Consider the following 41,270-nt stretch of genomic DNA (forward strand, 5'->3'; position numbering starts at 1 on the left):
AAGGCACTCGACAAGGCCTACGAGAACAAGGACCTCAAGGATGTCCTCGACGCACCTCCGTCGGCTCTCGCCGGTCTCACCGAGAAGCATGACGCGGCATTGAAGGAAGCCCTCAACATCTCGACCGTGCGCGAGCTGGGTACCAACAAGTACCTCGCGGTCGCGGCGGCGCTTGCCGCGCTGGAGAGCAAGACCGGCTAAACCGTTGCCCGAGAATGCGTCTGCGCAGACAACCGCTGCGCAGACGCATTCTCGTGGTCAGCCGCGAAGTGCCTCCGCCAGCGGCTCCAGCACGGCCGGGTCATAGGGCGGGGGCAGGTAGATGATGGCCAGATCGAGACCCTCCGCTCCCAGCGCGGCCGCCTCGTCGACAACCTTCGCGTAATCGCGATCCGCGCCAAGTCGGATGTGGGCCGAAAGCGTGATCTCGCCCGGATCTCGGCCGATCTCGGCGCAATGCGCGGCCAGCACATCACGTTTGCGTGCGAACTCCTCGGGCGGTCCGCCCACAAAGTTCCAGTGCTGGGCGTACTTGGCGGTGATCCGCAGCGTCCGCTTCTCGCCGCTACCGCCTATACAGATGGGCGGGTGCGGTTTCTGCGGCCCCTTGGGCTCGTTGCGAGCGTCCTTGAGCTGGTAAAACTTGCCGTCAAAGCTCGTCGTCTCCTGGCTCAGCAGACCGGTGAGCACCTCGCAGGCCTCCTCGAACCGGTCGAACCGCTCCTTGATGCTGCCCAGCTCGATGCCGTAGGCGCCGGATTCTTCCTCGTTCCAGCCGGCACCGATACCGAGTTCCAGGCGACCACCGGACACGATGTCCAGCGCCGAGGCCATGTTGGCCAGCACGGCCGGATGCCGATAGTGGATACCCGTCACCAGCACCCCAACACGCAGCCGCCGGGTGGCCTGCGCAAGCGCGGTGAGGGTTACCCAGCCTTCCAGGCATGGCCCAGTGGAGTCCGAGAAGATCGGATAGAAATGGTCAAAGGTCCAGCCGGACTCGAAGACGTCGATCTCGTCGGCCACCTTCCAGATGGCCAGCATGTCGTCCCAGGTGGTGCTCTGCGGAGATGTCTTGAATGCGAAGCGCATTCCACAACCTTAGGCAGGATTCACCTGGAGTGTCGACCAGGAAAGTTCAGCCCGCCCTGGGGATCGCCCCCAGCCGCAATGGCGGTCAGCATGGATGACAACTCGGACGACGGGACACCACCCTTGATGGCGACGAATGCTGTGCCGTTTGAGGCGCGGAGGAGAAAGGACGAGCATGCAAAGGCGCTATATCGTTTCCGGACTGTTGGTCAGCGGGGTGGTGTGCGCGCTTGCCTCCGCATCGCCTGCTTTCGCGAACGGGGGCGGGCAGAGCTGCACCACCGTACCCAATGTAGACACCATCTGCTGGTCACCGGGAAATGTCCAAATAACCAGTGCCACACCAATATACGATGTGCCAGTGGCATCGATATACCCGCCGTACTACCCGTTCGGAAGCGGCGGGTTCACCGCGATGCATGGACGCACTAGCGAATAATCCTTGCGCTGCAACAATGATTCACCCGTAACGTGCGTACATCATTGATGCGTGAGGAACGCCAACACCGCCAACACCCGGCGGTGGTACTCGTCGGCATGTCCCAGATCCAACCTGCGCATGACGCTGTGGACATGTTTCTCTACGGTGCTCTCGGTTATCCATAGCCGCCGCGCGATACCGGAATTCGACAATCCCTGGGCCATCAGTTCCAGCACCTCGAGTTCGCGGTGAGACAAGGCCGAGAGCGGATCGTCCTTACGCCGCACCGACAACAACTCCCGCACCAACTCCGGGTCGACGATCGAGCCGCCACCGGCGACGCGGGTACAGGCGTCCGCGAACTCCGTGACATCCCCCACCCGGCTCTTCAGCAGATACCCCACTCCGTCACCCGAGGTGATCAACTCCGCCGCGTACTCGACCTCGACATGTGCCGACAGCACGAGCACACCGATGCCGGGGTATTCGCCCCTGATCTTTTGGGCCGCTTCCAGCCCCTCGGTGGTATGTGTCGGTGGCATTCGAATATCGACGATGACGAGATCGGGACTCTCGGCTCGAACCAGGTCCAGCAGAGCCGCGGCGTCACCCGCACGACCGACCACCTCGAAGCCCGCCTTTTCCAGAACGCTCGCTACACCCTCCCGCAGCAACGTGTCGTCATCGGCCACCAAAACCCGTATCGCGGACATCTCGCCCAGGTTACCGCCGCCGCGCGGAGTGGGGATCGACCTCACTGTCGATACTATGGATTGGTGAGCGGGCCGCACGGCGGTTCACAGGCAGTGAGTAGACGTAGATACATATGCAGCACGCACCGCAGGCATCGTTGCCCAGAGCAGGCCAACTAATGCCGAGCAGATCGCAGTCGGACGAGGCTTCTCATACCGGCTGGTGGCGTTACATTTCCGGATGGCGCACACAACTATTCGGATCTACGCCGCCCTCGGTACACGCGGGCATCCCGGCATGCGTGCTGCTACTGGCCGCCGAGTCGTTGTTGACGATCTTCCTGCGCACGGTCGCACCCACCGAACATCTCGCCGCGATCTACCTCATGGGCATCCTCGTCATCTCGGTGATCTGGCGACTCCGGCTGGCTCTCGCGATGTCGATCGCCAGCGCTGTCGTCTTCGACTGTATTCGCAACTGGCCCACAGTCCATCCGCTGTCCACCGAGGGCCACAACCTCATCACTCACCTAAGTTTCCTCGCCGTGACGCTCACCGCCAGTGCCCTCGCCGCCCTCGCACGTGCCGGTACCCTCGAGGCCGAACGCCGCAGGCGCGAGGCCGCCGTGATCGCCCAGCAGCAAGCCGCCCTGAGGCGGACCGCCACTTTGGTCGCGAGCAATGTCCCGCCCACCGAGCTCTACGCCTCGGTGGTCGAGGAAGCCGCACACTGTTTTTCCGCGCCCACCGCGGTGTTGGTTCAGATACTGCCCGGCAATGAAGGCATCGTCTTGGCGAGCTACGGACCGACCGGGCCCCAAACACCGTTATCGGGCAAGCGTTTCCCCTTGCTCGATGCGAACAATGTTGCCCGGGAACTACGTCTGACCCCGGGTTTCGCCGCCCCCATTCTCGTTGACGCAACACCGTGGGGAGCACTCGTGGTCTGCACCGATGCGTCGACGCCCAAGACGGATATCCGCGCCGGAGTGCGCGACTTCGCCGACCTCGTGGCGACCGCTATCGCCAACGCCGCCACCCGGCAAGAGCTCGCCGCCTCGCGCGCCCGCCTCGTATCCGCCTCGGATACGGCGCGTCGCCGGCTCGAACGCGACCTCCACGACGGAGCACAGCAGCGACTGGCCTACCTACGGCTCAAACTCGGTGTGGTCAGATCCTCCGTCCCTCCCGACGACGTCGAATTGGGCCGCGAACTCAACGCCCTGGACGCCGACCTCGCCGCCGTCACCCGAGAACTCCAAGAGTTCTCGCGGGGCCTGCATCCCGCGATCTTGTCGAAGGGCCTGGCGCCCGCACTACGCACGCTGGCTCGGCGCTCACTTATCCCAGTGCGCACAGAGCTGACTCTCAACCAGAAGCACGCCGAATCCGTAGAGATCGCCGCCTATTACGTTGTCGCCGAAGCGCTCGCGAACACCGCCAAACACTCGCGGGCTAACGAGATTATTCTCTGCGCCCGTGAGAATCCCGACCAGATTCAGATAACCGTCAGCGACGACGGCGTGGGAGGGGCCAAACCACACAAAGGCACCGGGCTCATCGGACTGACCGACCGAGTCGCGGCACTCGGCGGCCGTTTGGATGTCCACAGTGCGGCGGGTCGCGGTACCTCGATGACGGCGACCATTCCGTTGCACCGTTCCGTGTAGTCAGCGCTGCCAAAGTTCTCGTCAGGCACCCGCGGCCAATGCATCCTCGATGCCCAGCAGAACACGGCGCTCCGCGCGCTCCACCGGTGTCAGGGCGCCCCATACGCCATGGCGCTCACCCGCGCTCACCGCGTAGGCGCCGCATTGCCGCAAGACCGGGCACGATTGACAGATCCTTTTTGCCCGCGTCTCGCGGACGAGTCGTGAGCGCCCCCGATCACCATCCGGCACAAAGAACATCTCGGTCGGCAGACCGCGGCAGCGAGCGCGGTTCCACCACTCGTCTACATCGCCAACCGCGTACGTACCTGCCACTGTGATCTCGCATCCCACGACTGACACAGACTCTCTACCCATCATGATGTCGCCCTCCGCGTCGGATTCCATCGGCCCCCAAGGAACCGATGCGGAAAGTATCCAGGCGACAGTTAACAAACTCCCCGCCCATGGTTAACGATTGATAATCCCAATTACATTGCCCACCAACACTATAAAACAGTGTGGCTACCATCAATTCTGTACTGCGGAAATCCACTATCGAGTAATGGCGGCTAGCCTCCATGTCCACGTGCGACACCGCCGCGAGCTATCCACCCGCCCTTAGCGGCGGGCAATGAGCCTTCCGGGTAGTGGTTTACCGCTAACGCCAACTGCAGCCAGCGTGATGTGGCGATGGGGATCAACCCCGACGACAAGAACGTCGCGCTCGGAGAACCTTGTACGAGGACAACCCACCGTAGAGCTCTGGCTGCGCCGGTGAATTCCCCGGCACCACACCATCATCGCGCGACCCCGTGCGCAGGACAGATAGGCCATACGACGTGTATCCACGCCCAAAGACCGCGTCATCACCATCTCGCGCCGGGTGGGACCGCTGGTTGGTGCTCTCGGTGGCCTGCCTTATCGAGATGCTGCTGGTGATCAACAGCAGCATTGTCGCCGCCGCACTCCCCGCCACCCAGGCGGCTCTCCGATTCAGCAATAGCGATCGCCAATGGCTCATCACGGCCTATGTTCTGGCCCTGGGCAGCCTGCTACTGCTGGGCGGTCGAGTCGCCGACATGGTGGGTTTACGTCGGGCATTGATCATCGGATTGATCGGGTTCGCTACCGCATCCTTTATCGGAGGCTCCGCCACCAACTTTGGCGAACTGGTGACATCGCGGGTCGCTCAGGGAGTATTCGGAGCCCTACTCGCACCGGCCGCAATGTCCCTGGTGGTCAATAGCTTCCGGGAATCCGCCGAAGAGCGGCACGCATTCGGGATCTTCGGTGCGGTTATCGGTGCGGCTAGCACCGCCGGACTGCTGGTGGGCGGGATCCTGACGCAGTTACTTGCCTGGCGATGGGTCATGTATGTCAGCGTCCTCATGACGATGGTCGCCTTGATCGGCACCCTGGCATTTGTACCGAGATATTATGCCGGACAACGTCGTCACCTCGATCTGTTCGGCTCTCTGACGATCACTCTCGGGCTTTTCGCTATCGTGTTCGGCTTCTCCCGTGCAGAGATACGGGGGTGGACCTCGGCCATCACGATCGCCTCCTTCCTCGTCGGGCTGGCATTGATCGGCGTATTCACGTTGCACCAGCATCGAAGTCCCAATCCGCTCCTGCCGTTGCGGGTCATATACGACCGTACTCGTGGCGCGGCATTCCTGGCCATGTTCTTTGCCAGTGCAGGACTATTCGGAGTGGTGCTGTCGCTTCTCTACTACCTGCAGCGATGTCTACACCTCGCGCCATTGTGGGCGGGAGTGGCATTTTTGCCGTTCTCTGCGATGGTGGTCCTGGCTTCGACCCTCGGCAACAGCTTCATGTTGCCTCGCCTCAACGGTCGCACCGTACTCATTCTCGGCGGCGTGACCGCAGCGCTCGGCCTGCTGATCCTCAGCCATATCGACTCGGACGCAAACTATTACACGGTGATCCTGCCCGGACTCATCATCGGAGGCCTCGGCAAGGGCCTCATATTCGGTGCGTCCACCCATGGTGCCGCCACCGGCATACATCCGGACGAATCTGGGATTGCTTCTGCCACAGTCAATGTGATGCACCATGTGGGAGGTTCCATGGGCGCCGCGCTCCTGAGTAGTGTAGTAGCCTCTACCGCCGCCTTCTTCGTCGGACATCATGCATCAAGCGATCAAGCAGCGGCGGCCGGCTACTCGGCGGCATTTTGGGTTTCGGCCGCGAGCTGTTTGGCCGCCGCCGGGATCGTGTTGATCATCAGTCCCGCACGGCGCGACACTCCAATAGTGCAGGAACTTAACGAAAACTATTCGGTACCAATGGACTAGAAGACTGCGAACACCACGCCACTAGGAGTCGGTGTCCCCTCGGACCACCCCGGAATTCTCACATTCGGCACCGGTCTCGCCGGGCATCTGGACCCATTAGGATTTGCCGCCTTCGTCCTGGCTTCCTTGGCGCTGCAAGTTGCCGGGGTACCAGATGCCGGTGCGGCACACGACCCCGCGGCTAGGCATTGCGCTCCAGCGCCTCCCGGGTGATCCACCCAGCCTCCCGCACCGTCCCGGGCTGTTGCGCCGCGGAGGGTGCATTGCCACCGCCAAGCAACCGTCCGACGTGGTCACCAGGGTGTCGGCACCGGAGACACCGGGGACGCATACGCAGCGGCCGGGGACAACAGCGCCAATGCCCCACCTACGGCTCCGATAATGACCGCTCGGCGGATAGCTGGTATTTGCAACACCTTTAACTACCTCGCACCACAGGGAGGGCTCCGCTCAGAGCCGAGCGCTTAGCGCTATCCACATGGTGCGACTTTTACAAGGCCGAGGCATCGTTGCGAACTTTCGGGCGGGCAAGGCGGTAAACCGCCATGCCCGCCCGAATGGAAAAGTCTGACTAAGAGTTGAGGCGCTGCTTGAGGGCGTCGAACTCGTCCTTGACGCCCGTGGGCAGCTTGTCGCCGATGAACTCGAACCACTCCTCGATGAGCGGCAGTTCGGCCTGCCACTCCTCGTTGTTGACGGCGAGCGCCTCGGCCACATCGGCCTCCTCGACGTCCAGTCCGGACAGGTCCAGATCCTCGACGCCCGGGACGGTGCCGATCACGGTTGTGCGACCGCTACCCTGACCCTCCACCCGCTCGATGATCCACTTGAGCACCCGGCTGTTCTCGCCGAATCCTGGCCATAGGAACCGGCCGTCGCCGCCGCGACGGAACCAGTTGACAAAGAACACCTTGGGCAGCTTGGACTCGTCGGCCTGCTTGCCGACGTTGATCCAGTGGTTCAGGTAGTCGCCCACGTGGTAACCCATGAACGGCAGCATCGCCATCGGGTCGCGACGCACGGTGCCCACCTTGCCCTCGGCGGCCGCGGTCTGCTCCGAACCCAGCGTGCCGCCAATGAACACACCGTGCTGCCAGTCACGGGCCTCGGTCACCAGCGGCACAGTCGTCTTGCGACGGCCACCGAACAGGATCGCCGAGATCGGGACACCCTGCGGGTCATCCCATTCGGGGGCGAGGGTTGGGCACTGCGACATCGGGGTGCAGTAGCGCGAATTCGGGTGCGCCGCTTTGGTCTCGGTCTCCCGCAGGATCCAGTCCTGACCCTTCCAGTCGATCAGGTGCTCCGGCTCGCCCTCCAGGCCTTCCCACCACACATCGTTGTCATCGGTACGCGCGACGTTCGTGAAGACGGTGTTGCCGGCCTCGATGGTCTTCATGGCGTTGGGGTTTGAGCTCCAGTTGGTGCCCGGTGCCACACCGAAGAAGCCGAACTCCGGGTTGACGGCGTACAGGCGACCGTCCTTGCCGAAGCGCATCCAGGCGATGTCATCACCCAAAGTCTCTGCACGCCATCCGGGAATGGTCGGCTGGATCATCGCGAGGTTCGTCTTACCGCAGGCCGACGGGAACGCCGCAGCCACGTAGTAGGCCTTGTTCTCCGGCGAGATGAGCTTGAGGATCAGCATGTGCTCAGCGAGCCAGCCCTCGTCGTGGGCCATCGCCGAAGCGATGCGCAGCGAGTAGCACTTCTTGCCCAGCAACGCGTTGCCACCGTAACCCGAACCGTAGGACCAGATTTCACGAGATTCGGGGAAGTGGGTGATGTACTTGGTCTCATTGCACGGCCACGGCACATCTTCCTGGCCGGGCTCCAGGGGCGCACCGATCGAATGCAGCGCCTTGACGAAGAATCCGTCATCGCCCAACTTCTCCAGGGCGGCGGCACCCATGCGGGTCATCACGCGCATCGAGGCAACGACGTACTCGGAGTCCGTCAGCTCCACACCCAGCTTGGGGTCGTCAGCACCGAGCGGGCCCATGCAGAACGGCACCACCCACATGGTGCGTCCGCGCATGCTGCCACGGAAGAGCTCGGTCATGGTGGTGCGCATCTCGGCGGGGTCCACCCAGTTGTTGGTGGGACCGGCGTCCTCTTCGCGCTCCGAGCAGATGTACGTCCGCGATTCCACCCGCGCGACGTCCGACGGGTCCGACAGCGCCAGGAACGAGTTGGGATGCTTCTCAGAGTTGAGCCGCTGGAAAGTGCCTGCGTCCACCAGCTGCTGAGAAACTCGCTCAAATTCCTCGTCGGAACCATCAGCAAACATGACACGATCAGGTTGCGTCAGCTCAGCGACCTCGCGAACCCAGGCGAGCAATCCCGCATGCTTCGTCGGAGCGTTGTCAAGACCGGGAATGGTCGCTGCTGTCATCGAGAGCATCTCCTCGTTGATGCCGGGTGGGGTACGCAGTTGCGGCACCGGCGCTGGTCGGAAGCTAGATACAAACCTAGATATATGAGGTTAGCGCTGGCCCTATTCAGCGTGAAACGGGGCCACTGACAGTCCGTCAGAGGACCGGTAGCAGCGGCCCCGGTTTCCACTCTTCGCATCGGGCCAACACCGCCCGGATAGCGAAAATCACTTACCGCCGACGCGGCCGTGCTCGATCAGCTCCCAGTGCGCGCCCGCACCCCGGGCCCACGTCTCGTAGGTGCCATCGGCCCCGAACGTAGTCACCTTGTCGGCGACACCGTCCTCGTCGATATCGGAGACTATGGAAAGCCCGGTCGACCCGTCCGACGGATGCAGCGCAACGGTGTCGCCAATGCCGTCATGGTCGGTGTCGATGAGATCCGTGCCCAAGTCCACCAGCCCGCCGTCGGTGGGCAGGTACATGTGGTGATCGACATGCAGGTCGGGGCTCAGGGCATGCCCGGGTTCGGGCACTCCTTCTCCCAACCCTCCAGGAAGCCCCTGGTCGAAACCATCGATCATGGGAACTTATTGTCGTTGCTTCGGCCGATCGCGTCCAGCCGTTCGGTGACTATCGTTAGCGCCTTATGCACCAAGGGCAGGTCGCGATTGCGCAGCGCCGTTGCCCGTGCGGTGTTCATGGCGGCTTCACGCAGCTCGGAGTCAATTTGCCCCACCCGGGCGGCCAGCTTGTCGTTCTCGCGTTCGTCGATCTCGACCAGATCCGCATTGAGCCTGGTCTCCACCTCCAGCACCCGCGCGGCAACCCACTGCTCCAAATACGCGCGCAGCTCTCCCATGGTGTCTCCCAACCACCGGTCCAGCACCGTCCGGTCGTGCAAGAGCCCCCGCACCGCCACCAGCCACACCGCGATGCAGGCCCCGGCCACCAGCCCCACGGCCAAACCCACCGGCGCCATGCCCGGGCGCGCGTAAGCCACCAACCGCGACACCGTCAACGCCGCACCCAGACCGAAGAACACTCCGAACAGCGCCATCATCCGGGTCTCCAGACGACGCGATCGCACCGAAGGATCGGCCACCTCGGGCGGCACCGGGCGATTCACACTGGGGCGCGGTGCCACCCAGCGTTGCGTCACCTCGGCGGATACCTCGGCAAGGTGCTCTTCGGTGCCCTGCTCGACTTCCGCCACCACTTCACCCACTCGGCGCCGTACCCGCTCACCGAAGCCAGCCACATCGCGGCGCTTCAGTTCCGCGATGTCCTCGCGGAGTTCACCACCCACCGAGCCGACCCGCTTGCGCGCGAAGTACAGCAGCGTCATGCGGGCCTGCGCGATGCGGTTGCGCAACGCCAAGGTCCGCTCGGACTTGCCCGAACGCGTGCGTCGCAGTACTGCCTGCCGCTGATTGCGCAGTTCGTCGGCGCGTGCGCCCTCCCCCGCCTCCGGCGACACGTTCAACATTCCCTGCAGACGAGTTACCCAGGCACGCAGCCTGTTTCGTTCATCCAGGGCAGGTTCCCCGCGAACCTTGCGCACAGCGTGCACCAGTTCTTCGAGCCCGGGTGCGGCACCGCGTATCGAGACCCCCAGCCAGGTGACACCACTGAACCGGGAATCGTGCTGCGCCAGGATCTCCCGATTGCGGTTCATCACCTCACGCCAGGACTGATGCACGTCGATCTTGGAGACGACTGCGACAAGGGCGTCTGTGTTGGCCGCGGCCAACTGGATCAGGCCACAGTCCGACGGGGTCAACGGTGCGGTCCCGCTGCATACGAAAACCACTGCCGACGGCGCCTGCCCGTGGCGCAGGTCCCCCGGCTCGACGATGCGCACCCCCGAGGCGCGTGACGCCAGCTCGGCGGCCAGGGTGCTCGCGCCGGCCAGCCAACTGCCGGTCACCATCACGGCGTCTTGCAGGTCCACACCGAGTGGACCGAGCGCGGGGTCTACCGCTAGCACCAGCTCGTCGACCCGTTTATCTGTGGAGGTCGTCACGCCCGGCCCCCGGCCAGCCGCCATAAGCGCAGCGATCCGCGCGCGATGTCCGTGCCCATCGCGGCGTAGGTGGCATTCACCGGGCCGGCGGCGAACCGCTGCCAGCGCTCGGCGCGGTAGCGGTGATCTTCTGGATGATCGCTTAGCTCCACGGCGATACCCGCTGCCGTGGCCGCGTCCACCGCACACTGCATCGCAGCCACCACCACGTCGTCACTGGTCAGGAAGGCATCGATTTGTATCGGCAGGACACCCGTCACACCAATCCTGCGGAGCTCGGCGAGCACAGTCCGCATCCGGCGATACCAACCCTGGGCGATGGCGGCGCGAATGGCGTTCACCACCGCGTCGACACCAGACAGGTCGCACAGCAGCGAGGCCAGTCCCGGAGCCGCCAAGGTGGGAACCTGCCGAAGCGCCCCGATCGCGCACCCCATCGGGTACAGGTCCAGCTCATGCAGTAACCGCTGCCGCATCCGCACCGGCACCTCGTGCGTACACGTCACGAACGCATCGACGGAGCTGGTGTCCGCGGGGCTCTCGACCATCAGCTTGAGCGCATCTACCATGCCCTGATCGATATCGGCCAATGGGACGTGCGCGGATAACGGCAATGTCGGCACCCGCGTCTCGATGCGGTACTGGGCGCAACGCTCCACGGCTGCGCTCCAGGGACCGCGGGCGGCGCCGGGATCGGTCAGATCTGCCTTGTTGAGAATCAGCACCTTGGGTGCGTTGGAGGCCTCCAACACCGCACGGTCCTCGGGCTTGAGCGCCTCTGCGAACACCACCACCTGGACATCCATGGCGTCCGCGTCCGCGGAGTCCGCAGGATCCACGCCGGGGACGGGCACCTCGATGAGGGCATGTCCCGGTCCGTCCTCGGCAGGCAGGGTGCGCCCCAACGCGCCGATCACGCTGGTGACGCCCACACCGGCGCGGCCCCGGACGGTGACCCGAAGCGGGTCCCCCGCCCGCACCGCCAGATCGTGAATGCGCTGGCCGCCGTGCACCTGGCGAACCTCAGGACGCGTCGCAAACCGGTCGAGCGCTCCCCGGAAGACCTCAAACCCCCGCGTCATCCCTTTTCCAGACCCAATCTCATCGCTCGTACGGAAATGCTCACATTGTCACCTGATCCGGTGGAGGGCTCCACCCTGGTAGGCAACTGTTGAGTATCAATATGCGCTGGGATTATGGGATCTGCCGCCTATAGGTGACCATGGGAAGATGCGTTGTGACGGCCAGGAGCGGGGCTGTGTGGTAGCTGGATCAGCCACCGACGAGCTCCCGGGGACCGTCAGTGCCGATTCCGCCGCCCATACGGACGGCCCGAACCACCACCCACGCCGGGTGTCCAGCTTCCGTTCGCGCGGGTCGTCGCTGTCCGACGGCCAGCAGAAGGCCTGGGACAAGTCGTGGCTGACCTACGGCCGTGTCGCCCGGGAGACCGACGGCACCTGCCCGCCACTGGATCCCGCCGCATGGTTCGGTCGCACCGCTCCCTTGATTCTCGAAATAGGTTGTGGTACAGGGACATCCACAGCTGCCATGGCCCTGGAAGAACCTCAGTTCGACGTACTGGCCGTTGAGGTCTACCGCAAGGGTCTGGCTCAGTTGCTCTCGGCGATCGATCGCGAAGGTATCGAGAACATCCGGCTGATCCGCGGGGACGCACTGGATGTGCTGGAGTACCTGCTGCCGTCAGGAACGCTGACCGCGGCACGGGTGTTCTTCCCGGACCCCTGGCCAAAGACCCGCCACCACAAGCGCCGACTGCTGCAACCGGGCACCGTGGCGCTGCTCTCGGACCGGCTCCGCCCGGGCGGCACCCTGCATGTGGCCACCGACCATGCGAATTACGCCGAACATATCGCCGAGGTCGGGGACAATGAATCCACGCTGCGGCGCCTTGAACTCGATGATCCCCGCATTCCGGTCTCCGTGAGCCGGCCCACCACTAAGTTCGAGGGGAAAGCGCACACGGTCGGCAGTGCGATCAACGACTTCGTCTGGGAGCGATTGTGAGCCTCGCCGAGGACCTGGAGCGCCCAGATACAGCAGATGAAACGGTTCATCGACGCCGGGTGCTGCGGGTACTGCTGGTGTGGGACGCACCAAACCTCGATATGGGCCTGGGGGCCATCATTGGCGGCCGCCCGTCCGCTGAGAACCGGCCGCGTTTCGACGCCCTGGGCCGTTGGCTCCTCGAACGCACTGCCGCGTACTCGGCGGATCATCCGCATTGCCTCGTCGAACCCGAGGCCACAGTGTTTACCAATATCGCGCCGGGGAACGCCGAAGTGGTGCGGCCATGGGTCGAGGCGTTACGCAACGTTGGGTTTGCGGTATTTGCCAAACCCAAGATCGACGAAGACAGTGACGTCGACGCCGACATGCTTGCTCATATCGAGCTGCGGTCCGATGAAGGCCTGGCCGGGGTGCTTGTGGCCTCGGCGGATGGTCAGGCTTTCCGCGAACCGATGGAGAAAATCGCCGGTGACGGGGTGCCCGTCAGTGTGCTGGGATTTCGCGAACATGCGAGTTGGGCGCTAACCTCGGATACTCTGGAGTTCGTCGATCTCGAGGACATACCCGGAGTTTTCCCCCGAGCCTTGCCGCGGGTGGGTCTCGATTCGCTCCCCGACGAAGGCGCCTGGTTGCAGCCATTCCGACCCTTGTCGGCATTGCTTACGTCCAGGACATGAAAACTCAGCGCGTGAGAGACGCTAGTTAGGAGATTCTGTGTTCGCCTGGTGGGGCCGAATGGTGTACCGGTATCGGTTCATCGTCGTTGCCGCGTTCGTCACGATCTGCCTGGGTTCCGGGCTGTTCGGGATAACGCTCGGCGACCACGTGACGCAGAGCGGTTTCTTCGCCGACAACAGCGAGTCCGTGAAGGCCTCCGTGATGGCCGATGACGCGCTGGGACGTGACCGAACCACCCACGTCGTCGCCGTCATCGCGGCCCCCGAGGGCAAGACCGTCGATGATCCTGACTTCCAGAAGAAGGTCACCGACCACTTCAACCAGCTTCAGAAGGACAACCCGGACGAGGTCTACGGCTGGGCCGGCTGGTTACGCGCCCCCACCAGCACAGACCCCACCGTCAAACGGATGGTGACCGACGACCGTAAGCACACCTTCGTCTCGGTCAGCCTCAACGGCGACGATGACGACACCATCCTCAACAACTACAAGGCCCTGTCGAATCCGGACAAGGACGACGACCCCGCGAAGAACAAGTTCCTGCTCAACGGTGTCGATATCCAGCTGGCCGGGCTGCAGCCGGTCGCGAGTGAGCTGACCGGAACCATCGGTAAGGACCAGCAGCGCATGGAGGTCCTGTCGCTGCCTGTCATGGCCGTCGTGTTGTTCTTCGTCTTCGGTGGTGTGATCGCCGCCGGCCTGCCCCTGATGGTGGGCGGCCTGACCATCGCCGGCGCACTCGGAATCATGCGTTTGATCACGCTGTTCGCTCCGGTGCACTTCTTCGCTCAGCCGGTGGTCACACTCATCGGCCTGGGCATCGCCATCGACTACTCGCTATTCATCGTCAGCCGTTTCCGCGAGGAGATCGCCGAGGGCTACGACACCGAAACCGCGGTCCGTCGCACCGTCATCACCTCGGGCCGCACCGTCATGTTCTCGGCCACCCTGATCGCGGCCGCCCTGATGCCGATGCTGATCGTGCCGCAGCAGTTCCTGAGGTCGCTGACGTACGCGGGTATCGCCTCGGTGCTGCTCGCCGCGATTCTGGCGGTCACCGTGCTGCCCGCGTGTCTGGGTGTTCTCGGGCGGCATGTCGATGCCCTGAGCATCAAGCGGTTCAGCCGCACCAAGTCGCGCGAGGAGCTGGAGAACGGCTTCTGGGGACGCACCGTTGTCTTCGTGATGCAGCGGCCGTTGGTGTTCGCCGTACCGATCGTCATCGTGATGCTGCTGCTGATCATCCCGCTGGGCAATCTGAAACTCGGCGGGTTCAGTGAAAAGTACCTGCCGCCAACGAATTCCGTTCGCATGGCACAAGAGGACTTCGACACACTCTTCCCTGGCTTCCGTACCGAGACCATCACTATCGTCACCAAGGGCGCCACCGACTCGCAGCTCAATCAGATCCGGGCCGATGCGATGAAGGTTCCGGGGTTTGTCGAGCCCGGCGGGGACAAGACTCAGATGTGGCAGCGCCGTCAGTCGGTCAAGACCGATGGCGACGCCAGCGTCAAGGTCATCCAGAACGCCTTGATCAATCGCGACACCGCCGGGGCCAAGGTCAAAGAGCTTCGAGCGATGTCCGTCCCCAAGGGCGTCACGATGTATGTCGGCGGTACTCCCGCACTCGAGCAGGACTCGATCGACACCGTGTTCGACAAGCTTCCGCTGGTGATCGTGATTCTGATCAGCGTCACCACGATCCTGATGTTCCTGGCGTTCGGCTCATTGGTGCTGCCCATCAAGGCGGCCGTCATGAGCGCCCTTGGTCTGGGTTCCACCATGGGCATCCTGACCTGGATATTCGTTGACGGCCACTTCTCCACGTGGCTGAACTTCACCCCGACCCCGCTCACCGCGCCGGTCATCGTGCTGATCATCGTCGTCATCTACGGCCTGTCCAGTGACTACGAAGTATTCTTGATGTCCCGCATGATCGAGGCGCGGCACCAGGGGCTGTCGACCACCGAGGCCGTACGCGTGGGTACCGCCAACACCGGGCGCATCATCACCGCGGCCGCGCTGATTCTGATCGTGGTGGCCGGCGGCTTCGCCTTCTCCGATCTGGTGATGATGAAATACCTGGCCTTCGGTCTCATCGCCGCGCTGATCCTTGACGCCACCGTGGTCCGCATGCTGCTCATCCCGGCGGTCATGAAGCTGCTCGGTGACGACTGCTGGTGGGCACCGGCGTGGATGAAGCGTGTCCAGGTCAAACTCGGCCTCGGTGAAGTCACCCTCCCCGACGAGCGCAAGCGCCCGACCGGCCGCGAACAGGCCATCGCGGCGGCGACCTCTCCGGTCGGGTCCAACGCACGCACCACCAAGCTGGCGATCGCCTCCGAGCGCACCCGGTTGCCCTCGACACCCACAGCGCGCCAACATGATCCGTCGGCTCCAGCCCGGCCCACGCCGACTCCTCCCGCTCCCCCGACCACACCGGTCAGCCTGGCGGGCAATGCCGGAGGCGACGCACCCGCGACGACGCGGATGTCGGTGCCCGGCAAAAACGTTGCTCCCACCGATGCGCCCACCACGCGCGTACCCGGTGGAAACCCCACTGGCCCCGACGCTCCGACCACCCGCAGCAGCGTCGCCGGAACGCACCGCCCGGACCGCCGCAATGCCGACAGAGAGATCGAGTCGTGGCTCGGCGAGTTGCGCGGTCCCAAGCAGCCCGGCTCCGGACCGGCCGCCGAGTCGGGGGATGCGACCACCGCGATACCCGTCTCTAAGCCTCCTCAGTCCACGCCGCAACCGCCGCAGCCGAACCGTGCCAACAGCACTCCGGCTGAGGACGCGACGACGGCGATGCCGATCGCCACCCCGGGTGCCACGCGGCAGGGTCCACCCCGGGCTCCGCGTCCTCCCCAGCCCACTCCCCCCGCGGCTGATGCGACGGAGGCATTACCGGCTTCCGGACAGAGTCGTGATCAGAAGCGCACGCCACAGCAACAGCAGGAAGCGGACGAGGCCACTCGCCGTAGCCGCGGCGGCAGCGTCAGCGCCCAGGATCTGCTGCGTCGCGAGGGTCGCCGCATCTAACGCGGCGGCTGACCTGACCATCTCTCGCTGAGATGAGATTCGCGTATGGCGTTGCGCGGCCGGTGTGCTCATCGATATCAGCTCGGCCACCGGTGGCGATCTTGATGGCCCCCAGTTAGGGTTTCGCCATACCCACGGGGAGGGATAACAATGCTGATTGATAGCGACGACCTGCACATCACCGCAACAGTCGTACGCGCGATGGCCGACGCATCCCAGAAGGGTTGGCAGACACTCGACAGCGCTGCATCCGTCCTGAATGAGGGGTGGCTTGGTAATCGCGCCGAGGAATTCGATGACCAGTACGAGGCATTGGTATCTCAAGCAGAAAAGATCCTGAAGCATCTGGACGAGATACCGAAGAAGATCATGAACAACGTCGATGCGTACCTCGCACAGGAACAAGTCAGTACTGCGCGCTTGTCCGCTGCGGACGGGCAGATCACCACATGATCGACAGACTCGTGTTCGACAGTGAGCACATAGACAACACTTCGCGTGCGCTGACGGAGTATGGCGACCACGTCGCCGAGGCTGTCCATAAGGTCACGGCCGAGGTCGACAGATCCGAACAATCCTTCCAAGGTTTAGCTGGTGATCAGTTCCGCGAAAACACGAGGGAATGGTTGAAGGCAGCTGCGGAACTGAAAGATGTACTTGGCGAGATGTCGAAGTGGCTGGCGGGAGTTGGGCAAGCGTATGACGATGCTCGCGCGGTCAATAGATCGATGTTTGACTGATGACGACCGAGATCGTCTACCGGAACTATTTCAGCATCGCGCGGGACCTGGACGACGCATCCAAGTTTCTGTCGCAGGGCGCTAGCGCACTCACACTCGCTCTCGAAGGCACTGACTCGATGGCTGGTAGTGATGTCGCCGGGAAACAATGGGGCACGGAGTATGACGAGGCCGCCAAAAGCATCATCGAGGGCATCAACAGCACCACAGCAGCCCTCGTCAGCTTCTCCGCCAGACTGAAACAGACGGCCTACAACTGGGGCGAGGCCGATGGACTAACGGGAACGCTTCCCGGCGAAGAGCGCGCCAGTGAAGGATCACCAACCACGGTCCAAGCGGAAGCTCCACCGTCATCGATCGGCGATTCAGGAGCGGGCCTCCAAGGGGTGATCGACCTTGTTGGTGAAATCGGCGTCCCAATTCCCAACGGCGACACGGGAAAGCTCGAAACCGCGCAGTCCGCGTGGAAGAGCTTCGCCAACGATGACCTGCGTGGGGCGATCGACGTATTGGCAGCCGGGCGAGACACAATCGTCGAAGACAAGAGTCCCGAGATTGATCTCATCGAGGCCGAATACGCCGAAATCCAGAACTCGGTCATCGAGATCGGCAAGGCGGTAGACGCCGTCGGCCCGAGTTGCGGAGACTTCAAGGAAACACTCAACAAGCTGCGTCAAGACATCAAAGACGCCGTCGAGCAGATGCTCATTGAACAGGCCGCGTCTATGGCGGTAGGGATCGCGCTCTCATTCGTCACCGCTGGTATCGCGAGTGCGGCCGGTGCTGGCGTTGCCGCCTGGCGCATCACAAAGACCGCACAGAAAATCAAGAAGTTCGTTGAGGCAATCGCAACCGCCGCCAAGATCTCGAAGACAGGCCGACGGGTTGCCGAAGGGGTTACCAAGCTCAAAGGCAAGATGGATGAGCTGGCTTCGAAACTTCCCAAGGCCCTACGCCCAGGAAAGACAAAGACGCCAGAACCTCCGAAACTCCAAATCACCTACAAGAAAAACAATCTGGACAAGAAATATGATTCACATGCGAAAGACATGTTCGGCATCGAAGGAAACAGAAACAAAGAGAACATAGGAAAATTCCAAAAGGCCATAGAAGGGTTTCTTGACGATCCCGCGAACAAGCGGATCAGCGTTCCCGATTATCACGGGCAAGGACCGGCGGTGGTTACCTATAATCCAGTTACGAGAAAGATGGTAATGCAGAGGCCCAATGGCGAATTCTGGTCGTGCTGGGAGATGACCACTCAGCAGTACCAAGGACTGCTGAGCGGTGGAAGGTTCTGGTGACATGACCCACGAAGCGCACCAATCGGAGGCGCCCGCATACCTTTCTGCACTGGGAAGATTGGTCGGGCAGTATCTCGGTGGAACAATAACGGCACGAATTTACGCCCGAGATTTCATGTCGCTGAGATCCCGATTCATTACCGATCCAGGTGTCGACGACCCGACGGTACGAGAAATGTTCGTAGACCTCGAAGACTACGTCCCCGCCTATCAGCCTCCTGATCCCTCCGAACCGCATCAGATCTCCGAAGCGGAAATGCACCGTCGTCTGCTCGAAGAGCGAGTTCCTGCACTGGAAGAGCGCTACGGCAAGCTCATCCGCATCCAGTCACCTGACCCCGAATACCTCACCAAGCAGGCCGATCTGGCGCGCCGAATCAACGATCTGCTATTCGTATATGCGCAAGGTGGATCTTCTGGAGAGGATTTCATCGCAGGCGTCTACGCCGTTCAGGACCTTGGCGACCAATGGCAGGTCTTCCATGACCTCTTCGATACGGCATATGCGGACGCATCGGAGTTGGAGATGGGCTCCCCAGATATTGGCAGCGACGCATACGGACGTGATGCGCGACTGCTGGCAGCGGAGCGGGCGCGAACCTTGGAAAGCACCTTTGGATTAACGGCCGACTGAACACGGCTAATTCTCGCCACGCATTGCATATTCACGGGCATACAGCGTGCCGCCGCCGAGAAGCAGTAGACCAGTGACGATGAACGCGCCGATCCGGGCGATGCCGTCAAGGGTGGCCAGGTCGAACAGGAAGAGTTTCGCGACGGCCATCGCCGCGAGCACGAATCCTGTTCTGGTGACCCAGCTCTGTTCGCGGTAACGCCGCAGACCGGCGAGCAGCAGCGTCACAGAGATCGCCATCCAGGACACCGTCGCCAGACCATGCCCCAACAGGAATCCGTCGGTATCGCCGAGCAGCGCGGTACCGGAGAGCACAATCGCCGCCGTCCCCGCGTACAGCATCGACACCCCGGCCAGCACACCACGCACGGGAGCGGATTGCGGGCTCGCCCAGCCAACCCGGTGCATGGCCGCCATCACCATGCCGACCGTGGCGGCGCTCAGCACGCTCGCGACGATCAGCAGTGGACCGGCCGCATGTACGGCGCTGGCCGAGTCGGTCAGCAGTTTCGGGGGCACATACGCGATGTACGCCACGCCGCCCAGCGCACCGAACACCTGCCCAAGCACCAGCGAAATACGCTCCCTCAGTTGATATCCAATGGCAGAGAAGGACAGCCCAAGCGCCAGCAACACCACTACGAGCAGGGCGTCCCTGCTGCCCTCGACCGAGGCCTGCAGCAGCGCCAGCCCAGCCACCGCAGCCATGGTGACGCGCGCGTGTGCCGGAAGACCGCCCACCAGCAGCAGCACCAACCCCATCACTGCGGCGATCCCGACAGGTACCAGCACACCCAGCGGCCACACGGAGAAGAAGAGGGCGCTGTAGAGACCCGGCATGCAGGCCATGGCAATCATCACCGACGAGGTGACGTCGCCGGCACCGTGCTCGTCGGTCAGCAGCCATAGCGACCCCACCAGGGTGATCAGCAGCGTCAGCACCGCCATGACGAGCAAGGCGTGCGGCTGTCCCCCGCCCGCCGTGGCACGAATCGCCGCCAGCAATGTGAGGCTGACGCCAACGGTCCGGAATGCGTGCAGCACAGGCCAATTCCGTCCGATCTGAGCGGACAGGCTCGCAATCAACAGCACCAGGGCGAAGGCCGCCAGTTCCGCAGTAAACCCATCGGTGAGGAACGGAGCCAGCAGCGTGATCGCAGCGACCACGCCCGCCGCGAACGGCTCGGAATTCCACCGCCGCGCAAGCACCAGGCCGGCGCCGGCGATGGCTAGCCCGAGGACCAGTCCCGCCACCACCGGAATCTTGTCGTAGATCACCGTGAGCGCCAGCACGTCGAAGAAAGCGGCCGCGAATCCTGTTGCTGCGGTGGCAATACCACCGACTCGTCCACCGGGCCTCGATTGCACCCGGACACCCAGGCCAACCAGACCTGCGGCGAGGACGGCACCGGACGCCATGCGCGGAATCGGACCGAAGTACCCACTCTTGGCGGCCAGCACCAGGAGCATGACCACGCCGGCGAGAGTCACCACCGCACCCGCGAAGGCCATCGCCTTGCTGGCGAATCCTTCACGCGACCAGAACGGCTCGTGTGGCGGGGGCGCGGTCGGCGCCGAAACTTGAACGCGCGGTATAGGAGCTGCCACGGGAACGTGCGTCGCGGGTGCCGGGGCAGCCAGCGGCACACCTTGAGCACGCCGGTATTCATCCCAATACCGTTGCGCTTTAAGGTATTCAGCCTGTGTCCATTCGACCATCCGGCCCCGCAGCGCATCGATCTCGCCGCGCAGCTCACGCTCTCGCCCGTCGAGTTCGTCCAGCGTCGCGGTCATCTGCTGCAACTGTGGATCTGTCATGCCTCTCAGCGTGGCGTCTTCCGGATCCGAGGTGAACGCGTAAACCTACCGCCGCACATAGGGGTTTCTCACGGCGCTAGGTAGGCCTACTCACCACCACCAGCACCGTCTGGCGCTTCCGCCGCGACATGTCCCAGATGTGCGCGGGATGCAAAGGACTCCTGCTCGCCCCACGGCAGTTGCGGCCTCATGACGAGTAGCGAGGCGACCCCATGCGTGGTCGCCCACAGCTGCAACGCCGGTTCTAGGGTGTTGCCCGGCGGGAACAGCTCCTCGTCGACAAGTTCTTGAACGACGCCCCGCAGATGCAGGAAGGCCGAGCTGTTGAGTATCTCGTCAGACTCGCCACCACGCCGTGGCGGTCTCGCGGTCGCGAATCGGTACATCAACGGGTTCTGTGCGGCGAAGCGCACATAGGCCAGACCGAGTGTGTGTAGGCGTTCGAGCGCCGTGGAGATGTTGGACGTCACGCGCTGCAGTGCCTCACCGAGCTGCTCGAAGTACCTTGAGCACAACGCGTCCGCCAACTCATCGGTGCCCGAAAAGTGCCGATAGAAGGACGGTGCCGTGATACCCAGCGCGCGTGTCAATTCACGAGCCGACGGAGCCCGTGCCTCGCCGGACCTACCGATGAGATCCATCGCGGTATCGATGATCTGCTGCCGCAGTAGCCAACCCTGCCCCCGGGGCAGACGCTTTCTCGGTGTGGTTGCGTTTTCGTCATCCATGTGTCGCTCCAACCGCATGTACGGATCAGCGCGGGGGCTCGTGGGTAGCGTCGGTCCGCCTCGGGGTCGGCGATCGTGAGCAGCTGCCTGTCGGATGGACCCCGGCCGTCTACTTCGAAGGAGTTCGGCATCTAGCCACCCAGCCTCGCGCCGCCGTCCACACTCCACAGCGCCATGGTGAGCAGCATGTTGACGACGATCACGATCGTGATAGCCGCACGCATCGCATGCCCGGCGGCGGATGCCTACACCCTCAGGGCCGCCGCTTGCATAGAAGCCGTAGTAGCACTGGATAGTCGAGGCGAACCAGACGAAGACGACCGTCTTGATAACCGAGTACACAACGTCGATACCGCTGACGCCGATACCGAAGTAGTGCAGGTACGAGCCCACCGAGCTCCCACTGAGAATCTGCACCATCACCTGACAGGACAGGTAGCTGACGGCCAGGCACGCGACATACAGCGGGATCACCGCGATGATCGATGCCCTGAGGCGCGTGGTCACCAGGAACGGAATCGGCCTAATGGCAACCGAATCCATTGCGTCGATCTCCTCCGCGATTCGCATCAGGAGCGACTCCGGTTTCCGATGCACTCACGGCCGACACTGGCGCGGCGCCGCCCCTAGTCCGGCGGGACCAGACGCACGAATCGTCGCACCACGTGCGTCATCGGTGCTTCCAGTGAGGGACAGCGAGCTGAAAGGCCCTATTCGTCCAATCCGTGTTCGATGGCGTACCGCGTCAGTTCCACCCGGTTGCCCAGCTGGAGTTTGCGCAGCGTGGACTGCACATGATTCTCGACAGTGCGGTGGCTCAGCGACAGCCGTGTGGCAATCTGCTTGGCGCTCAACCCCTTTGCCACCAGCCGCAGTACCTCGGTTTCGCGTTCGGACAGCCGCGGCGTGTCGTCGGTCTCCGTCGCCGGAGCACTCGACATACGCCGAAACTCTCCGAGCACGAGACCAGCCAAACCAGGCGTGAACACGGCCTGCCCCTTGGCCGTTGCCTTCACCGCGTCGATGAGCTCGGCGGCAGACGCACTCTTGACCAGGTAACCCGTGGCCCCAGCCTTCACCGCTTCCAGTACATCCTCGCGTTCGGCGGAGGCCGACAACACCAAGATGTGGCTACCCGGGGACACCGCCAGCACCGCGGCGGTGGCCTGTGCACCATCGCCGTCGGTCAGCTGCATATCCATCAGCACCACATCGGGTTTCACCGTCGCGGCGATCCGGCCGGACGAGGCGGCCCCGTCGGCAGTAGCCACCACCCGCAGCCCCGCCGCCTGTAGGTCACGGGAAACCCCATCGCGCCACATGGGATGGTCATCGACCACCATCACCGAAATCTGTTCGTCGTCAGTGCTTTCCGGACGTTCAGTCATACCCCCACCTCCTGAGACTTGGGCACCGTGATCTCCCATTCAGTGCCTGCGCCCGGCGCTGTCTCCAGCAGGACTGCCCCGCCGAGATCAGCCACCCGGCCCAGAATCGACCGGGACACCCCCATCCGCCCCTCACGCTCTGCCTGATCCAGTCTGCCGTCCGCGATGCCGCTGCCGTCATCGCGGACCGTCACGACCACCGAGTCCTCCAGATCCTCGATGAGCACGTACGCGTGCGCCTCCTGCCCGGCGTGCAGTGCCACGTTGGACAGTGCGCTGCGCACCACGGCAGCCAGCTCGCTGGCCATGTGCTGACCGATGAACACCGGCGAGCCCGGCGCGGACACCGAGACCGCGGTACTGGCCTGAGTGCGCAGGAGCGGGCGCAGATCAACCAATTCGTCATCGGCGAGCATCGTCGGGGTCGCACCCGAAATCAACTCCCGGAGCGCCACTTCCTGTTCACCGGCGATGGCGGCCAGCTCTGCGGTCGGACCACCGATCTCAGCGCCTCGCCGCTTCACGTACGACAACACCTGAAGCACCCCGTCGTGCACTTGACGCGCGAGCCGTTCACGTTCGATCGCAGCCGCGGCCGCACGTTCAGCCCGCCGCAGTTCATGGAACGTGCGCTTCGCGGTGGTCGATGCGGCGCCAACCGCGAGCCCCACCACCACCAACGCCGGCATCGTGGCGTCGAGCCATAGTGCGCTTACGGGTAGCCCGCGCGCCGCGATACTGATCGCGGCGAGGACGAAACCGGACATGACGCCGGCGAGCTGTCCGCGCAACAGGCCCATGGAAACCACGGCGTTGGCCACCCACAGTGTGGTCGGCAGGGTCTGATGCCCGCTGTACCACTGCACATCAACGACCAGCCGACCGGCGAGCATCAGCGCGATCACGATCACCTGATCGCAGAGCACCACCTGCCAGCGCCGGAACCAGTTGCGCGACAGAGCGACCGCTGCAAACCCGGTCCACATCGCCATGCCGGCATACAGTGCCCAGCTCAGCGCTTGTCGCTCGTAGTTGGTGTAGGACGCCAGCTGTGAGGCCAGCAGCGCGTATCCAAAACTCGCCAAGCGGAACACCTGCGCGGCACGCCACAGCGATGCCGTCGGATCGTTACCGCTTACCCAGCGTGGGACGGTTCCGTTTCCGGATGCCATGTGAATTCGTCAGTCCTTGGGTGGGGCCGGGCCCAATTCCGGCACTCCGTTGCCCGGACCGGCACCGACCGCCGGGGGGCCATTGGACGGCACCATCTCCGGGTCGAAGATCTCGGCTTCCTGTTCTCCCTCAACCAGATACGGATCGTCGGAATCCTCGGGCTCGATGAGGGCACGGATGGCGGTATTGAGCACCGCGACCGTCGGCACCGCCAACAGCGCGCCGATGATCCCACCCAGCACGCCGCCGGCGGCGATGGACAGCACCACCGCCAGCGCGTGGATCTGCACCGCATGGCCCATGATGAGCGGTTGCAGCACATGGCCTTCCACCTGCATCACCACGATGACGATGACCAGGATCATGGCGGCGGTGAAGGCGCCCTTGGTGATCAGGGCGATGAAAACCGCCACAAAACCGGAGATCGCCGCACCAATGATCGGGATAAACGCTCCCAGGAACACCAGCGAGGCCAGGGGAAGCGCCAGCGGCACACTGAAAGCCGCGAGGCCCACCCCGATACCAATGGCGTCGACCAGTGCCACCGCCACGGTGGCGCGCACGTAGCCGATCAGCGAACCGAAGCCCAGGACACCGGCGCGACGCACACGTGGCCGCACCGCCGTCGGGAAGATCCGGGTGACGAACTCCCAGATCTCCTTTCCGCCGTACAGGAAGAAGATGATGGTGAACAACGTCAGCACGGCGCCGGTGATGATCTCGGTGACCGTGGTGGCCGTGGCCAGCGCCCCGCTGGTGACCCTGCCCTGGTTGTCCTTGATGGTATTGACCAGCGCGTCGCCCGCCTTGCCGATCTGCTCCTCGCTGACGTGGAACCGGCTGTGAATCGCCCAATTTTTGAGCGACTCAATGCTGTTAGTCAGCTGCGCCGACAGGTCTGGCAGACCCTTGATGAACTGGTCCACCACGAAGGTCAGGATCCCGCCGACCGCGGCGGTACCGGTCAGCAGAACCACGACGACCGCCAATGAGCGCGGAACCTTATGCCGCTGCAGGTAATTGACTGTCGGAACCAGCAGGGCAGAGCCCATCAGGGCGAGCAACAGGGGGATGGTGATCGTCTTGAGGTGCCAGAACAACCACAGAAAGGTAAGCCCGAAGGCAAGCAGCACCAGCAGGCGCCAAGCCCACGCCGCCCCCTTGCGCACATACGGATGAACCGATTCGGCAGCGTCAGCGTGCGTCATGCGGCGAGCCTAACCCAGCAACTATCCCTTCGGCGCAGGCTCGGCCAGCACCTCGGTCAGCCACTTCACGACAAGCTCTGGCTGCTCGTCGACGATGAAGTGACCGCAATTGGGCACCTCCGTGATGTTCAAGTCGTCGGCGTGGTCGGTGAAGCCATCGAGCAGCGACGGATGCACCGCCACATCGTCTAGCCCGAACAGCACCCGCACCGGCATGGCGAGTTTCTGATCGTCATAGGGGCCACGCGCGAGTTTGGCGAATTCCTTGCCGACCATGGATCGGTAGATCTTGGATCCCGCCACCCGGCGGTCGCGATCACGGAAACAGCCGCGGAAGAAGTCCACCGAGTCCTTGGGCATTCCACTGCGGCGGATGAACCACCACAGGGTCGGCGACAGGTGCGAAAGGGGCCCGACAAGCGGAGCTCCCACCACGAGCTGATAGGCCAGCTTGTGGGCGTGCCGGGCGACGCGGCCCGGCTCCTGCCATACCGGCGGGATGTTGAGGATGGCCAGTCGCCGGATCCGCGAGGGCGCCTTCAGGGCCACCAACTGCGCGGTCCAGCCACCCCAGTCGTGTCCGACCAGGTCGAAGGATTCGAGCCCCAGGGCGTCGGCCGCGGCCAGTACGTCGGAGGCGAACTGCTCCTTCTCATAGCCGGTCGCAGCGACCTCACTCCAGCCCGCCCCGCGCAGATCCATGGCATGCACCCGGTATCCGGCGCCAGCCAGGGCGGGAATGACCTTGTGCCACATCCACCAGTTCTCGGGCCAGCCGTGCAAGAGCACCACGGGACGTCCATCCTGCGGTCCGGCAACAGCGACGTGAATCTTCACGTCCCCTGCCTGTACGTACTGGTGGTCCACTCCTTCGAGGACCGGCATGCTGCGCTGGGTCATGGACCGAACCCTACCGCGCAGTAGGTTTCGTGGCACGACCGCAGCCTCCACATACGCATCCGTAATACCTGCATGAACTGGCATGCTTCGTCATAGCGGACAAAGAAGCGTACAAGTGAAGTAGACCGATCGGAATACCTAGGTGATGGAACGGCTGCGCGAATGGTTTCGGGCCATGCATGTGCTGGGCCCCCGGTGGACCGTGTTCGTGGCCTCGATGGTCGGCATCAACTCCGCGACCCTGCTGCTGCTGTTCTACTTCCTGCGCCACTGGATGCCCTTCAAACAGCCACCCCATGACTGGGTCTTCGAGAACGGCCCGCCCTTGTTCTGGGCGCTGTTCGGCCTCATGGTCGTGACGAGCGTCGGCTGGGCCCTACACATGGAGCATCGCCTCGCCCGCTGGTACTGCCGGGGCGGCCCACCGACGGCCCTGGAGCTGCGCACCGCATTAACCGCGCCCCTGCAGCAGTCGCTGGTCCATCTCGGCGGGTGGGCCATCGGCGCGACCGTCTTCATCGCCATCGGCGCCGCCCACGACTCCAAATGGACCCTGGCCACCATCATCGGCTGTCTGCAATCCGCGACGGGCAGCTTCGGCCTGACCTATCTGCTCGGCGAACGGATCCTGCGACCGATCGCAGCAAAGGCTTTGAGCGCCAGTGAGTTTCATGGCCGGTTTGCGCCCTCGGTGTTCGTGCGAGTCCGGCTCAGCTGGTGGATCGGCACCCTGGCACCAGCGATCGGGATCATCGCTCTATGCGGCATGGCCCTCTGGAAGCCAGATGATTTGACCTCGACTCGCGGCCTTGCGCTCACCGTCCTTCTCATTGTCTCGACCACCCTGGTCGCCAGCTATGGCCTCGCGCTGCTCACCGCCGGACAGCTGGCCGACCCGGTACGCCAGCTGCGCTCTGCCATTACCGATGTCGCGCAGGGTAACTTCGATGCGCGCGTCGATGTCTACGACGGTAGCGAGCTGGGTGTTCTACAGGCCGGGTTCAACCGGATGATGCAGGTGGGCGAGGAACGCCGCCAGCTGCGCGAGCTGTTCGGTAAACACGTGGGCACCGACGTAGCCAGCCAGGCACTGCAGCTAGGCACCAACCTGGGCGGCGAAAATCGTTATGTCGCAGTGTTCTTCGTCGACATGATTGGGTCAACCTCGATGGCCGCCGATCGCGCCCCCGAGGAAGTGCTGACGATTCTCAACGACTTCTTCCGCATCGTGGTGGAGGTCGTCGACAGCCGCGGAGGCTTCGTCAACAAATTCGTCGGAGACGAGGCGCTGTCTGTCTTCGGGGCTCCGCTGCATCGCCCGGATGCCACCACGGCATGCCTGGCCGCCGCACGCGAGTTACGTCACCGGCTCACGGAGGATTTCCCGCATCCGTTCGAATTCGCGATCGGGGTATCGGCCGGGCTTGCCGTCGCCGGGAACGTCGGTGCACCCGAACGCTACGAGTATTCGGTGATCGGCGACCCGGTGAATGAGGCTTCTCGGCTTACCGAACTGGCCAAACACCGTCCCAGTCGGCTCCTCGCGTCCACCAACGCGCTGTATTTCGCCGATCCCGATGAACAAAAACACTGGGATCACGGCGACTCTGTGCTGCTCCGGGGCCGCACCAGGGCGACACACCTAGCGTGGCCTGCGGGAACCTGAAAGAAGTGGCCAGTCCGCGCCGTTACTGTGATGCCCGTGCCCGATGACCGTGACCCACTCGACGGCGGCTGTACGCCCACCGAAGGAAGCGGTCCGGCCTCGTGCCCGGACGACGATCCTGAAGCGGATACCGCACCCCAACCCGTCATCAAGCAACGGGGAAAGTACTGGTGGATCCGCTGGGCGGTCCTCGTGGTCCTCGCCATCGTGCTCGCGGTGGAGATCGGATTCGTCTCCGACCAGCTGGCATCGGCCTGGCGCAGCCTCAAGACCGCCAACCCGTGGTGGGTGCTTGCGGCGGCCTTCGCGGCGATGGCCTCGATGCACAGCTTCGCGCAGATCCAGCGGACGCTGCTGCGTTCAGCGGGCGTGAAGATACGCCAGTGGCGCTCTGAGGCCGCTTTCTACGCCGGGAACGCGTTGAGCACCACGTTGCCCGGCGGACCCGTGCTCTCGGCCACCTTTATCTATCGGCAGCAGCGACTCTGGGGTGCCACCCCGGTCGTGGCGTCTTGGCAGTTGGTGATGTCCGGGGTGCTGCAGGCGGTGGGTTTGGCGATCCTGGGACTGGGCGGTGCATTCCTGTTGGGCGCCAAGACCAACCCGTTCTCGCTGATTTTCAGCATCGGCGGGTTGCTGGCCATCTTGCTCCTGGCGCAGGCGGTCGCATCGCGGCCCGAGATGCTCGACGGCATCGGTGTGCGAGTTCTTCGCTGGGTCAACGATCTACGCGGCAAGCCGCCGATGATGGGGGTGGCGCGCTGGCGCGAGATCCTCAAGCAGATGGAAGCGGTGACGCTGACCCGACGTGCCCTCGGCGAGGCATTCGGCTGGTCACTGTTCAACTGGATCGCCGATGTGGCCTGCCTGGCCTTCGCGGCCTATGCCGTGGGCAGTCGGCCCTCACTGGTCGGCGTCATGGTCGCTTACGCCGCGGCCCGTGCCGCCGGCTCGCTTCCGCTCATGCCCGGTGGCCTACTGGTGGTGGAGGCCCTTCTGGTTCCCGGCCTGGTGTCCTCGGGGATGACGCTGCCCGACGCGATCTCCGCCATGCTCATCTACCGCGCGGTCAGCTGGATCTTCATCTCCGCGATCGGCTGGGTCATTTTCTTCTTCCTCTTCCGCAACGAGAGCCAGATCGACCCCGACGCCACTCCGAACCCCGCCAAGCAGCCCGAACCCGAGGCCAACGCCCCGTCTGACGACCCGCCAAAAAATTCTTCCGATCCCCCGAAATAAAGCGGACCATAGTCCGGTTGGCACGAATGTCTCACCCCCAACTTTGAGGAGCATTCATGACCACCACCGCCCCCGTTCTCGCCGCCGGAACCTGGACCATCGACCCGGTTCACTCGGATATCACCTTCTCCGTACGCCATCTGGGCGTCTCGAAGGTTCGCGGCTCGTTTACCGACTTCAGCGGTGAAATCACCGTCTCCGAAGACGGCACACCCTCGGTGTCGGCCACCATCGACGTGACCTCGGTAAGCACCCGCAACGACCAGCGCGACGGTCACCTGCGCTCGGCCGACTTCTTCGACACCGAGAACCACCCCACCGCCACCTACCGGTCCACTTCGGTCCGTGCGGACGGTGACGACTACATCGTCGACGGTGAACTGACCCTGCACGGTGTCACCGAGCCGGTCTCGCTGAAGCTCACCCTGGAGGGCGTTGGTCCCGGAGCACAGGGCGGCAGCGTCGCGGGCTTTGAGGCCAGCACCGAGGTCAACCGCAGCGACTTCGGCGTCACCGGCGGAGCCGGATTGGTCGGCGAGAAGGTCACGCTGACCTTCAACATCGAAGCCGGTCACCCGGAGGCACCCTCCAACTGATCTCCGCGCGGCACCGGCTACGGTCGGGGAATGCCGAGCGTGCAACAGAATTCGTCACCCCAGACGCCGGTGACATCCGTACTGCTTTCACTCGTACTGGATGTCATCGGCGTCGTGGTCTTCTGCACCATCGGCCGCCGCAGCCATGCTGAGGGCATCACGCTGGTCGGTGTGTGGGAGACGGCGTGGCCGTTTCTGTCCGGGGCCGGTATCGGCTGGCTGCTGAGCCGGGGATGGTCGCGCCCGACATCGGTGACCCGCACCGGGGTCGCGGTGTGGGTCTGCACCGTCTTGTTCGGGATGATCCTGCGCCGGCTGAGTAATCAAGGCGTGGCGTTCAGCTTTGCCATCGTCGCGTCCGTAGTGACCGCGGTGTTCCTGCTGGGGTGGCGGGTCATCGCAAACCGGCTGATCAATACGACCGATCGCTAGTCAAAAAACGGCGGCACTGCCGTCAGGATCTCGTCAACGCGCTTGGGTAACCACCCAAGGTCCGCGCAAGCTGGCTGCATGGAAGGTTTCGCCGCCGTGCTGGTGCCCCTCGCCGGCTACGCCGCAGTACTGCTCTCTGTGCGGTACCTCAACCGTCACGACGATGTCGCCCCAACGGCAGGCTCAGACGCCCTGACACACTAGCCCCACAACGCAGAATGTGCGGGTTCCGGTGAAATCTGGATCGATCTCACCGGAACCGGCACATTCGATGGTGCGTATGTGTCCTTAGACGCGCGGACCGGGCGCGGGGCCCGTGCCCACCGGGCCAGCCGGAGCGGGAGCGGTGACAGCGGGCGCCGGTCCGGGCGCGGGCCCGGGTCCCTGCGGGAAGGTAGCAGCCGGCGCCTGGTTCTGGATGGCAGACTGCACGGCCGGGTTCTGCACGAGAGCCTGCGCGGCCGGGTTCTGCGCCACCTGCTGTGCCGCCGGGTTCTGCGACAGCGCGGTCAGCAGCGCGGGGTTGACGCCCATCGCGGCCGGGTTCAGTCCGCCACCGTTGACCACCTGGGCCAGGTCCAGCGGGAGACCGCACTTGGTGCGCAGGTCATTGAGCGGTGCGGCGATGCCACCCAGCGAACCGGCCACATCGGGCCGCGACACCAGGTAACTCTGCGTCTTGGCGGCGATCTGGTCCTGCGGGGCCGCCTTGATCTCGGTGAAGGCCGCATCGACGTCCGGATGCTGCTCCAGGTAACCCGCCGCGTTCTGCACCACGTTGCCGACGGTCTTGGTCATCTTGCTGGCCTGGCATCCGTCCGGTGTGGGTGTGGCCGGAGTCACCGTCGCCGCAGCGGGTGCGGCGGCGTTCGGGGCGGGTGCCGGCGCGACGGGAGCTACTGGGGCCGGGGCGGGAGTCGGGGGGACTGGTTCGGCCGCGGCAATCGGTGCCAAGGCGCTCATCGCGAGCCCGCCAGCGAGAACACCTGCGCTCAGCAAGCCGTAGGCCGTGCGCCGCGAGGTTGTGGCTGACATGACATTCCTCCTACTTGTTTGGGGGATTACAGCCAACGTATCGAAATTCGGCGCCATTTCGAAACACGGACGCGCGTAGTCACCAGAAGGTTACCGAGTCTTTATCGTCGGCCAGATTCTGAATTTCACGATCCTATTTTTCGTCCAACACAACGTTGCCAGGGAGCCTGAAAGGCACGTCCAGCCACCACTCGTTTTTCGCCAAGGCAGGTTGTTAGTAAACGTGTCATCGCAGGTTGCCGGGATATATACAGACAGGGGGCACGGTTAGTCGCGTTGCTGTAGCATCACGACCACGCCACAGGAGACTGCGTGCGTCACACCGAACGACAGGAACCATCGTGCAGTCAGTCATGATGCGCACCAGCGACTACCTTCGCAGGTATCGATGGTTGACGGTCGCTGTCTGGCTGATTCTTATTATCTCGGCGGTGGGCTTGGTGGCCGGCCAGGGCGAAAGACTCACCGGAGGTGGTTTCGAGGTCGCCGGGTCACAGTCGCTCACGGTGCACGACGCGATGGAGACCGGGTTCCGCGAGCACGGAGCTTCGCCGCTGGCGCTGGTCGCCGCGCCACGTCCCGATGCGACCGTCGCCGACATGGCCGCCGCCGTCGATTACCTCAAGCAGGTGGCGGCGCAGATCCCTCAGGTTTCGGTCGAGCCCCTTCCCGCGCAGCTGACCCCGCAACCGGACCGCCCGTTCGTCGTCACCCTGCGCATCGGGTTCGACAACTCCGGTGCGACCGACATCGCCAAGGAGCTCCGCAAGAAGATAGGTGTGCACGGGGGTAAGCCCGGGCAGATCGCCGGCGGCCGGGTATCTCTCTATGTCATCGGCCAAGGCGCGCTGGGTGCCGCGATGACCGAACAGATCGCCGGGGACATCAAAAAGGCCGAGAAGTGGAACATCCCGGTCATCCTCATTGTGCTGATCGCAGCGTTCGGCTCCCTCGCCGCGGCCTCCCTGCCCTTGCTCTTGGGCCTGTGCACAGTGGTGCTCAGCGTCGCGATCGTCCTCGCGCTGTCCAACATCACCACTATTTCGGTGTTCGCACTGCCGACAGTCACCATGATCGGCCTCGCCGTCGCGGTGGACTATTCGCTTTTCATCCTCATGCGGTACCGCGAGGAGCTGAACTCCGGGAAGAACAAACAAGAGGCCATCGCCGGGGCCATGGCCACCTCGGGCCTCACCGTCACGTTCTCCGGCCTGACGGTGATTGCCGCCCTCGCCGGGATCTACCTCATCGGCACCCCCGCGCTGGCGTCGATGGCCTCCGGCGCCATCATCGTCGTCGCCATCGCCGTCCTCACCTCCACCACACTGATGCCCGCTCTGCTCGCCATCTTCGGCAAGGCTGCAGCCAACCAGTCCCGGCTTTTGCGCGTCTCACCGCTGCGCAAGCATTCAATTCCATTCTGGCGCAAGTGGACCCAAGAGGTTATGCGCAGGCCATGGCTCTCCGCGCTGGGCGCCTCGATCTTCCTACTCGCGCTCGCTGCACCGAGCCTGCAGATGCAGGTCTCCAATAGCATGCTTCGCCAATTCGATTCGTCCCATGAGATCCGCCGGGGCATCGACGCTGCCGCCGTCGCCATGGGTCCGGGTGCGCTCGGACCGGTACAAATACTGCTCACCTTCGACGGCGAAAACGGCAATGCGCAGGATCCCCAGCACGCACAGGCCCTCCAGACAGCCAAGGAAACGATCGCGCAGGCCCCCAATATCGCGCGGGTCTCGGATCCCATCTTCTCCACGGGCGGACATGACGCGCTGGTCTCGGCCGTGCTGTCGGTGGACCCCGAAGCGACTGCCGCGCGCGAGACCGTCAGCTGGCTACGTGCGAATGTGCCCGATGCGCTCAAGGATTCGGGGGCCGATATCAACATCGGCGGGCCGACGGCCTTGCTGTTCGACTACGACAACCGGGTCGAACACTCCCTGTTAGGCGTGTTCGCGTTCGTCTGCGTACTCGCCTTCGTGATGCTGCTGGCCACGCTGCGCTCACCGGTGCTGGCGCTCAAGGGTGTGGTGATGACGGTGCTCTCCGTCGCCGCCGCCTACGGCAGTCTGGTGATCGTCTTCCAATGGGGATGGCTGGAATTCCTGGGCTTCCATAAGGCCAATATCGACAGCAGCATCCCGCCGTTGGCTCTCGCACTGACCTTCGGTCTCACCATGGATTATGAGATCTTCCTGCTGGCACGCGTGCGCGAGCGGTATCTACGGACCGGCGATTGCGCCGACGCGGTCTCATTCGGCGTGCGCACGAGCGCGCGCACCATCACCAGCGCGGCGCTGATCATGATCGCGGTGTTCATCGGATTCGCGTTCGCCGGAATGCCGTTGGTCGCGCAACTGGGCGTCGCGTGTGCGGTGGCCATCGCGGTCGACGCCACGGTGGTGCGCTTGGTGCTGGTACCGGCGCTGATGGCGATGTTCGACCGGCGCAATTGGTGGCTGCCCGGCTGGCTGGATCGGGTGCTTCCGACCGTGGACTTCGAAACCCCCTGTGTCGATGAGCTTCCGGGTCCGCATACCGAGAGTGCGCTGCGACTTCAAGGATCCGGACTCGAGGAACCGCGCATCGACTATCACGCCATCGCTGTCTCGGCGGCCCGACTCAAGCGTCTCGCCGACGGCGGCACTGTCACCGCCCCCGACACGCAGTCGGTGCTCGTGGACCGCTGGCGTGACAACTTGACTGTGGCCCTGGAAGCCTTGCAGGCCGGCAAAAGCGGAACGGACTGCGACACAGTCGGAATGCCCGGCCCCCTATCTCGGCTGACACCGGTCGAAACCACGCAGGTGAAGCTGCCGACGGGACAGAAGTGTGCTGTACCGACCGACGCCGAAGCGCTGCGTATGCAGGGGCTGTTGTTGATGCGCCGCAATGCCGAACGTGATTACACCGAGTTCGCCCGGCTCGCTTCGCTGATGGAGCCGCGGACGGCAGCGAAGGTCCTCGCGGGGATCGATCAGCATTACTGTGTACAGTCCAATCAGAGGTGGGTTTCTAGCCAGCTGGTGCGCAGGCTCGCTGACCCGAAACCCGGCGACGGAGCGATGGAATGCCCCACGGTGCGCAGGCAGTGCCTGTCCGTGGCGGTGGCGATGTTGGAGGATGCGAGGTGACGGTCACGAGCGACGCTCCAGCCGTCTCACCCGACGTGCCCGACGAGCCTTCGGGTTCCGGTGACACCAACTCCAGTTCTGCGGAGAACGTCCAGCCGGGGCGCAGTGACAAGCCGGTAACCCACTGGACCACCTCCGAGATCCTCGATGCCCTGCAAAGCGGCGACCTGTCCGATTGGCAGGCGATCGTCTACGCGCTCAAACGCGATCCCTTCGGACGCACTGCACGCCAGGTGGAAGAAGTGGTGGGCTCCGACGAGCTTTACGGCATTTCGACCGTGCTGCAGGAAGTCCTCACCCGGGCCCGCGACAACCTTGCCGAAGCCGAACAGCGAGAAGCGGCCAACGAGATCAACCTGCTGTTCGAGGCCTCAGGTCTGCGTGAAGCCGAGTTTGCTTCCCGCATAGGTGTTTCAAGTGGCGAGCTCTCCGCATACCTGACGGGCACGACCAGCCCATCGGTTGCGATGCTGGTTCGGATGCGCAGGGTAGCCCGACGGTTCGGGCGCACCCGCCCCCGCGGATGACAATTGCGCCGGTCCGGGTACCTGCGTAACCAATGTCAGTTCCCTGAGAGCTATCCGATCGATATGGCAGCCCGCCTGAATTCGGCCTAACCTCGTGCCATGACCGACGAGACGAAATCTGACGAACCCACGGGCGCGATTTCAGCGCCCACGCACACGCCCCCGCCCGCACCGACCGCCCCCGCCGGTGCACCGAAGCCCCCGCCCACCAATGTCGGCTGGGCAGTCGCGGCCGTTATCTTCTTCTGGCCGTTGGCCTTCAGCGCATTCACCAACGCGCTGAACGTCACCCAGTTCTGGCTCACCGGCCAATTCGACCGAGCTCAAGAATCCTCGGACCGCGCCAAGCTCCTCGGCAAGATCGCCCTGCTGACCGGCCTGGTGCTGTTGTTCCTGTTCATCGCCGTCCGCGTCGCATGCGCCATCTGGTGGCACACGCACGGCGGTGGCGGCGGTGGCTGGGGCCACCACGGCGGCTGGCACCGCACCTGGGATGACGACGGGTGGAACGGCCCAGGCCCCATGGGCCGTCCCGGTCGCGACAACTAGCTAGAAGTCGTCGGGTGCACTGGGTGCAACAGGCCAGCCAAACGCAATGGCGGCCCGTTGCACCGCACCTGCCCTCAGCTCGGTAACCAGGCCGGCTCTGGCCAGCGCCTGCAGGCTCACCCCGCCCATGTAGACGGATCCGAGGTCGCGCACGGTCAGCGCGATATCGGCTTCCTCCGTGGTGATTTCGCAGCTCGCATCGGCCAGACTGCCGCGCAGACGGTAGCGTCCCGAATTCTCCGGCAGGAATTCATCGGTTACCTCCAGCACCACGTCCACCTCGGCGGAGTACCGCCGCTGTGACAGCGCCGCCGGAATGTCGACCAGCCTCACCTGGATCGCATCGCTCACCGCGCACTCCAGCGCCGAATGGTTGGCTACCAAGTAGCGCAGCTCCTCATGTACCGACGCGCCGTGATACTTGATCTTGCGGACCAGATCCATATCCAGCAGATAGCGCCATGTCCGGGCGTAGGCGCGCGGATTGGTGCCCAGCACCTCTTGCACGTGCAACTCGGCGTCGGGCCCGGCGTCACCCCACCCCGGCCTCGGCCGATAGATGCCGAATCCGCTGACTGTTCCGTCTGATTCGTAGTGCAGGACGAAGCGGATCTTGCCGGATTCTTTCTGGCGTTCCTCGTTATCAAGAGTCCAGGAAGCCCACCACTCGGAGGTCCGGGACATTTGGCCGGGCAGTTCCGCGATGGCGTCGTCGTAGACGGTGGGCGCCGACGCCAGGAAGGTTTCAGCGTCTACCTCTTCCAGGGTGCCGTCGCCCAGATCCACATCTGGCCGGAAGGCCAGCTCCTTGACCCGGCCGGACAAATCCGCGGCCTCCGTCGCGACTCCATAGCCAAATCGGCCGTAGATCAACGCTTCCGAGGCGAACAGCATGGCGACGGCCTCGCCGCGCGAGCGGACGTCCTCCAGCTGATGACGCATCATCGCGGTCAACAGACCTCGACGGCGATGCGTCGGCGACACCGTGACCGCGGTGATGGCGGCCACCGGTACGACCGTTCCACCCGGTAGCACCACCTGACGACTGAAGGCCCCCGCTGTCGAGACCCACCTCTTCCCGTTGTGGAATCCGATCATCCGATCCAATTCGGTGAACTTGCGGTGGGCCTCGATCTCGTCCTTCTGCAGGTCCTGCAGAAACACCGAGTACGACGAGGACATGAACGACTCGTAGTCGTCCTCACTGTGGATAGTGCGTAGGGTCAGGTCAGACACATACCCATGTCTACCGTGCCATGCCAAGACCTGTCACTTGAGTTTTCGGTGTGCTGCGCGTGACCAGAAAGGAACCGCGGTGTGGACTGCCCCCGATGACGCGGCAATCGCCCAGATACTGCGCGAAACCAAGACCATTGCCATCGTAGGAGTTTCGGCCAATCCCGACCGGCCTAGTCACGGTGTCTATCGCTATCTGGCAACACACAGCCCCTACCGAATCTTCCTGGTGAATCCGACCATCTCCGAACTCGACGGCGAGGCTGTCTATCCGAGTCTTGAGGCACTGCCGGAGACACCCGACCTGGTCGATGTGTTCCGCCGCCGCGAAGAATTGGCGGGCATCACTCAACAGGCCATCGACATCGGCGCGCGTACCTTGTGGTTCCAGCTCGATCTCGTCGACGTCGACGCCGCGAACAGGGCAACCGATGCCGGGCTGCAGGTCGTCATGGACCGCTGCACCGAAATCGAATTCGCGCGCATCGGTTCGCGTTAGCCCGTAGCGGGCGCAGCGCCGATCCGATCGATCGGCGCGATGTTGTCCACGAGCCAGGAGCCGTCGCGCTTGGCGAGCGTCATCCGCAGCGCCAGCACCGACTCCTCGGGTTGCGTCTTGGCCGCGACGCTGGTGCGTCGCACCAGCGCGGCCGTCACAGCGTCTTCGGGTCCGAGGGCCTCGATGCCGACTGAGATGATCTCACTCTGCTGCGAGATTCCCTTGGCCTTCAGTTCGGCGGTGGCCCGGTCGAAGTCACGCGTGAAGGATTGCCGCTGCCCCTCTGTCATGTGTTCGATGGCCTTGTGCACGTAAGAGTCCGGGCTTCCCGGGGAGAAATTCACCACCGCCTCGGCCACCGCCGTCACGACATCGGTCACGGCCGAACGGTCCGCGTTCCCTTCCCAGTCGGGCACCGTCCAATGCCGGTATCCCACCACCGCGACGGCCAACATCGAGACCGTGGTTAGAGCGACAACTGCGGTGCGCAGCGCAGGGCCATCGTCGTCCGTGCCGACGGTGACCGAATCCCGCCTCGCCAGATAGCCATTCACCGCCACTCCCTGGACGATGAGCATGCACGAAGCCGTACACACCACCACCCACCACGTGGGCCAGCCCAGGATCACACCGAGCTCGACGATCGCCAGCACCGTCGCCAACGGCGCCAGCAGGTCAAAAAGAATGACCCGCAATACATTCCGGCTCATCGGAGCAGCTCCAGACCGGTTACCAGTAGCTGGTCTTCGATTTTCGACACCGCGAGCCGCAGGTGCCACTGGTTGACCTTCGGGGACGCTTTGGCATCCCGCGTCACCGAGGTGGCCACCACCATGACGCGGTCAACCCGCTCCACTGACGGCAGACCGATATCTTCGCCCGGAATCTTTGCGCCGCTCCTGTCGATGACCACTGAATCGATCTCCCCGGCCGCATCGGCGTCGACGGTCCGCGCGAGCTTCACGACACCCGCGATCATCTCCGCCAGATGATCGCTGAGCTGCCCGGCGGTACCGTCCTGCAGTATCTGCATACTGGAATCGACATTGCTCTTCTTCATGTTGATCAGGGCGTTCACCCAGGTCACAGCGGTGTCGAGGACATGGGAGTCATAGCGGTCGCGGGCCTCCTGGCTACGATGCCCGGTGATCACGAGGACTGAAAGCACCAGGGCGACAACCGCGATCACACCAAGAACCGCCGACAGCACGCCGTACCGAGAGAAGACGGGTCCATCCCCACTGCCAAGGCTGCGTACCGGGTCGTCTTCGCTCACGGGCCTCACCCTAGCGACCCGTGCCACCATGGACGGGTGACGACTGAATCCGCGCTGCCAAAATCCGGTATTGACCTGAGCCACCGCGACGAATCCATCCGCCCGCAGGATGACCTGTTCGGCCACGTCAACGGTCGCTGGCTCACCGAATACTCCATTCCGGCCGACCGTGCCGTCGACGGCGCGTTCCGGACTCTGTTCGACCGCGCCGAGGAGCAGGTCCGCGGGATCATCACCGAAGCGAGCGAAGCGGGTGCGGCCGAAGGGACCGAGTCACAGAAGATCGGCGACTTGTTCGCGAGCTTCATGGACGCCAAAACGGTCGCGGCGGTCGGTTTGGCACCGCTGCACCAGGAGCTGGACGGGATCGCCTCGGCGCCCAACGCCACCGCGCTGGCGGCCGTCATGGGCGCCTTGCAGCGGGCCGGCGCGGGCAGCGGGGTGGGCTGCTACGTGGACACGGACGCCAAAGATTCCTCGCGCTACCTCCTGCACATCAGCCAGTCCGGCCTCGGCCTCCCCGATGAGTCCTACTACCGCGAGGAGCAGCACGCGGCAACGCGAGACGCCTACCGCGCCCACATCGCCGCCATGTTCGCGCTGGTCTACGGCGATGGTGACCACACCGACACCGCCGACCGGATCCTCGCGCTGGAGACCAAAATTGCGGCAGCGCACTGGGATGTGGTGAAGCGACGCGACGCCGAGCTGAGCTACAACCTGATGAAGTTCGCCGACCTGGAGCACACCGCACCCGGGTTCGACTGGGCCGGATGGATATCCGGACTGGGGGCCACCACCGGCCAAGTCACCGAATTGGTGGTGCGACAGCCCGACTACCTGACCGCATTCGCCGGCCTGTGGGCCTCGGAGCCGTTGAGCGACTGGAAGCAATGGGCAAGCTGGCGGCTCATCTGTGCCCGCGCGGCGTACCTCACCGAACCGCTGGTGGCCGAGAACTTCGATTTCTACGGACGCACGCTGTCGGGTACCGAGCAGATCCGCGACCGGTGGAAGCGCGGTGTCGCGGTGGTCGAGTCGCTACTCGGCGAGGCCGTGGGCAAGCTGTATGTCGAGCGCCACTTCCCGCCGAATGCCAAGGCCCGCATGGAAATTCTCGTCGACAACCTGCGCGAAGCGTATCGGGTCAGCATCGCCGACCTGGAGTGGATGACACCGGAGACGCGCGAGCGAGCCCTGCAGAAACTCGATAAGTTCACCCCGAAAATCGGCTACCCGGCAGCATGGCGTGACTACTCGATGATCGCCATCCGTCGCGACGATCTGCTGGGAAATGTCCGGCGCGCCACGGCAGCGGAGTGCGATCGAGGTCTGGCCAAGCTTGCGGGCCCGGTCGATCGCGGCGAATGGTTCATGACCCCCCAGACGGTAAACGCCTACTACAACCCGGGCATGAACGAGATCGTCTTTCCCGCAGCGATTCTGCAACCGCCATTCTTCGACGCGGATGCCGACGACGCCGCCAACTACGGCGGCATCGGGGCCGTCATCGGTCACGAGATAGGGCACGGATTCGACGATCAGGGCTCCAAGTACGACGGCGACGGCAACCTGGTCAACTGGTGGACCGACACCGACCGCGACGAGTTCGGTACGCGCACAAACGCGTTGATCAAACAGTACGACGAGTTCGTACCCCGCGAGCTGTCCGATCAGCACGTGAACGGCGCGTTTACCGTGGGTGAGAACATCGGCGATCTGGGTGGTCTCTCGATTGCACTACTGGCCTACGAGATCTCCCTCGGCGGCAACCCGGCTCCCGTCATCGATGGGCTTACCGGTGCGCAGCGAGTGTTCTACGGCTGGGCGCAAGTGTGGCGGACTAAAGCCCGCGAGGCAGAGGCGATCCGGCGCCTGTCGGTGGATCCGCACTCACCACCGGAGTTCCGGTGCAATGGCGTGGTGCGCAACATCGACGCGTTCTACGAGGCCTTCGAGCTGAGCGCCGACGACGAGCTGTTCCTAGAAGCCGATCAGCGCGTACGCATCTGGTCCTGACCTCCCCGACGAGAAAGCCCCCGGCCAATGACCGGGGGCTTTCTCGTATGACGCCGGAGAATCTAGAAGCGCTGCCAGTCGTCGTAACCGTCGTAGTCCTTGTACGGACCACCGGGCGAGTTCTTCACGATCACCGGGTCACCGGGGTGGGACTGGTTGAAGTACCAGGTGGCGTTGTCGGTGCTCAGGTTGATGCATCCGTGGCTCACATCGCGCTTACCCTGATCGCCGACCGACCACGGCGCGGCGTGGACGAAGATGCCGGAGTTGGACAACCGGGTGGCCCAGAACACGTCGAGCTTGTAGCCCTCGGGCGAGTTCGTCGGCACCCCATAGGTTGACGAGTCCATCACCATCTTCTGGAACTTCTCGCTGACGTAGTACGTGCCGTTCTTGGTCTCGTGCTTCTTGTCGTGCTTACCCATCGACATGGGCATGGTGCGCTCGACGACACCGTTGCGCGTGACCGTCATGGTGAAGGTCGCATCGTCGACCGTCGACACGAAGGCATCACCGACCTTGAAGCTCCACCTGGTTCCACCCGCATTCACGTTCACATCGGTGTTCGCAGGCCAGAACTGCGTGGGCTTCCAGCGCAGCTGCTGATCGGTGTACCAGTAGAAGTATCCGGGCACAGACTTCGAGGTCGTGATCTTCACGGCGGCCTCGGCGGCCTTCTTGTCCGTCACCGGAGCGGCGAAGACAATCGTCACGGGCTGGGCTACGCCGACAACGTCACCGTTATTGGGCGAGTTCTTCAGCAACCCCACCGGCAATGGCGGCACATCGCCCGTCGGAGGCGCCCCGGGAGGCGGTGTGGTCGGGGGCGGCGG

General features: G+C 63.9%; 37 protein-coding genes and 4 pseudogenes (1 of these 41 only partly in view). 21 read left to right on the forward strand and 20 right to left on the reverse strand.

Annotation, left to right across the window (positions count from 1 at the left end):
- Nucleotides 1-201, forward strand: partial view of a hypothetical protein gene (locus B4383_RS20415; protein WP_078293023.1) — the 3' portion only. It extends 24 nt beyond the left edge of the window; 201 of the gene's 225 nt are visible here — the last part of the coding sequence; its start codon lies beyond the left edge, outside the window; the stop codon is at nucleotides 199-201.
- 57 nt (nucleotides 202-258) lie between these two features.
- Here the strand turns inward: B4383_RS20415 and B4383_RS20420 are convergent, their stop codons facing one another.
- On the reverse strand, nucleotides 259-1,092 hold the full coding sequence (locus tag B4383_RS20420; RefSeq protein WP_078293022.1) for an LLM class F420-dependent oxidoreductase: 834 nt from the start codon (nucleotides 1,090-1,092) through the stop codon (nucleotides 259-261).
- Between the two features lie 78 nt (nucleotides 1,093-1,170).
- On the opposite strand from B4383_RS20420, the pseudogene B4383_RS27475 reads away from it, so the two are divergent.
- Nucleotides 1,171-1,531: pseudogene (locus B4383_RS27475) on the forward strand (hypothetical protein).
- 41 nt (nucleotides 1,532-1,572) lie between these two features.
- On the opposite strand, the gene B4383_RS20430 reads toward B4383_RS27475, so the two are convergent.
- Nucleotides 1,573-2,226 (reverse strand): response regulator transcription factor, encoded by a 654-nt coding sequence (locus B4383_RS20430; protein WP_078293075.1) that lies wholly within the window; start codon nucleotides 2,224-2,226, stop codon nucleotides 1,573-1,575.
- A gap of 158 nt (nucleotides 2,227-2,384) precedes the next feature.
- Here B4383_RS20430 and B4383_RS20435 point away from each other — a divergent pair, with 158 nt between their 5' ends.
- Nucleotides 2,385-3,875, forward strand: coding sequence for a DUF4118 domain-containing protein (locus tag B4383_RS20435; RefSeq protein WP_286143916.1), 1,491 nt, complete (start codon nucleotides 2,385-2,387; stop codon nucleotides 3,873-3,875).
- A gap of 21 nt (nucleotides 3,876-3,896) precedes the next feature.
- On the opposite strand, the gene B4383_RS20440 is transcribed toward B4383_RS20435, so the two are convergent.
- On the reverse strand, nucleotides 3,897-4,190 hold the full coding sequence (locus B4383_RS20440) for a WhiB family transcriptional regulator (protein ID WP_286143915.1): 294 nt from the start codon (nucleotides 4,188-4,190) through the stop codon (nucleotides 3,897-3,899).
- A gap of 593 nt (nucleotides 4,191-4,783) precedes the next feature.
- Here B4383_RS20440 and B4383_RS20445 point away from each other — a divergent pair.
- Nucleotides 4,784-6,175 (forward strand): MFS transporter, encoded by a 1,392-nt coding sequence (locus B4383_RS20445; protein WP_078293073.1) that lies wholly within the window; start codon nucleotides 4,784-4,786, stop codon nucleotides 6,173-6,175.
- Nucleotides 6,176-6,196: 21 nt separating this feature from the next.
- Here the strand turns inward: B4383_RS20445 and B4383_RS20450 are convergent.
- The 5 genes and pseudogenes from B4383_RS20450 to B4383_RS20470 form a co-directional block, all read right to left on the reverse strand.
- Nucleotides 6,197-6,573 (reverse strand): annotated as a pseudogene (locus B4383_RS20450) (hypothetical protein).
- A 173-nt stretch (nucleotides 6,574-6,746) separates the two neighbouring features.
- Nucleotides 6,747-8,570, reverse strand: a complete 1,824-nt coding sequence (locus tag B4383_RS20455; RefSeq protein ID WP_078293072.1) for a phosphoenolpyruvate carboxykinase (GTP) — start codon at nucleotides 8,568-8,570, stop codon at nucleotides 6,747-6,749.
- 207 nt (nucleotides 8,571-8,777) lie between these two features.
- Nucleotides 8,778-9,134, reverse strand: a complete 357-nt coding sequence (locus B4383_RS20460; protein WP_078293019.1) for a DUF6802 family protein — start codon at nucleotides 9,132-9,134, stop codon at nucleotides 8,778-8,780.
- A complete protein-coding gene (locus B4383_RS20465) occupies nucleotides 9,131-10,576 on the reverse strand; it encodes a hypothetical protein (RefSeq protein ID WP_078293071.1) in 1,446 nt (481 codons plus the stop codon). Before B4383_RS20465 ends, B4383_RS20460 begins: the two co-directional genes overlap by 4 nt.
- Nucleotides 10,573-11,658, reverse strand: a complete 1,086-nt coding sequence (locus B4383_RS20470) for a hypothetical protein (protein WP_078293018.1) — start codon at nucleotides 11,656-11,658, stop codon at nucleotides 10,573-10,575. The genes B4383_RS20465 and B4383_RS20470 overlap by 4 nt, the downstream gene beginning before the upstream one ends.
- 241 nt (nucleotides 11,659-11,899) lie before the next feature.
- On the opposite strand from B4383_RS20470, the pseudogene trmB reads away from it, so the two are divergent.
- The 7 genes and pseudogenes from trmB to B4383_RS20505 all read left to right on the forward strand — a co-directional run.
- Nucleotides 11,900-12,604: pseudogene (gene trmB, locus B4383_RS20475) on the forward strand (tRNA (guanosine(46)-N7)-methyltransferase TrmB); the annotation flags it as partial.
- Nucleotides 12,605-12,618: 14 nt separating this feature from the next.
- Nucleotides 12,619-13,284: an NYN domain-containing protein gene (locus B4383_RS20480; protein WP_286143919.1), complete on the forward strand. Its 666-nt coding sequence runs from the start codon at nucleotides 12,619-12,621 to the stop codon at nucleotides 13,282-13,284.
- 37 nt (nucleotides 13,285-13,321) lie between these two features.
- Nucleotides 13,322-16,333, forward strand: a complete 3,012-nt coding sequence (locus B4383_RS20485) for an MMPL family transporter (RefSeq protein WP_078293015.1) — start codon at nucleotides 13,322-13,324, stop codon at nucleotides 16,331-16,333.
- Nucleotides 16,334-16,483: 150 nt separating this feature from the next.
- A complete protein-coding gene (locus B4383_RS20490; RefSeq protein ID WP_078293014.1) occupies nucleotides 16,484-16,786 on the forward strand; it encodes a WXG100 family type VII secretion target in 303 nt (100 codons plus the stop codon).
- Nucleotides 16,783-17,073, forward strand: a complete 291-nt coding sequence (locus tag B4383_RS20495; RefSeq protein ID WP_078293013.1) for a WXG100 family type VII secretion target — start codon at nucleotides 16,783-16,785, stop codon at nucleotides 17,071-17,073. The genes B4383_RS20490 and B4383_RS20495 overlap by 4 nt, the downstream gene beginning before the upstream one ends.
- A complete protein-coding gene (locus tag B4383_RS20500) occupies nucleotides 17,073-18,377 on the forward strand; it encodes a colicin D domain-containing protein (protein WP_078293012.1) in 1,305 nt (434 codons plus the stop codon). The genes B4383_RS20495 and B4383_RS20500 overlap by 1 nt, the downstream gene beginning before the upstream one ends.
- A 1-nt stretch (nucleotide 18,378) precedes the next feature.
- Nucleotides 18,379-19,011 (forward strand): hypothetical protein, encoded by a 633-nt coding sequence (locus tag B4383_RS20505; RefSeq protein WP_078293011.1) that lies wholly within the window; start codon nucleotides 18,379-18,381, stop codon nucleotides 19,009-19,011.
- Nucleotides 19,012-19,017: 6 nt separating this feature from the next.
- Here the strand turns inward: B4383_RS20505 and B4383_RS20510 are convergent, their stop codons facing one another.
- From B4383_RS20510 to B4383_RS20540, 7 genes and pseudogenes are all read right to left on the reverse strand, one after another.
- Entirely contained in the window at nucleotides 19,018-20,829 is a 1,812-nt protein-coding gene (locus B4383_RS20510; protein WP_078293010.1) for a DUF2339 domain-containing protein, read from the reverse strand.
- Between the two features lie 86 nt (nucleotides 20,830-20,915).
- Nucleotides 20,916-21,557 (reverse strand): TetR/AcrR family transcriptional regulator, encoded by a 642-nt coding sequence (locus tag B4383_RS20515; RefSeq protein WP_078293009.1) that lies wholly within the window; start codon nucleotides 21,555-21,557, stop codon nucleotides 20,916-20,918.
- Nucleotides 21,558-21,688: 131 nt separating this feature from the next.
- Nucleotides 21,689-22,127: pseudogene (locus tag B4383_RS20520) on the reverse strand (ABC transporter permease); the annotation flags it as partial.
- Nucleotides 22,128-22,267: 140 nt separating this feature from the next.
- Nucleotides 22,268-22,900 carry a response regulator transcription factor gene (locus B4383_RS20525; RefSeq protein ID WP_078293070.1) on the reverse strand — a complete coding sequence of 211 codons (633 nt, stop codon included), beginning with the start codon at nucleotides 22,898-22,900 and terminating at the stop codon, nucleotides 22,268-22,270.
- Nucleotides 22,901-22,941: 41 nt separating this feature from the next.
- Complete coding sequence (locus B4383_RS20530) at nucleotides 22,942-24,117, reverse strand: ATP-binding protein (protein WP_078293008.1); 1,176 nt, start codon at nucleotides 24,115-24,117, stop codon at nucleotides 22,942-22,944.
- 9 nt (nucleotides 24,118-24,126) lie between these two features.
- Nucleotides 24,127-25,326 (reverse strand): AI-2E family transporter, encoded by a 1,200-nt coding sequence (locus B4383_RS20535; protein ID WP_078293007.1) that lies wholly within the window; start codon nucleotides 25,324-25,326, stop codon nucleotides 24,127-24,129.
- Nucleotides 25,327-25,347: 21 nt separating this feature from the next.
- Nucleotides 25,348-26,226, reverse strand: coding sequence for an alpha/beta hydrolase (locus B4383_RS20540; protein WP_078293006.1), 879 nt, complete (start codon nucleotides 26,224-26,226; stop codon nucleotides 25,348-25,350).
- Nucleotides 26,227-26,368: 142 nt separating this feature from the next.
- On the opposite strand from B4383_RS20540, the gene B4383_RS20545 reads away from it, so the two are divergent.
- The 5 genes from B4383_RS20545 (at nucleotide 26,369) to B4383_RS27250 (ending at nucleotide 30,363) form a co-directional block, all read left to right on the forward strand.
- A complete protein-coding gene (locus tag B4383_RS20545) occupies nucleotides 26,369-27,892 on the forward strand; it encodes an adenylate/guanylate cyclase domain-containing protein (RefSeq protein WP_078293005.1) in 1,524 nt (507 codons plus the stop codon).
- Nucleotides 27,893-27,922: 30 nt separating this feature from the next.
- Nucleotides 27,923-29,131 (forward strand): YbhN family protein, encoded by a 1,209-nt coding sequence (locus B4383_RS20550; RefSeq protein ID WP_078293004.1) that lies wholly within the window; start codon nucleotides 27,923-27,925, stop codon nucleotides 29,129-29,131.
- 56 nt (nucleotides 29,132-29,187) lie between these two features.
- Entirely contained in the window at nucleotides 29,188-29,727 is a 540-nt protein-coding gene (locus tag B4383_RS20555) for a YceI family protein (protein WP_078293003.1), read from the forward strand.
- Between the two features lie 30 nt (nucleotides 29,728-29,757).
- Nucleotides 29,758-30,159 carry a DUF3054 domain-containing protein gene (locus B4383_RS20560; RefSeq protein ID WP_078293002.1) on the forward strand — a complete coding sequence of 134 codons (402 nt, stop codon included), beginning with the start codon at nucleotides 29,758-29,760 and terminating at the stop codon, nucleotides 30,157-30,159.
- Between the two features lie 78 nt (nucleotides 30,160-30,237).
- Nucleotides 30,238-30,363: a hypothetical protein gene (locus B4383_RS27250; RefSeq protein WP_286143914.1), complete on the forward strand. Its 126-nt coding sequence runs from the start codon at nucleotides 30,238-30,240 to the stop codon at nucleotides 30,361-30,363.
- A gap of 84 nt (nucleotides 30,364-30,447) precedes the next feature.
- Here the strand turns inward: B4383_RS27250 and B4383_RS20565 are convergent, their stop codons facing one another.
- Nucleotides 30,448-31,194: a hemophore-related protein gene (locus tag B4383_RS20565; RefSeq protein ID WP_078293001.1), complete on the reverse strand. Its 747-nt coding sequence runs from the start codon at nucleotides 31,192-31,194 to the stop codon at nucleotides 30,448-30,450.
- 353 nt (nucleotides 31,195-31,547) lie between these two features.
- On the opposite strand from B4383_RS20565, the gene B4383_RS20570 reads away from it, so the two are divergent.
- From B4383_RS20570 to B4383_RS20580, 3 genes are all read left to right on the forward strand, one after another.
- The gene (locus B4383_RS20570) at nucleotides 31,548-34,331 is read left to right on the forward strand and encodes an MMPL family transporter (protein WP_078293000.1); all 2,784 of its coding nucleotides are present in this window, start codon (nucleotides 31,548-31,550) and stop codon (nucleotides 34,329-34,331) included.
- A complete protein-coding gene (locus B4383_RS20575) occupies nucleotides 34,328-34,858 on the forward strand; it encodes a helix-turn-helix transcriptional regulator (protein ID WP_078292999.1) in 531 nt (176 codons plus the stop codon). Before B4383_RS20570 ends, B4383_RS20575 begins: the two co-directional genes overlap by 4 nt.
- 99 nt (nucleotides 34,859-34,957) lie before the next feature.
- Nucleotides 34,958-35,407, forward strand: a complete 450-nt coding sequence (locus tag B4383_RS20580; RefSeq protein WP_078292998.1) for a CD225/dispanin family protein — start codon at nucleotides 34,958-34,960, stop codon at nucleotides 35,405-35,407.
- On the opposite strand, the gene B4383_RS20585 is transcribed toward B4383_RS20580, so the two are convergent.
- On the reverse strand, nucleotides 35,408-36,643 hold the full coding sequence (locus B4383_RS20585) for a GNAT family N-acetyltransferase (protein ID WP_078292997.1): 1,236 nt from the start codon (nucleotides 36,641-36,643) through the stop codon (nucleotides 35,408-35,410).
- Nucleotides 36,644-36,722: 79 nt separating this feature from the next.
- On the opposite strand from B4383_RS20585, the gene B4383_RS20590 reads away from it, so the two are divergent.
- Nucleotides 36,723-37,142 carry a CoA-binding protein gene (locus tag B4383_RS20590; RefSeq protein WP_078292996.1) on the forward strand — a complete coding sequence of 140 codons (420 nt, stop codon included), beginning with the start codon at nucleotides 36,723-36,725 and terminating at the stop codon, nucleotides 37,140-37,142.
- Here the strand turns inward: B4383_RS20590 and B4383_RS20595 are convergent.
- Both B4383_RS20595 and B4383_RS20600 read right to left on the reverse strand, forming a co-directional pair.
- Nucleotides 37,139-37,852: a hypothetical protein gene (locus tag B4383_RS20595; RefSeq protein WP_078292995.1), complete on the reverse strand. Its 714-nt coding sequence runs from the start codon at nucleotides 37,850-37,852 to the stop codon at nucleotides 37,139-37,141. The genes B4383_RS20590 and B4383_RS20595 overlap by 4 nt on opposite strands.
- Complete coding sequence (locus tag B4383_RS20600; RefSeq protein ID WP_078293069.1) at nucleotides 37,849-38,331, reverse strand: hypothetical protein; 483 nt, start codon at nucleotides 38,329-38,331, stop codon at nucleotides 37,849-37,851. Before B4383_RS20600 ends, B4383_RS20595 begins: the two co-directional genes overlap by 4 nt.
- A gap of 123 nt (nucleotides 38,332-38,454) precedes the next feature.
- Between B4383_RS20600 and B4383_RS20605 the strand changes: the two genes are divergently transcribed.
- The gene (locus B4383_RS20605; protein WP_078292994.1) at nucleotides 38,455-40,437 is read left to right on the forward strand and encodes a M13 family metallopeptidase; all 1,983 of its coding nucleotides are present in this window, start codon (nucleotides 38,455-38,457) and stop codon (nucleotides 40,435-40,437) included.
- A 62-nt stretch (nucleotides 40,438-40,499) separates the two neighbouring features.
- Here the strand turns inward: B4383_RS20605 and B4383_RS20610 are convergent.
- Nucleotides 40,500-41,270, reverse strand: a 771-nt coding sequence (locus B4383_RS20610; protein ID WP_286154552.1) for a L,D-transpeptidase family protein, incomplete at its 5' end; no start/stop codon positions are given.

The organism is Mycobacterium sp. D16R24 (genome assembly GCF_002013385.1).
Lineage (GTDB): Bacteria > Actinomycetota > Actinomycetes > Mycobacteriales > Mycobacteriaceae > Mycobacterium.

What these genes read in the sequence shown, in the direction of transcription:
- B4383_RS20420 (WP_078293022.1), bottom strand. Translation starts at nt 1,092, where the DNA reads ATGCGCTTCGCATTCAAGACATCTCCGCAGAGCACCACCTGGGACGAC.
- B4383_RS20430 (WP_078293075.1), bottom strand. Translation starts at nt 2,226, where the DNA reads ATGTCCGCGATACGGGTTTTGGTGGCCGATGACGACACGTTGCTGCGG.
- B4383_RS20435 (WP_286143916.1), top strand. Translation starts at nt 2,385, where the DNA reads ATGCCGAGCAGATCGCAGTCGGACGAGGCTTCTCATACCGGCTGGTGG.
- B4383_RS20445 (WP_078293073.1), top strand. Translation starts at nt 4,784, where the DNA reads ATGCTGCTGGTGATCAACAGCAGCATTGTCGCCGCCGCACTCCCCGCC.
- B4383_RS20455 (WP_078293072.1), bottom strand. Translation starts at nt 8,570, where the DNA reads ATGACAGCAGCGACCATTCCCGGTCTTGACAACGCTCCGACGAAGCAT.
- B4383_RS20460 (WP_078293019.1), bottom strand. Translation starts at nt 9,134, where the DNA reads ATGATCGATGGTTTCGACCAGGGGCTTCCTGGAGGGTTGGGAGAAGGA.
- B4383_RS20470 (WP_078293018.1), bottom strand. Translation starts at nt 11,658, where the DNA reads ATGACGCGGGGGTTTGAGGTCTTCCGGGGAGCGCTCGACCGGTTTGCG.
- B4383_RS20490 (WP_078293014.1), top strand. Translation starts at nt 16,484, where the DNA reads ATGCTGATTGATAGCGACGACCTGCACATCACCGCAACAGTCGTACGC.
- B4383_RS20495 (WP_078293013.1), top strand. Translation starts at nt 16,783, where the DNA reads ATGATCGACAGACTCGTGTTCGACAGTGAGCACATAGACAACACTTCG.
- B4383_RS20500 (WP_078293012.1), top strand. Translation starts at nt 17,073, where the DNA reads ATGACGACCGAGATCGTCTACCGGAACTATTTCAGCATCGCGCGGGAC.
- B4383_RS20505 (WP_078293011.1), top strand. Translation starts at nt 18,379, where the DNA reads ATGACCCACGAAGCGCACCAATCGGAGGCGCCCGCATACCTTTCTGCA.
- B4383_RS20510 (WP_078293010.1), bottom strand. Translation starts at nt 20,829, where the DNA reads ATGACAGATCCACAGTTGCAGCAGATGACCGCGACGCTGGACGAACTC.
- B4383_RS20515 (WP_078293009.1), bottom strand. Translation starts at nt 21,557, where the DNA reads ATGGATGACGAAAACGCAACCACACCGAGAAAGCGTCTGCCCCGGGGG.
- B4383_RS20525 (WP_078293070.1), bottom strand. Translation starts at nt 22,900, where the DNA reads ATGGTGGTCGATGACCATCCCATGTGGCGCGATGGGGTTTCCCGTGAC.
- B4383_RS20530 (WP_078293008.1), bottom strand. Translation starts at nt 24,117, where the DNA reads ATGGCATCCGGAAACGGAACCGTCCCACGCTGGGTAAGCGGTAACGAT.
- B4383_RS20535 (WP_078293007.1), bottom strand. Translation starts at nt 25,326, where the DNA reads ATGACGCACGCTGACGCTGCCGAATCGGTTCATCCGTATGTGCGCAAG.
- B4383_RS20540 (WP_078293006.1), bottom strand. Translation starts at nt 26,226, where the DNA reads ATGACCCAGCGCAGCATGCCGGTCCTCGAAGGAGTGGACCACCAGTAC.
- B4383_RS20550 (WP_078293004.1), top strand. Translation starts at nt 27,923, where the DNA reads ATGCCCGTGCCCGATGACCGTGACCCACTCGACGGCGGCTGTACGCCC.
- B4383_RS20555 (WP_078293003.1), top strand. Translation starts at nt 29,188, where the DNA reads ATGACCACCACCGCCCCCGTTCTCGCCGCCGGAACCTGGACCATCGAC.
- B4383_RS20560 (WP_078293002.1), top strand. Translation starts at nt 29,758, where the DNA reads ATGCCGAGCGTGCAACAGAATTCGTCACCCCAGACGCCGGTGACATCC.
- B4383_RS27250 (WP_286143914.1), top strand. Translation starts at nt 30,238, where the DNA reads ATGGAAGGTTTCGCCGCCGTGCTGGTGCCCCTCGCCGGCTACGCCGCA.
- B4383_RS20565 (WP_078293001.1), bottom strand. Translation starts at nt 31,194, where the DNA reads ATGTCAGCCACAACCTCGCGGCGCACGGCCTACGGCTTGCTGAGCGCA.
- B4383_RS20570 (WP_078293000.1), top strand. Translation starts at nt 31,548, where the DNA reads ATGATGCGCACCAGCGACTACCTTCGCAGGTATCGATGGTTGACGGTC.
- B4383_RS20580 (WP_078292998.1), top strand. Translation starts at nt 34,958, where the DNA reads ATGACCGACGAGACGAAATCTGACGAACCCACGGGCGCGATTTCAGCG.
- B4383_RS20595 (WP_078292995.1), bottom strand. Translation starts at nt 37,852, where the DNA reads ATGAGCCGGAATGTATTGCGGGTCATTCTTTTTGACCTGCTGGCGCCG.